This is a genomic window from Drancourtella sp. An57, from assembly GCF_002161525.1.
Lineage (GTDB): Bacteria > Bacillota > Clostridia > Lachnospirales > Lachnospiraceae > Sellimonas > Sellimonas catena.
Window position 1 is genome coordinate 1 of record NZ_NFHY01000021.1, and the last position, 54310, is coordinate 54310.

Genomic DNA, 54310 nt, shown 5'->3' on the forward strand with positions numbered 1-54310 from the left:
TGGTGCTAGTATATAAATAGTGCAAGTCAAAATGAGAAAATTCCAAATAGACAATACATGATATAATAGAAATATCGTACTGAAGGAGGATCTCATTATGGCAAAGCAACATGACAAACAGTTTAAACTGGATGCAGTCCAGTATTATTTCGATCACAAAGAGCTTGGTGTCCGTGGCTGTGCTCAAAACCTCGGTGTGGGTTACAGCACTCTGACAAAATGGCTGAAGGATTTCCGGGAGTCTGGCGATATCCCTGTTCGTGGCTCCGGTAATTACGCCTCTGATGAGCAGAAAGAGATTGCCCGTCTGAAACGCGAACTCCGTGATGCCCAGGATGCACTTGATGTGCTAAAAAAAGCTATCAGCATTCTGGGAAAATAACAGAAACCATTTATCTCGAGGTTTCTGAAAAGACGGAAGCTGCCAGAAAACAGAATCGCCGGGTCTCCGTCTCCGGAATGCTGAAATATTTAGGCGTTTCACGGTCTGGATATCGTTCATGGCTAAACCGTACTCCTTCTGATACAGAAAAACGCAGGGAATACATAAAAGCCAAAATACAGGATATTTATGATCAATCGAAGCAAAACTACGGAGCCCCAAAAATCACCAGAAAGCTACGTCAGAAGGGGGAGACCATCTCAGAGCGTACTGTCGGAAAATATATGAAGGAAATGGGAATTAAAGCCCAATGGGTGAAACCATGGACGATCACTACCATAGATTCCGATTTCAGTAACGAACTTCAAAATATCCTGGATGAACAGTTTACTCCTGATCGTCCAAATGCGGTATGGTGCAGTGATATCACGTATATCTGGACGACAGATGGCTTTGTCTATCTGACAAGCATTATGGATCTGTTTTCCCGTAAGATCATTGCCTGGACACTCAGCCAGACTTTAGAGGTATCCTGTGTGATTAATACCATCAATAAAGCGAAAGCCAGACGGAACACGAAGTTGCCGTTAATTATCCACAGTGATAGAGGAAGGCAGTATGTATCCCAGGCATATCGGGAAGCCACTGCAAAAATGCAGCGCAGCTACTCGAAAAAGGCTTTCCCATGGGATAATGCATGTATCGAATCGTTTCATGCACTTATCAAACGGGAATGGCTGAACCGGTTTAAAATACGTGATTATCAGCAGGCATATCGTCTGATATTCGAGTATATTGAAGCCTTTTATAATACCAAACGTATTCATAGTCATTGCGATTACATGTCACCAAATGACTTTGAAAAACTATATGAGCAGACACAGACAAACGAACTGCTCTTAGTAAGTTAAGATGAGGATAAATTTCTCATTTTAACTTGCGCTAAATCTTGACATAGGACCACTCAATACTTCTTTTTCTTTCATACTGATTCCTCCTTACACCTTACCCTTTTTCTCCTTATATAAATAAAGATGGTTTGAACTTGAAAAAAGGTTCAGCTTTTTATGATTTCTGCCTTATTTTTTAGTAATTTCTTGGGGAATATACTATGAAAAAGATAGTTTCTTCGTCCCAATCGGATAGGGGAGATTTGACCCTCCCCTTCCACACCACGTAGCGTACCGTTCGGTACTACGCGGTTCAATAGTTTACACGTACTTTCAGATAGTGGGCAGTCATGGATGGATATCCAAGTCTGTCCACTAATATTTCCTTGGTAAGCACAGAGTTTAGCATTCCTGCCGCTCTCCATGTTCCCTTCCGGCAGTTCGCCAGTTCATGCACTTTCCATTCCGGAAGATGAAGTGCCCGGAGTATTTTATATCTCGTTCGCACCTTCTTCCACTGTTTCCAGTACACCGCTCGGATTCTGTGGCGGAGCCATTTGTCCGTTGTCTCCATCAAGCTCTTCATATCCGCATATCGGTAATAGTTTATCCACCCAGTCGTATATTTCCTGAGTCTCTTTTCTCTTTCCGTATTGCTCCACTTGTTTCCCCTTACTGTCAATTCCCTGAGATGGTTCTTCATCTTCTTGATTGACCCGGGGTGTACCCGCATTCGGCATTTCCCTTTGTGTCGGTAAAAACCGTATCCGAGATACTTCACTTTGCTGATGTGGCTTACTGTCGTCTTTTCGAGATTGATCTTCAGGTATAGCTTCCCTGTGATGAAAGGGATGATATGTTCCAGCGTTCTTTCTGCGCTTTTCCGACTTTTGCACAGTATCATACAATCGTCGGCATATCTCACGAACTTATGTCCTCTGCGTTCCAGTTCCTTGTCCAGCTCGTTTAGCATCACGTTTCCACACAATGGACTTAGCGGGCCGCCCTGTGGCACCCCCTCTGATGTTGCGTGAAATCCTCCATCTTCCATTACCCCGGCGTTCAGGTATTTGTGTATCAGCGAAATTACCCGTCCGTCTTTAATGGTTCTTGACAGCACCTCTATCAATTTGCTGTGGTTCACCGTATCAAAGTAGGCTTGTAAGTCCATGCTGATTGCATACACATATCCATCATTCACGTATTTTCTGCACTTTGCCAGTGCATCATGCGCGCTTCTGCCTGGCCGGAAGCCGTAGCTGTTATCCGAAAACTGTTCTTCGTAGATAGGAGTGAGTTCCTGCGCAATTGCCTGTTGAATCATTCGGTCTACTACAGTTGGTATTCCCAGCTTCCTTACTTTTCCTTTCTCTTCTTTGGGTATTTCTACCCTTCGGACGGGGTTGGGTTTGTATTTTCCCTCCCTCAGCTGCCTGACCAATTCGTCCCGGTGGTCTTTCAGGTAGGGCAGAAGTCCATCCACCTGCATTCCGTCAATTCCTCCTGAACCTTTATTGGCTTTCACCTTCTTGTATGCGGCGTTGAGATTGTCGCTTCTGAGAATGATATCAAGCAGGTTGTCCGTCCAAAAGTCCGTGTTGGTGTCAGGGTTCCCGGTAATCCATTCCTGGGCGTACACTCCTGTTCCCCTTCCCTGTTCCGCAGGTATCTCTCTCAGGTAGTCTTCAATATGAAGTTGTCTGTACTTAGTTCCATGTCTGGTTTCCATTTGGAAGTGGCACCTCCTATTGTTTCCCCCTTTCCCAGTGTCTTAAGCCACCGGGTATTGTAATATGGGGTCTGCTGACTTCTCACGACAAACCGTTTTCGACCATGGCTGTGAATGTTCTATCACTTTGTCATGTCCGTGAGATCTCCCCGGGTACTCACACGTTCTTTCCCACTTATACCTGCCCCGTTTACTGCTGGCGTTCCGTGCAGTTATTGGACTTTGATTTGTGATGCAATCTCATCCACGCTTCACAGCCTGTCCGGACAACTTTTACAGGCCAGTGGTTTGCCTCCGGCTTCCTTCAGACCCCACCTCACGGTGACGCCCTTGCCTTTGGCTGCACCCTTCCCACTGCCGGGCGGGTCAGGGACTTTCACCCCTTAGAACGTGTGCCCGCCGGGCGCACAACAAAGGCAGGCATGACTCGCATGAGTCATGCCTGCCTCTTAACATTTATCGTTTTTTCATTGAAGCCGCCACATTTTCTCCGAAATGAACCTGCTCTTTATCCGATCACCACCTGCGCCCGGCTTTCTCCGCCTTTTTCTTTCTTTACGAGAATCTTTTTGTCGATCCGATCTTTCAGCTCTGCCACATGGGAAATAATTCCAACCAGTTTGTTTCCTTCACTTAGAGAGGCCAGCGCACGGACCGCCTTGTCCAGTGCTTCGTCATCCAGTGTCCCGAACCCCTCGTCCACAAACATCGCTTCCATCCGGATGCCTCCGGCCATGGACTGAATCTCATCGGAAAGCCCAAGTGCCAGGGAAAGAGATGCCTGGAAGGACTCCCCGCCTGACAGTGTATGAATGCTGCGCTGTGTACCGTTGTAATGATCGATCACATCCATATCAAGGCCGCTCTGGCTTCTCCGGTTGTCCGCCGTCTTTTTGCGGACCAGCTCATACTGACCGTCTGTCATGACAAGAAGCCTGCGGTTTGCACGAATAAGAATCCGGTCGAAATAGGCCATCTGCACATAGGTTTCCAGCATGATTTTTTCCTTTCCTCCAAGTGTGCCGTTGACCGTATCGGAAAGAGCGCCGGCAATCCGGTATTCCTTCTCTGTCTCTTCCTGCTGCCTCACGGCCGCCCTCATCTTCTCAAGGGCGGACCGGTCTGCACTGAGCACCGGAAGGAGCTGTTCCTTTTCGGCAAGCAGACGCTGCTTTTTCAGGAGTGTCTCCTGTTTTTTCTGTTCCAGCTCCTCTTTTTCCCGGTGTTTCTCCTCTTCCGGCGTCTCCCGGTCTTTCTGCTGTTCCGTCCAGACACGGATGGATGCTTCGCAGGCAGAGATCTCATTTTCCGTGCTCTGGTATGCCGCTTTTGCCGCTTCCAAAGCCTCTTCTTTTTCCTGTTTTTCCAGCTCCATCTTCCGGATCACATTGCGTGCCTCTTCATAGGAATCATACGGAAGGCTCTCCCCGATTTCCTGAATCCGTTTTCCTTCTGTTTCCTGTTCTGTCCGCATGGAGGCCGTCTCCCGTTCCAGATGAAGAATGATGCCTGTCTGTTCTTCTGTCTGTTGTTCCAGCTCTTTTTCCCGCTTCTGCGCATCCTGCTTCTGCTTTTGCTGTTTGTTCAGACTTTCTTCTTTTTGCTGCAGTTCCCGTCTCCGGTTTTCCAAAGTGCAGCCTTCCTCTTTCATTCTCTGGTACGCTTCCTTCAGACCCGCCGGTTCCTCATCCGGCCAGAGCAGTGCGGACTTCTGCCTGAGCTGGCCTGCCGCCGTCTCAGTGCGGCCTTTGGCCTCGCCTGCCTTCCGGCTCTTTTGCTTATCCTCTTCCATGAGCATATCAAGTACTGTTTTTTTCTGTTTCAACGTCTGTTCATCAGGGATTTCTTCCGGCTTTTTCGCCGGATCCGGATGGTGCAGGGCACCGCACACCGGACAGGGTTCCCCGTCTGTCAATCCGGCTGCCAGGATCCCTGCCTGCCCGTCCAGAAAGGCCCGTTCCAGCTCCTGATACTCTTTTTGTGCCTTCTCTACCTTCTCCCGGACGCAAAGGTAGGCCTCCTGCGCAGTCTCCTGCTCCTTTCTTGCCTCCTGGTACTGCCCGCAGATCAGCAGAAATTCTTTCAGATTCTGATGTCTTTCTTCCGTCTGCTGTTTCTGCCGCAGAAGTTCTTTCCATGCCTCCTCCGGATCAGGAATCTCCGACAGCAAGGCACGGCACCGCTCGATTTCTTCTTTTGCCTTTCTCTGCTTTTCCATTACAGCTGCCAGGCGGTCAGAAAGATTCCTGGCCTCCTTGCGTCTCTTCTCCCAGGATTTCTGCTTTTCCTCCAGTTCCCGGTAAGTCTCCAACTGCATGGATTCTTTCAAAATCCGCTCCTGCACCAGTTCATTACCTTTTGCATTCTCCTGCGCCTTCCGAAGTGCTTCCTGGCAGACCGCCTTTTTCCGGATCAGCTGTTCCAGTTCTTCTTTCTGCTGTTTTTCTCCCCGCTTTGCTTTCAGCTCCTGAACAGCCTCATTCAGCCTTTCGCCATACTGCTGTGCTTCCTCTTCCGTCCGGCTGATCTCCTTTTCCAGACGTTCTTCTTCCTTCTGCATTGTTTCAAGGATGTTCTCAATCGTCAAAAGCCATTCTTCCTTATCCGGACTTTGCAGGCTTTCCTCCCAGTTTGCCCGAAGCGCTTCCTCTTTCTCCGGTATCAGGATGCCGTCGGCATACTGGCGGATACTCTGCTCCACCGCCTCGTATGCTCTTTTCAGACCTGCCGCTTTCTCCTTGATTTTCTCCTGAAATACCTGATATGGCGCCGTGTGGAACAGCATCCGGAAAATCCGGCTCTTTTCCTCAGTGGAAGAAAAGAGCATCTTCTGGAACTCTCCCTGAGCCAGCATGGCAATCTGTGTAAACTGCTCTCTTTTCAGTCCGAGAATTTCCTCGCACTTTTCTGTAACAGTTCTGGCACCCATCACCACACTTCCATCCGGCATCGTCAGAACGGCATCCGCCTTCTGGGTAATCCATCCTTCGCCCCGCTTTTTCGGGCGCTGGTATTCCGGATTCCGGTGAATCTGATATCTTGCACTGCCGACCGAAAATGTCAGCTCCACATAAGTTTCCTCCCCGTTTGCTGCATATTTGCTTTGCAGCATATCCGCTTTTCTTCGGTTTCCGGAAGGCTCACCGTAAAGGGCAAAGGTGATGGCATCAAAAATTGTCGTCTTCCCCGCGCCGGTATCCCCGGAGATCACATAAAGTCCATGCTTTCCCAGCTTGTCAAATGGAATCTCCTGTCTGGACGCATAAGGGCCGAATGCGGATAAAATCAGTTTTTCCGGTCTCATCTTTCTTCCTCCCATACTTCTTCCATCATCTCTTCGACCAGTTTGCTCTGCTCATCCGAAAGCGGCCGGCCGTTAACCACCTGATAGAACTCCGCGACAACTTCATCCGGCCGCTTTTGTTCTACCGCTTCCATTTCTTCATACTGCAGCTGCGTGCGTACCCGCACATTGTCATAGTCAAGCTTCATCAGATTCGGATAAATCATCCGAAGTTTTCCGACCGCATCCATCACATCTTCCTCATCGGTAAGTGTAATGTGAAAGTAGGAATCCCGCTCCTGCGTCTCGTAAAACGGCCGGCTCGTCAGCTGTAAATATGTCCCTTTCAGTTCCTTCATATCCCGCAGAGGGGTAAGCGGAACTGTTTTGATCGCGGTCTCGCCTTTTTCTTTCAGCTCCACAATGGTCACGGATTTCTGATCGTGTACCTCGGAAAACGAATATTTCAAAGGCGTTCCGCAGTAGCGTACTGTCTCCCTTGTGACAGACTGGGGTCTGTGCAGATGGCCAAGGGCTACATATTCAAATCCGTCAAACACCGACACATCCACCTGATCCAGGCCCCCGATGGAGACCTCCTCCGACTCACACTGTACGGCTCCCGCCACAAACTGATGGGCTACCAGAATATTCCGCTTTGCAGGATCCAGATCTGCCTCTTCCAGCACTGCGCGCACTGCGTCCGTGTATGTCTGGATGTCTTTTTCCGGATAGACACTCCGCACCTGTGCCGGTTTTAAAAACGGCATCAGCCAGATGGAAAGTTCACCGTATTCATCCTCCCGGTCCACTTTTTCCAGAAATCCTTCTGATGCCATATACACGCCGCTTTTCTTAAACAGCTCCGCTCCAAAGGAAAGCCTGTCTCTGGAGTCGTGATTTCCACTTATGAAAAAGACCGGAATCTTCCGGTCCGCAAAGCTGCTCAGCAGATAATCAAGAAGCCGCACTGCTTCCGCTGGCGGAACAGGCTTGTCATAGACATCACCTGCAATCAGCACTCCCTGCGCCTGCTCCTGATCGGCAATCTTCAGAATCTGCTCAAGAATGTGGGCCTGATCCTCCAGCATGGAATACTCATTAACCCGTTTTCCAAGATGCAGATCCGATATATGCAGCAATCTCATAATTTTCCTCCTAATATTCAATTCCTTCCCGTGCAGGGACGCCACGCTCAAACGGATGGCGCACCGCCCGGATCTCGGAAATATAATCTGCCATTTCCAGAATCCGTTCATCCGGATTTCGTCCCGTCAGGACAACTTCCAGATGCTCCGGCTTCTCCTTGAGAAAGGAAAGTACACGCTTATGAGGAATCAGGCCGTGCCCGAACGCCGCCATAAACTCATCCATCACAAGGATGTCATAGCCTGCCGCCCGGCTCTCGATGTCTTCCCAGATCCGTTCGTACTCTTCTTTCATCCGCTCTTTTTCTTCGTCCGTCAAAGTCCAGTAAAATCCGTAGCCCTCCGGCATCCGGATCCGCTCGATCTGCGGGATCTGATCCAGAACGAAAAGCTCTCCGGAATCTTCATTCTTTAGAAACCGGACAAGGAGAATCTTTTTCCCTCTTCCGGCGGCCCGGATCATCATCCCGATGGCAGCGCTGGTCTTTCCTTTTCCATCCCCGCAGTATATATGAATCAATCCGTTTTGTCCCATATCCATGTTCCTTTCTCCATATGAAGATGTCCGCTTCCTTTCCAGAAATACGGCAGGCCGTACACCGCTTCAATAAACACATCGGATTTTGCCATCAGATAGCGGTTTACCCGGCCTGCTACAGAAAGGTACTGTTTCATTTCATCGTCTTTCGTTCCGTTTTGAAACATTTCGTTTGTCACAACGACAAGATGGTCCGCACTGTCAGCGAAATGTGCAATCCCGCGGATAATCCGCTCTGCCGTCTCTTCCGGATCCTGCATGGCAAAATTCTCCCCGCTGTAGAGTTCATTAGCCGTAAGATTGGAAACACATTCCAGCAGAATAAGCGCCGCTTTCTCTTCAAAATGAATCTCTTCCAGTCCGGACGGACATTCCAGCGTGGTAAACTGTCTCCCGGCCCGCTGTTTCCGGTGTCGTTCGATCCGTCTTCTGCTCTCCTCATCATACACCATCATCGTCGCCGCATAGATCTTCGGCCCGCTGCACAGGCTCTGGGAGATATCTTCAGCCATTGCAGACTTCCCGCTTCCGCTTCCCCCTGTTACTGTAACGAACATGCATGGATCCTTTCTACTGTTTCCTCAAATGTACAGCCCTCTTCTTTTGGCCGTTCCACCACTACAAGGACCGTGCCGGTCTTTGCTGCGGCCCTTGCCTTATCTTCAAAACCGCCCGCGCTTCCGGACTCTTTTGTGATCAGCCAGGATGCCTTCACATGATGAATCGTTGCAATATTCATCTCCTCGGAATAAGGTCCCTGCATGGCAATCAAATGATCCCCTTCCAGTCCAAGGCGCACGCTCTCCTCCACGGATTCTTTCGTAGACAGCACTCTTGCATAACAGCGGTTCCGGTAATCTGTCAGTTCCGCATAGGCAGCAAGTTCCTTGCTTCCTGTAGTGATCAGGATATTCCCCTCCGTCTTCTCCAGAAATTCTACACCTTCTTCGATCGAAGAGACATAGATGAGGCCTTCCTCTTTCTGCACCGGCTTTCTCAGAAGCCTGATATAAGGAACTCCCGTCTCCCGGCATGCCTCTTTGATATTTTTCGTCACTTCACGGGCAAACGGATGGGTGGCATCCACAACAAGATCAATCTCCTGTCTGCGGATATAGTTTTTCATTTCCACCTCTTTCATGCGTCCTGCGATGATATTTAAGTTTCCGGCCTGTACCTCCCCGTGTTTTGCATATGGTGCCCGTGCTTCTTCCGGTTCCTTTAAAAGACATTCTTTTCCGTATTCCGTGGCTACACTGACAAATACTTCCACCGGAAAGTGCTTGATCTTCTCCATCAGCTCTTTCCCTTCCGTCGTTCCCGCAAAGATTAAGATATGCTTCATGATTTTTCCCCCTTTCGTTCCTGGTCCTGCACCCGGCATGCAGTATGCTCTGTCCGTCCGAATGTTACTTCGTAATGCATCCGCACAACCGCAAGTGTCAGATCTTCGAACTTTTCTTTTTTATAAATCAGTTCTCCGGACCGTCCTGCAAGAAGGGCTGCCCTCTCGCACACGTTGTCCGTCCCTGTTATATTCTTTACAAAATCAGAAGAGGATGTCACCTGCTCCACCGTATTGAGCTCCCCGGCCGTATACGTCCGAAATGGAATCCTGTATTTTGACGCAAACTCAAGGATTCCCTCCTCATCTGCTTTTCGGTCGATGCTTGCGATCACCCCGATCTGGTCTATCTCCCATCCTCCGCGTTCCAGGACACTTCGGATCTTTTGTTCTATCTTTTCTTTTTTTACGCCTCTTCTGCATCCGATCCCCACACTTACTATCTTCGGGTACAGATACAGAACATTTGGCATCGCCTCCTCCGGCTTTTTTTCAAGCACTGCGATGCCGGGCACTGCTTCTCTCAGTTCCTCGTACTCTTCCTTTACCAGAAGTTCCTCCGGCACATTCCCCTTCACCGGAAAGTCCGAATAAAAACCGACTGTTCCTCCCTGCAAAATCCGGGCGGAAATCTCTTTTGCAAGAGTTCTGTCCGAAATCTGCATTCCGTTTTCCTTCGCAAACAGATCCACCGCAAATTTCCGGTTCAGATCGGTGGCTGTCGTGACCACCGGAACCGCTCCGGTAAGAGCGGAAATAATCCGGGCAGTCTCGCCTGCTCCTCCCAGATGGCTTGAAAGCAGCGGAATAATATATCCGCCTTTTTCATCCATTACAAGCACCGGAGAGTCCGTGAACTTATCCTTTACAAGCGGGGCAATGCTCCGGACGGCGATTCCTGCCGCTCCGATAAAGAGATAGGTGTCTTTCCCCCATCCTTCCCCGACCCAGTCGTACATGGACGTCACTTCACAGAGCATACTGCCTCCCGGCGCCGTACCTTTCCGGTACCCTGCACAGGAAAGTCCCGCCTTCTCGAGCGTTTCTCTCAGGAGGTCATTTCGCCGGTGTCCTTCGGATGTAAAGCTGATGACGCGAATGGTGCCGCATTTATTTTCCCATGCTGATTTCAAGTCCGCTCACCCCAAAGTCCTCTGCCAGAGATTCCATCCCCTCTCCGATTTCTTCTCTCGTATACTGGTGTTCCTCCAAAAACTCCTCGTCCATATGTGCCAGATGAAGATAAAAGCAAAGTGCCATCTCAAACATCTGCAGATCCCCTGTCTCCAGCTCTTCCAGAAGAAGATTTTCCGCTTCATTGATCTCCCCTGCGTCCGCAAGAGAAAGGATCTTTCTGTAAAGGCGGTCCACCTCATTATCCATCGCTTCATATTCCGGAAGCTCATATTTCGCTTCCTCTTTTCCAAGAATCAGTCTGGCCAGAAACCTTCCCTGGTCTTCCAGCCTTCTCAGTACAAAATCCTGTTTCAGTCCCATTGCTGTCACCTCTTTTTAGTAGTAAATCATACGTCCAAATGCGCCGGCCGCCGCTGACGCAATCACAAGGAAACATCCGAGCACGAAAAATCCGACGGCTGCACCGATCAGAATGTAGAGATGTTTCTTTCTGTGTCCGCCAAACATCTTTCCTTCATATCCTTTTCTTCCCATGTGAATCAGGAAATTGCCCGCGTAAATCAGGACAAGGGCAATCCCGGTCATCGCAACATAGATCCCTGCCGACGCGAGGTTATAGGAAGAGCTGTAGGAACCCGTCTGTGAATATGCCGCGCTTCCGGCCACCTGATAAAGGCCGTCCATCAGCCACTGCATTCCGAACATCAGAACCAGCGGAAGCAGGTTGTTGATGGCATGGAACATGATATTGTAAACCATGTTTCCGGTTTCCGCCAGAAGATAAGCCATTGCCATCCCCAGAATGGCTGTCGGAAAGAAGCGCCAGATACTACCGTGAAATGCTCCGAAAATGCATCCTGTCAGCACAATGACTATCCACTTGTTTCCAATCGGCCAGAAGCTGTTAAAGACTATCCCCCGGAACACGGCCTCTTCACAGAATGCCGGCGTGATGGATACGATCAGTACGGCAACCAGCACCGGAACACTTAAGAATGTATAAGAAAGTCCTGCACTTGTTCCCATGATTTCATCCGGGAAGAAACATGCAAGCACTACGGTAAAGACCATAGCGATCCCGATTGTTCCCATCCAGAAGAGAAAAGTACCAAACAGGCCGTGCGGAGTCGGTTTATGAATCGGGAATACGTATTTCGGATTACCGCGGAACAAAAAGGTGCATCCTACCGCACCGGCAAGCATCAAAAGCTCACTGATCAAAGTCCCGTAAAGTCCCATATAATTACTGAGCACCGGACCGATCAGAAAGATGCAGACCGCAGTCAGGATCAGGACAATCAGTCCATGGTAAGGTTTTAGTGGTTTCGTTTGTCTGTTCATTGTTACCCCTTCTTTCCAAAATCAAAACGGGGGAGGATGCTCCCCCGCTCTTTTCTCCTGCAAAATCCCCCCTGCTCTTCCTTATCTGCCGCAGATCTCACAGCCAAGCGCACATCCGGTCGGTGTTCCCGCACAGCCGCCCATGGCTGTCTCCCTGAGTTCAAATGGAAGACTTTTTCCTACATGATACATGGCCTCCGCCATCTCATCAAACGGAATCACACTTTTCACTCCACTGAGCGCAAGTTCCGCGCAGGTCAGCGCGTTCGCCACTCCGATGGCGTTTCTGCTCTGGCAAGGTGCCTCTACAAGTCCCGCAATCGGGTCGCACACCATGCCGAGAAGATTTGCCATCGCAATGGATGCAGCATCCAGACACATCTGCGGTGTACCTCCCATCATCTCCACTACTGCGCTCGCAGCCATGGCAGATGCTGCTCCGACCTCAGCCTGACAGCCCGCCTCTGCTCCGGACACGGATGCATTGCGCATCAGAATATAGCCGACTGCCGATGCATTGAGAAGTCCTTTTAAGAGCATCTCATCATCTGCCTCCTTTGTATCACGGATGGCAAGCAGAACACCCGGAAGAACACCGGCCGATCCTGCTGTAGGCGCTGCCACGATCAGTCCCATGGAGGCGTTGACTTCCAGTACCGCCATACTGTAGGCAATCGCTCTTGACAGCGGCGTGCCGCACACGGAAGAAGCAGCTCCCTCGTGGTCCGCCACAAGCTTTGCCTCCCCTCCGATCAGACCACCTATCGACTTTTTCGGATTTTTGATCGGCTCTTCCACCGCATTCTTCATAATTCCGAGTGCTTCATAAAGCTTTTCCCTGATCGTTTCTTCCTGCATTCCACCACAGGAAATCTCTCTTTGTTTCATCACTTCCGAGATCGGAAGCTGTTCCTTTTCACACACTTCAAGAAGTGTCTGTCCTGAAATAAAATCCATCCTGGCTCCTCCTACATCTGTACAAGCATCAGATCCTGTACGTTCTCGTTTTTGTGAATTTCATCCAGAATCTCTTCCGGAATCTGCTCGTCCGACTCCACGATTGTAAAGGCGGTCGCTCCTTTATCCTCGCGGAACAGTCTCATAAACGCGATATTCACTTCATGCCTGCTCAGACACTGGGTAATATGTGCCACTACGCCCGGCTTGTCAATCTGTCGGACAATCAGCGTACTGTACTCGCCTGTAAATTCCACATCAATGCCGTTGATCTGGACAATCTTAATCTTGCCGCCTCCGATGGACTCTCCTCTGACAAACAGACGGTGCCCGTTTACTCCGGTAATATCCATATCCGCTGTGTTCGGATGATCTGTCCTTGTCTCTTCATCAATGACAAACTCGTATTCTACCCCCATCTTTTTGGCCCATTCAAAGGCATCGCGGATTCTGGCATCATCAGTGTCAAATCCAAGAACTCCGCCTAAAAGCGCCCGGTCCGTCCCGTGCCCATGATAAGTCTTGGAAAACGAACCATAAAGTGTAAAGACGACCTTTTTGATCGGTTCCGGACACATTTTGCGCGCCAGAAGCGCCATGGAACATGCCCCTGCTGTATGCGAGCTGGAAGGCCCGATCATATTCGGACCGATCACATCAAAAATACTCAAAAACTTCATACCCATATCCTCCGGTTACTTTCTTTGCTTTCCTTAATATAACATATTTCCGGATTCCTCAAAAGGGATTTCACAAAATCTGCATAGAAGATCGTGAAAATGATCGCACGGATCTTCATAATTTCTTAATTTTCCCCTGAAAATCTTTCGAATATCCTAAGAGTGGCTTTTGTTGTTCTTCGGTTTTATGTTTTACAATAGAACCATAAACAGGAAAGGAAAGAGAGGTGGAAAAGTTATGTTACAGAAATATATGATGGCAAAAGAATTTTATACAACAGAAAAGGCGGGGCTCATTCAGCAGAGTATGCATCGGTACTCCATCTCTTCCTACATCCTGTTTTTCTTTACCTTTTCATTTGCAGGATGGCTCTGGGAAGTCCTTCTGCATGTATTTATCGATCATACTGTTGTAAATCGTGGTGTCCTCTATGGTCCGTGGCTTCCAATTTACGGATTCGGAGGGGTTTTGATTCTCCTCCTGCTCCGCCGCTTTGCCGAAAGACCGCTTCAGGTCTTCCTGATGACCATGCTGACAGCCGGGACGATGGAATTCGTCACGGGAACCGTGCTGTGGAAGGTCTATCAGATGCGCTGGTGGGACTACCGGGATTCCCTCATCAATCTCAAAGGGTTTGTCTGTCTGGAAGGGCTGCTTCTCTTTGGAACCGGAGGGCTTGTGATCCTCTATTTCGCGGCGCCGAAATTAAATGTTCGGTACCGGAAACTTCCGGATACATTCCGGACGGTTCTTTGTATCTGTTTTCTTGGCATTTTCATCATCGATGTCATCTTTTCGCTGATGCATCCAAATGCCGGATTCGGGGTAACAATTCCAAGGCCATAATACCAGTACGGGAAAAAGAAAAAGTTTTATCACAAAGAAAACCGCTTCACCTGCTGCATCTTCCTTTGCAGCCGTGAAGCGGTCATTTTTTATTTCACTGTGTTTTAGTGCGCGCAGTCTGCCTCGATCTTGTCCAGATCTCCGTTATTGATAAAGTATGCTTTATACCACATCAGGAACGTATAGACTACCCAGATCTGAATGGAATGGGTTACCTTTCCTTCTTTGTGTTCTTCCAGAAGCTGCAGAATTTTCTTACGGTTAAAGAATTTTCCTGCTGTCTCGCTCTTGAATTCTTTTTTGATCATTTTGTAATACTGATCTTCTCTCATCCAGTTCGGAAGCGGGCTCGGGAACATGAGTTTCTTTCTCTCCGCGCTCTTCTTGCTGAATTTACGGTCCGCAAGGGCACGGAACGCAAGCTTCGTGTTGGAATCGTTGACCTTGCATTTTGCCGGAATCGTCCGGGCAGTCTTGAATACTTCGATATCCATAAACGGAACACGAAGCTCCAGTGAGTTTGCCATGGACATCTTGTCCGCTTTCAGAAGGATCTCCTGACGCAGCCACATGTTAAAGTCCAGATACTGCATCTTGGACACATCGTCCAGATCCGGCACCTTGTCATAAAATTCTTTAGCAATATCCAGCGGATTTCTGCTCTTGTATTTTTTCTTGAGGAATGCATCCCGTTCTTCATATTTGAAGACGTTGCTGTTGCCGATATAACGTTCTTCCACATCCTTGCTTCCGCGGATCAGGAATCCTTTTCCCTTGAATTTCGGAAGCGGTGTGACAACCTTTGCCACTGCCTTTCTGAACCACTTCGGAAGCTTCTGATATCCGCCAAGAGAGATATTCTCATGGTAGATATTGTATCCGCCGAACATCTCGTCCGCACCTTCTCCGGAAAGTGCTACCTTGAAGTCCTGAGAACAGCGGTTGGAGATGTAGTACAGAAGGTTCGCGCTCGGGTTGGCCAGCGGCTCGTCCATGTAATACTGAATCTTCTCCGCATCGTGGAAATATTCTTCAGCAGATACCTTCCGTCCGATATTGCGGATGCCAAGCTCGTCTGCCAGTTCCTTTGCGTGAGGCGCTTCGCTGTATTTCTGCTCTACAAAGTCGATCGTAAATGTCGTCAGATCCACCTTGTCCTTCAGTTCATATGCCACGTAGCTGGAATCCACGCCGCTGGAAAGGAAGGAACATACCGGCACGTCTGCGATGATATGTTTGTTTACTGAATCTTCCAGAACACCGTCCAGCTTATCCGCAACACTCTCGATGGTCTGATTTTCATTGATGTCAAAGGTCGGCTCCCAGTACATCTTCACGTTTACCCTGCCGTTTTCATAGGTAAAGTAATGTCCCGGCAGCAGTTTGTATACATTCCTGAAGAATGTCTCTTCTCCAGGAATACATCCGAATGTCATGAAGTCCGGAAGTTTCTCCTCGAACAGCTCTTTCTTGAAATCCGGGTGAGCCAGGAAAGACTTGATCTCGGAGCCAAACAGGAACGTACCGTCCTTATGGTAATAATAAAACGGCTTGATGCCGAAATGGTCTCTTGCTCCGAACAGTGTCTTCTTCTTTCTGTCAAAGATGACAAACGCAAACATTCCTCTCAGTTTTTTAAGCAGTCCTTCCTTGCCCCACTCTTCGTATCCGTGGAGAAGGATCTCAGAATCGGTATGTGTTGTAAATACATGTCCGGCCTGAATCAGCTCTTCTCTGATCCCCTGATAGTTGTAAAGCTCGCCGTTAAAGATCAGCACCAGATTTTTGTCTTCATTGAACATCGGCTGAGACCCGCCTTCCAGGTCGATAATACTAAGTCTGACAAAGCCCAGCCCGACTCCGCCTTCCACGAAAGCATCCTGTGAATCCGGCCCTCTGTGGCGAATCTTATCTGTCATCTTCCGGATCACGGAAGCATCGTACTCTTTCATTCCTGCATAACCTGCAAATCCACACATACTTTTTCTCCTTTATATAAATGTCTCCTGATATCAATATACTAACTTCATTATTTTAGCGAATTTCACTGTGGATTGCAAGAGATTTGTTCCATCACTTTTCCAATCGGTTCCCGGATCACAAGATCCGCCCGGACAGACCGCCCTGTTTCCGCCTTGTTGATCAGCACAAGATACTTTCCGCGGAAGTAGTCGATAAAACCGGCCGCCGGGTAAACGACAAGGGAAGTCCCGCCGATAATCAGCATATCCGCATGAGCGATCGCCTCCACGGAATTCTGGATAGTCTTCGTATCCAGCCCTTCTTCATAGAGCACCACATCCGGCTTGATCATCCCGCCGCAGCTGCATCTTGGAATGCCCTCACTGTTTTTCACATACTCTGCATCATAAAATTTACCGCACTCCATGCAGTAATTTCTGTGAATACTTCCGTGCAGTTCATATACCTTCCGGCTTCCCGCCTTCTGGTGAAGCCCGTCAATATTCTGAGTGACAACGGCGGAGAGCTTTCCTGCCTGCTCCAGTTCGGCCAGTTTCCTGTGGGCCGGATTCGGCTCCGCGTCCAGACAGAGCATCCGGTCCTTATAAAACCGGTAAAATTCCTCCGGATTTCTCAGAAAAAAGGTGTGGCTTATGATTGTCTCCGGTGGATATTTATACTTCATATTGTATAAACCGTCTTCACTGCGGAAGTCCGGAATGTTGCTCTCGGTGGAGACTCCCGCTCCTCCGAAGAATACGATATTCCTGCTCTCATCTATCATCTGCTGAAATTTCCTGATCTCTTCCATGTCCTTCTTCTCCTTTCGTTTCTTTCTCTGCTTTTCCTCGTTTTTCCTTTAGTATAGCACAGTTTCATCATACTGATAAGATTTCCTGATTTTCCGGAAATCTCTTGTTCCCCTTCTTTTCTTCCTGTATACTGATTCGTATCTGAAATAGAAAGGACTGACAGGTATGAATGAGAGCATTTCCAAAAAAGTATTGAATATTATTACAATCTTAATCGGCAACGCCATCTATGCGCTCGGTGTTGTCGTCTTTATTCTTCCAAATGACCTGATCACCGGGGGAACGACTGGTCTTGGAATTGCGTTTGAGCATTATTTTAATATCCCCATTTCCATGTTCGTCTTCTGTTTCAACGCCGTTATGTTCGTGCTTGGAGCAGTTGTCCTTGGAAAAATGTTTGCACTGACAACACTGATCAGCAGTTTCTTTTACCCGATCATTCTCGGCGTATTTGAAAGAATTCCGCAGCTTGCTAATGTCACCAGCGACCGGATGCTCGCAACCGTCTGCGGCGGACTGATGATCGGATTTGCCATCGGAATCGTGATCCGGGCAGGAGCCTCCACGGGAGGAATGGATATTCCACCTCTTGTCCTGAATAAAAAGTTCGGGTTTCCGGTGTCTGTCATGCTCTATCTCTTTGACTTTACGATCCTGATTCTCCAGATGCTCTTCTCCGACAAAGAGCAGATCATCTACGGAATCCTCCTTGTCCTGATCTACACCGTCGTCCTGGACAAAGTACTCCTCACCGGACACGTTCAGACTCAGGTCAAGATCGTAAGCAAAAAGCACAAAGAGATCAATCAGATGATCGTCCAGAAGCTGGACCGGGGCTCCACTATCCTGTACGGGGAAACCGGCTATCTTCACACCGATCAGCCGGTAATTATGACTGTCATCTCCAACCGTGAGCTGACAAAGCTCAATCAGGAAGTCAATAAAATTGATCCGGAAGCCTTCATGATTATCTCCCGTGTCAACGAAGTCAAAGGACACGGCTTCTCCAGCGGCAAGATTTACCGGAACAAAAAGACTGCTGCCGTATCCGGAAAATAAAATGTTCTGAACTATTCTCAAATATACAAAATCCGGAAGTCGCTTTGAATGAGACTTTCCGGATTTTTATATTACTCTTTCATCAGTTTATGGAGGCTTTCTTCAGAAAGTTCCAGTTCCTTTGCAATTTGGCTGTCTTCCATGCCCTTCTTTCGCTTTTTTTATCCCAGAAGATCCTGCGATACTTCTGTGTAGGAGGACAGGTCTTCCGGCAGTGTGATTTCCACCTTTTTACCCGGATCTTTCAGGGTACTTGTCATCTTTGTATTCACGCTGACTTCGCTTCCGCTGATATTCATCAGCAGATCCATATCAACATTACTTTCGATATAATAGCCGTCCGGATTGATCAGATAGGATCCTCCTGCCTTCTCGATTGTAAAATCCGCCGTTTCTGTTCCGGTCTGCATATTGGAAAGAATCTCCTTTGTATAGTTGGTCATCTTCTCCGGATCTCCGGTAAAGGTAAGTCTCGTATTTTCTCCCTCTTTTTCTGCCGTCAGCTCCGTCATGGCTTCCGAGGATACTGTGCCGCCCATGCTGTTTTCCACCTGCTCCGTAATCGCTTCCAGATCGTACGGATATTTGAGCTTCTGGCCTGATGTCTCCATATAATAGTAGCCGTCTGTGTAAAATGCAGTCATCTCGATATTCTGCCCGAGGAGTGAGGTCGTCGTCTCCATCTGATACTGCAGATCCGATGTATTGTATCCGGACATCAGCATATCGACATTCATATCGATATCCACCGTCTCTCCGGCCTGCTCCAGCGTCATCTTCGTTCCCATTGTCATGTCCAGATCTGTCAGTTCCCCGTTTTTCTCCACCGCAGCCTGATAAAGTTCCTGTGGATCCGGTTCTTCCTGATTCTGACTGCATCCTGCTGCCGTCAGAAGACCGATGCAGCAGATTCCTGCAAGAATCCTTTTTCCCATCTTGTTTTCTGTCCGTCGTTTCACCATTTCTTCCCTCCCTTTCTGATTTCAGGCCTTCCGGCCTTTCCAAAATCCTGTCCGTATTTTCTTCCAGTTACGGAAGCAGCCGCAAAACAGCTCATAAAAGCTGCCCTGCGGCTGTTTTATTCAGTGTACCATCCGGTACAAAAACATGTCAATACTGTTCCCGATAGGATTTGAAAAAGTCGGACAGACTGTCCAGCGTTTTGACGAGAACCGGAATCTCATCCTCTGAGAGGGCGGATACGACTGCTTCCGTCATCTTCCTGTGAAAATCTGCATGATGGTGGTACGCCTTTTCCCCCTTTTTTGTCAGGCGGATATTGACCACTCTTCGGTCCTGGGAACTCCTCTCCCGGACCACATACTTTTTATTGACAAGACTGTTCATGGAGGTTGTAAGAGATCCGACAGTGATTTTCAGTTTTTTTGCGATTGCCGACATATTGTTTCCTTCTCCGAGGCCCACCGCTTCAATAATATGCATATCGTTGTTCGTAATGTCCTTATATTCTTCTGTGATCACTGCTTTTCCTTCCAGCTCCCAGATTTCATTGAACAAATGAACCAGGATTTCGTTGATTGCCCTGTATGCGTCCACGTTTTTTTGCTCCTTTACCTGTCTATCTTTCGTCTTGTCCCTATTCTTCTCCCATCAGTGAACCTATCACTTCCCTGACAGTCGTGATCTTCTGCTGTCTGTACGCCTCTTTTCCACAGAAAAGAAGTGCTTCCTCCACATCCCCTCTGGCCGCTGCCACGAGGCGTTCTGTAATGCAGTACGGAATTTCGGACGGATTGCATTTATGAAGACATCCAAGGCATTTCTTCGGAGTAAATTTCTCCCCGTCCATCACTCTTTTCATAAATGGATTTAAGATTGCACGCCCCGGCATTCCTACCGGACTTGTCACAATGCAGATGTCCTCTTCTCCGGCGTTTATGTATGCTTCCTTATAACGGATATCCGCATCACATTCTTCTGTCGTCACAAAAAGGCTCGCCGTCTGCACACCGTCCACGCCAAGCGCCATGGCCGCTTCCACCTTCTCTTTTGTGTCAATGCCGCCGGCCAGGACAACCGGAATCTTTCTTTCATACTTCTCTTCGTACTCCCGCACGGCCTTTAAGATGGACTTTACTTCTTCATTGTATGCCTTATCGTCAAATATCTCAAGCTGTTCTTTCGTAAATCCAAGATGTCCTCCTGCCTTCGGTCCCTCAATCACAAGCAGATCCGGCACCCGGTTGTACTTTCTGTCCCAGTATTTCAAAATGACTCTCGCCGATTTTTCAGTTGAAACAATCGGTGCGATCTTCGTATCGGTTCCCTCCACATAGCGCGGGAGCTCTGTAGGCAGCCCGGCTCCCGAAATAATCAGATCACATCCGATGGCAGCCGCATGCCTTACATACTCCTCGTAATGCTTCAGCGCTACCATGATGTTAAATCCGATCACTCCGTCCGGCGCGGTCTTTCTGGCCTTTTGGTATTCACTTTCCATGGCCCGCAGGTTGGCCTGAAACGGATTTTTTTCAAAATCCGCTTCCCGGAATCCTATCTGCGCATTGGAAATGATCCCCGCCGCGCCCTCTTTTGCAACAGCACCTGCAAGTCCTCCCATGCTGATACCGACTCCCATTCCCCCCTGAATGAGAGGAATTTTGATTTGTTTATCGCCGAGCGAAATCGGCGGCCATTTTGTGTTCACTTTTTCGTTCCTTTCCTACATCCGACGGAATCTCCGGTAACGTTTTTCAACCAGAGCATCTGCATCCATCTCCATGTACTCACAAATAAATTTCTTCAGACTTCTGTCCAGTCTGTCTGCCACTTCCTCCAGATTTGCGGAAGTGAAATTATCCGGCTCCGGAATCACCTGCTCGACAATCTCCATGCTCTTTAAATGGTTTGCCGTCAGCTTCATGACCCCCGCCGCCTCTTTTGCCCGTTTGCTGTCTTTCCAGAGAATGGATGCAAATCCTTCCGGAGAGAGGATCGAGTAGATCGAATTTTCCAGCATCCACACTTCATCCGCGGTCGCGATGGCAAGCGCTCCTCCGCTTTCTCCCTCTCCGATCACGATGGATACAACCGGTGTTTTCAAGCCGGACATCTCATAGATATTTCTCGCAATTGCCTCTCCCTGTCCTCTTTCTTCTGCTTCAATTCCGCAGAACGCTCCCGGTGTATCAACAAAACAGATGACCGGGCGGTGGAATTTCTCCGCCTGCTTCATCAGACGCAGCGCCTTCCGGTATCCGTCCGGGGAAGGCATTCCGAAATTCCGGAGAATATTTTCTTTTGTCGTTGTGCCCCGTTCCTGCGCAATGACTGTGACCGGCATTCCGTGGAATCTTGCGATTCCTCCGATAATCGCCTTGTCATCTTTGAAATACCTGTCACCGTGCAATTCAATAAAGTCGGTAAACAAGGTGTGAATATAGTCACTTCCTACCGGGCGGTCTTTTCTTCTGGAAATCTGAACCCGCTCCCAGGAGGTCAGCCCTTTATATGGAACACGTTTTTCCTCTCCTTCGTTCTGACAGCATTCCTGCCGCCAGTCTTCCCCGTTCTCTTCGATTTTATGCATGCTGAGAATAGATGCAAGCACTTCCTTCATCTCTTCCCGCTCTACAATCCGGTCGATGAAACCGTGCTCCAGCAGAAATTCCGATTTCTGGAATCCTTCCGGCAGCTTCTGTCCGATCGTCTGCTCAATGACACGCGGTCCGGCAAAACCGATCAATGCGTTCGGCTCTGCCAGAATGACATCGCCAAGCATGGCAAAACTTGCCGTTACTCCGCCGGTTGTCGGATTAGTCAGGACCGAAATATAGAGAAGCCCGGCATCACTGTGCTTTTTCAAAACCGCAGATGTCTTTGCCATCTGCATCAGGGAGACAATGCCTTCCTGCATTCTTGCTCCGCCTGAGCAGGCAAAAATGATCACCGGAAGTTTTTCTTCGGTAGCCCGTTCTACGGCACGGGCGATCTTCTCTCCGACTGCCCATCCCATACTTGCCATCATGAAGCGTCCGTCACAGATGCCAAGTACCACTTCATTTCCATTGATCTGCGCTTTCCCGGTCATGACGGCCTCATCAAGATTTGTCTTCTCCTGGAGAGCCTTCACCTTCTCCTCATATCCCGGAAAGCTTAACGGATTGCCCGCATTCAGGCCGTGATCCCACTCTTCAAACGTCCCTTCGTCCGCGATCATCTCCACTCTTCTTCTGGCATGTACCCGGAAGTAATTGTGACACTTCGGGCAGATATAATAATTGTTCTTGACATCCTCTGTCACAATCGCCGCCTTGCACGCATTACACTTTTTCAGCAGACCTTCCGGCACCTCCGGTTTTCCCTTTTTATCTGAAGTATGAATCGTTATGTAGTTTTTTCGTTCTGTTTTTTTAAACATATTGGATAATTTCATGTCTTTTCACTCCTACAAACGCTCGATAAACTCAATATCAATATTTCCGCTCTGATAATCCGGATGGTTGATCAGTTCGTACAGATAGTCAATATTTGTATCGATTCCTTCGATGATAACCTCCCCGAGGGCACTTCTCATTTTGCTGATCGCTTCCGGTCTTGACTTTGCATGGACAATCAGTTTTGCCAGCATGGAGTCATAGTACGGCGGAACTGTATAGCCGCTGTAGATTGCGGAATCGATCCGCACTCCCTTTCCTCCCGGAAGGTAGATATCCGTGATGGTTCCCGGTGACGGGCGGAAGTTCTTTGCCGGGTTTTCCGCATTGATACGGCACTCAATCGCATGTCCGGTCAGTTTGACGTCCTCCTGGCTGATCTTTAAATGCTCCCCGGAAGCAATGCGGATCTGCTCTTTTACCAGGTCAATTCCGGTTACCCACTCGGTTACCGGATGTTCTACCTGAATTCTTGTATTCATCTCCATAAAATAGAAGCTGCCGTTCTTTTCAAGCAAGAACTCGATGGTTCCGGCATTTTCATAATTGGCCGCTTTCGCCGCCTTTACAGCTGCTTCTCCCATCTTCTGACGGAGCTCCTCACTCAATGCAAGAGACGGAGACTCTTCGATCATCTTCTGATGGTTTCTCTGGATAGAACAGTCCCTCTCTCCCAGATGGATAACATTGCCATAGTGGTCCGCCAGAATCTGAAACTCAATATGACGAGGATGTTCCACAAAATGTTCGATATACATCATATCGTCGCCGAAAGCTGCCTTTGCTTCTTTCTGGGCTGTCGTAAATGCCTTGGAAAACTCCTCCGGAGTCTTCGCTACACGCATGCCTTTTCCGCCTCCGCCAAGCGCCGCTTTTACGATGACCGGATAACCGATCCGATCCGCCTCTTTGGCACCTTTTTCTTCATCAAAAACCGGCTCCGTACTTCCCGGAATGACCGGAACTCCGGCAGATATCATCGTATTTCTTGCCTCAGCCTTGTTTCCAAGTTTCTCAATCACTTCCGCTTTTGGTCCGATAAATGTAATATTGCATTTTTCACAAAGCTCTGCAAACCTGCTGTTCTCGGACAAAAATCCGAATCCCGGATGAATTGCGTCCGCTCCGGTAATCATCGTCGCGCTTAAGATCTTGTCCATGCTCAGATAACTCTCCGAAGAAGGAGCCGGCCCGATGCAGACCGCCTCGTCCGCAAGCTGTGTGTGCAGTGCTTCCCTGTCTGCTTCCGAATATACCGCAACCGTTTCGATTCCCATCTCACGGCACGCACGGATAATCCGTACCGCAATTTCACCCCTGTTTGCAATCAAAACCTTCTTAATCATATCTGCCTCCGACCTCGTTTTTATCTTTTTCTCATCTAGCCGACCATGAAGGTCAGTTCTGCGCTCACAACGACTTTACCGTCCACGCTTGCGATCGCTTCCCCGACACCAACCGGTCCTTTCTGTTTGATGATCCTTGTTTCCAGTTTGACTTTGTCTCCCGGAACAATTTTTCCTTTAAATTTACATTTGTTGATTCCGCCAAAGTATGCGATCTTTCCTTTGTTTTCTTCTTTGCTCAGGATCGCAACCGCTCCGACCTGCGCCAGCGCCTCTACAGTCAGAACACCCGGCATTACCGGTTCCTGCGGAAAATGTCCCCGGAAGAAATCCTCCCGGAATGTCACACATTTATAACCTGTCGCGAATTCGCCCGGTTCGTAATCTTCGATATAATCTACCAGAAGAAACGGGTGGCGGTGCGGCAGAATTGCTTCGATCTCTTTAATTCCCAGATGTTTCATCCTGTTTCACCTCAATTATCTGATCCGGAACAGAGGCTGTCCATATTCTACGCCCTGTGCGTTTTCCACAAGAATTTCCTCCACTGTTCCGTCATATTCACTTTCGATTTCATTCATCAGTTTCATAGCTTCCACGATGGCAAGGACCTGCCCTTTCTTCACTGTGTCGCCCACCTTCACATACGGATCTGCATCCTCGGACGGTGCCGCATAGAAAGTTCCGACAAGCGGGGATGTTACAACCTTGCCTTTCTGCACATCCGGTTCTTCAGAAGCTTCGATCGCCGCTTTCGTTTCCTGTGCGGTAATCACTGCTCCCTGTACCGCAGCCGGGGCTGTCGTCTGCGCGTCAGCCGCAACAACCTTGACACTGCTTTCTTTTCCCATTTTGATACAGACACTCTCTGTCTCATATTTGAACTCTGTAAGCTTTGAATCCGAAACCGTGTTAATCAGTTTTAAAAGCTGTTCCAGCTCCATGTCTACACTCTCCTATTCTTCGTATTTTTTGATCAGAAGGGTCGCATTGTGTCCGCCAAATCCAAGAGAATTACTCATGGCATAGCGGATTTCCTTCTCAACCGGCGCACCAACTGCATAGTTTAAGTCACATTCTTCATCGACATTTTCTGTTCCCACTGTCTGGTGGATAAATCCTTCTTCCACGGATTTTACGATCGTTACGAACTCCACTCCGCCTGCTGCTCCGAGCAGATGTCCGATCATGGACTTGGTAGAGTTGACAACCACATCTTTTGCCGCATCTCCGAGCGCGGATTTGATGGCGATTGTCTCAAACAGATCGTTGTGGTGTGTACTTGTTCCGTGTGCGTTGATATAAGTTATATCCTCCGGTTTTACGCCTGCTTCTTTCATAGCATCTGTCATGGCACGTGCCGCACCGCTTCCGTCTTCAATCGGGGAAGTGATGTGGTAAGCATCGCCTGTCGCACCGTATCCTACCACTTCTGCGTAAATCTTTGCCCCCCTTGCTTTTGCGTGCTCCAGCTCTTCCAGAACAACAATACCGGCTCCCTCACCGAGAACGAATCCGCTTCTGTCCTTGTCAAACGGAATGGATGCCCGCATCGGATCATTGGATGTGGTCAGTGCGGTCAGAGCAGTAAATCCTGCCACACCTGTCGGACAGATGGCGCTTTCCGTACCGCCTGCAAACATCACTTCCGCATCCCCGTACTGAATGGCACGGAATGCATCTCCGATACAATGGGTTCCGGATGCACATGCTGTCACAACGTTTGTACATTTTCCTCTTGCACCAAGCTGAATGGAGACATTTCCTGCCGCCATGTTGGAAATCATCAGAGGTACCATCAGCGGATGTACCCTGTTTGGTCCTTTTTCCACAATCTTTGTATATTCTCTTTCTACAGTCTGCAGGCTTCCGATTCCGGACCCTACAATAACTCCGACACGGAACGGATCTTCCTGTTCCATATCGATGGCCGCATCTTTACATGCTTCCAGTGCAGCGGCCACCGCATACTGCGAAAATGTTTCCATTCTCTTTGCCGCTTTAAAATCCATATAGTTTTTCGGCTCGAAATCCTTAACCTCGGCCGCAATCTTTACTTTATAATCAGAAGTGTCAAACTTCGTAATCTCTCCGATTCCGACTTTTCCCGCTTTGACTCCTTCCCAGAATTCCGGTACGCTGTTTCCGATCGGAGTGATCGCTCCCAGTCCTGTTACAACTACTCTTCTCTTCATATTTCGTCTCCTTCTTCGCTTTTTACATTCCGCCGTCTACACAGATGACCTGTCCGGTGATATACCGTGCGTCATCCGATGCCAGAAACGCCGCTGTCTTTGCGATGTCTTCCGGCTGTCCGAATGTACCGAACGGAATCTGCGCTTTCGCTGTTTCTTTCACTTTCTCCGACAATACTTCCGTCATTTCTGTCTCAATAAATCCCGGCGCGATGGCATTGACCGTGATGTGGCGGGAAGCAAGCTCTTTTGCGCATGCTTTCGTAAGTCCGATGATTCCCGCCTTGGATGCAGCATAGTTTGCCTGTCCCGCATTTCCATACACCCCTACGACAGAGGAAAGGCTGATGATGCGTCCGCTTCTCTGCTTGAGCATCTGTCTGGAAGCAAACCGGATACAGTTAAACGCTCCCTTTAAGTTCGTGTCTACAACAGCATCAAAATCCTCTTCGCTCATCTTCATCAGAAGTCCGTCTCTTGTGATTCCTGCATTGTTTACCAGAATGTCTACCCGCCCGTAGGTGCTGATAATCTCCTGGAACATTTCCTCGCAGGCTTTAAAATCGGCTACGTTGCACTGTCTGATCTCGGCTTTATTTCCCTCCGCCTCGATCTGTGCCTTCACCTCTTCCGCTTTTTCTCTGGAGCCGTTGTAGTTGACAATCACAAGTGCCCCTCTTCTCGCAAGCTCCATCGCGATCGCCTTTCCAATGCCTCTTGATGCTCCTGTCACTACTGCTACTTTCTGCTCTGTCATACTCTATACTCCTTACGTATATCAAATTTCAGACCGCTTCGGATCTGATCTTATTTCAGCGCTTCTGCTACTTTTTCCACGTCTTCCCATGTTCCGATATTGTACATGGCAACGTCACGGCTGATCTTCCTCATAAATCCGGCCAGTGTTTTTCCCGGTCCGATTTCCACGAAAGTGTCTACACCTTCCTCGATCATCTTCCGGATGCTCTGCTCCCATCTTACAGATGAGGATACCTGCTGTCCCAGAAGGCCTTTGATCTCTTCTTCGTTTTGTACATATTCCGCTGTCACATTGGTCACATACGGAATCTCAAGCTTGTGGATTTCTACGTTTTCCAGTTCTTTTAACAGCTCTTCTCCTGCACTTTTCAGAAGCGGTGAGTGGAACGGTCCGCTGACATTGAGCATTACAACACGTTTTGCCCCTGCCGCTTTCAGCTTTTCTGACGCTTCTTCCACTTTGGCTGTCACTCCGGTAATTACAATCTGTCCCGGACAGTTGTAGTTTGCGATAGTTACGCCCTCGATGTCCGCAATCACTTCTTCGATCGCAGATGCTTCCAGTCCGAGAACTGCCGCCATGGCTCCCTCGCCTGCCGGCACTGTATTCTGCATCAAAATTCCTCTTTTACGCACTGTGCGGATTGCGTCCTCCTCAGACATGCCGCCTGCAATGGCAATAGCGCAGTATTCGCCAAGGCTTAATCCTGCTGTAACATCCGGCCGGATGCCGTGTTCGCTTACCACTTTTGTCATGGCAAGACAGGTTGTCACAAGCGCTGCCTGTGTATACTCTGTCAGATCCAGTCTGTCGTTCTCCTCAAAGCACAGTTCCTTCATGTCGAGATCCAGAATCTCGGATGCTCTGTCAAATACGGCTCTTGCGCTTTCGCTGTTTTCATAAAAATCCTTGCCCATTCCTGCTTTCTGGGCTCCCTGTCCAGGGTAGATAAATGCTATCTTACTCATAGAATCCCGCTCCTTTGATAAGTGCATCTGTCTCGCTTACCAGCTTCTCGATAAACTCTTTACAGGTCAGCACTTCTTTGAACATCGCCGCGCTCTGTCCTGCCATCACGCTTCCTGTTACGACGTCTCCGTCTACGACTGCTCTTCTCAAGCCGCCCAGCGTCATCTGTTCCAGTTCCTCAAATGTCGCGCCTTCCTGTTCTTTTTTGATGTATTCTTTTGCCATCTGGTTTCTGAGTACACGTACCGGGTGTCCTGTGGAACGTCCGGTTACACGGGAATCAATGTCTTTTGCCTTGATAATGCTGTTTTTATAATTTTCATGAACCTGGGATTCTTTTGTAACAACAAATCCGGTTCCAAGCTGCATTCCTCTTGCGCCAAGCATAAATGCCGCTGCCATGCCGCGTCCGTCTGCAATTCCTCCTGCTGCGATGACCGGAATGTTGACTGCGTCAACCACCTGCGGCACGAGAACCATCGTTGTATTTTCACCGATGTGTCCGCCTGCTTCTGTTCCCTCTGCCACGATGGCATCTGCCCCGCAGCGCTCCATTCTCTTTGCCAGAGCCACGCTTGCTACAACCGGGATGACCTTTACGCCTGCTTCCTTCCACATTTTCATGTATTTTTCCGGGCTTCCGGCACCGGTTGTCACGACTTTGACGCCCTCTTCCACGATGACTTTTGCCACGTCATCGGCATACGGGCTCATCAGCATGATGTTCACTCCAAACGGTTTGTCAGTCAGCTCTTTTGCTTTTCTAACCTGATCTCTTACCCAGTCTGCCGGAGCGCTTGCCGCACCGATCAGTCCAAGTCCTCCTGCATTGGATACAGCCGCTGCAAGTTTATGTTCTGCCACCCAGGCCATTCCGCCCTGAATGATCGGATATTCAATACCCAGGATCTCTGTAATTTCTGTCTTCATCCCAATATCCCTTCCTTATCTGTTTTCCAGCAATATGTTTCTGCCACCCGGCCTTCGCCAAAAAGGCACCTGACCGGATGGCAGTAAAGATGCGTTATTATTTGCTTAAGTAATCTACTACTTCACCGATCGTTGTAAGCTGCTCCAGATCTTCTGTAGGAATCTCTTTTCCGTATTCTTCTTCCAGTGCCATTACCATTTCAAACAGGTCCAGAGAATCTGCTCCAAGATCATCTTTGAAAGATGTCTCCTCTGTCAGTGTATTGATGTCTGCTCCAAGATTTTCTGCTACGATTTCTTTTACTTTTTCTAACATAGTGGTAGTCTCCTTTTACTTTTCATTTTCTTTTTTCATGTTTTCTATTGTAATCCGGCCTTTGCCGGTAATTACCTGTATTACCATTCCAGAATGGATGCTCCCCAGGAGAGTCCTGCTCCAAATCCTGCAATCACGATTTTCTGCCCTTTTTCAAGCCGTCCGTCCCGGTTCATCTCATCGAGGAGAATCGGAATGCTCGCGGATGAGGTGTTGCCGTACTCCTGCAGATTCATCGGAAATTTCCCGATGTCTGTCTTCAGGCGTTTTGCAACAGATTCCACAATCCTTTTGTTGGCCTGATGAAGGATGAACCAGTCGATATCCTCCGTTCCAAGCCCCGCCTTGTCAAGCACCTCCGTCACAATCTGCGGAACACTCTTGACTGCAAACTGGAATACGCCTCTTCCGTCCATACTGATGTAAGTATCCTTCGGTGTCTCTCCGGTCTTCTTAAACGCTTCCACAAACTCCGATGAAAATCTGCTCCTGCAGACAAGTGCGTCTCCCCTGCATCCATCGGAATGTGCTGCCGGAAGATATACTGTTCCTTCCGCTGCCCGGATCACTGCCGCGCCTGCGCCGTCACCAAACAGGATGCAGGTGCCCCGGTCAGTCCAGTCCACCATAGAAGACAGCGTCTCAGTTCCAATAGCCAGAATCGTCTTGTAAAATCCTGCCGCAATGTAGGCCTGCGCGCTCTGGTATGCGAAGACAAATCCCGTGCAGGCTGCCTGCATGTCATATCCCGCCGCATTCACCGCCTGGATCTCTTTTTGCACCTCACAGGCTACGCTCGGGAAGATTACGTCCGGCGAAGAAGAAGCGACAAGAATCAAGTCGATCTCCTCCGGAGAGATCCCGGCGTTTTCCAGTGCCCTCTTTGCCGCCTCCGCCGCCATGAAAGAGGCGGTCTCATGCTCTGCGATGTGGCGGTTTCTCACACCGGTCCGTTCACGGATCCACTCGTCATTCGTCTCAACCATCTCAGACAGGTCATTATTGCTCAAAATTTTAGGCGGGATATAAGATCCCGTTCCGCATATTTTTCCTATCATATGTTTTCTCCAAACTTTTATTTGAACTTAAAATACTTTGATAATCAAACTATATTACACGAATGCCCGGTTGTCAACCCTGTTTTTACATTACTCCCCTGTCTGCCCTCTGTTTTCCCTTTGCGGACAGCCCGCTTTTTTCTGACTGTGCCTGATCAAAGAACCGCTGCTTTTAAGCGCCTTCCCCTTTTATTTCCTCTCGAAGTCTTGCAATTCTGCGTTTGATCTTGCGGCAGATGTAAAAATTGTCCCTGTCGTTTGATTCCAGCCGGTTAAGACGGTCTTCCAGCAATTTGATTTTATGTAACTGTTCCATATGATTTCGTCCTCACTTTCCTGTTAGAATAAAGAGTTCTGCCTGCGGAACTCTCGCGCCGAGCGCGGTCGCTTTAGCAACAAATTTCTGCTTTGCGCGAGTGCGCATCCCGCGGAGCGTTTTTATTTAACAGGGAACGAAGATTCCTGTTAAATAAAAAAAGTGCGCCCGGTTATCTCTTACAAATAACCGGGCGCACCCGACATCTTCTCTGATCCCGCAGCTGCGGCCGCGTATCCTCAGATGATCCTGTTTTATTTTATCGTATCCTTCTTTGATCAGACACCCTCATTATAATACTTATATCTTTTCTGTCAACCATTTTTTCACCTGCTCTTCTTTTTGTATATTGTGGTAAAATATTCTTATACTATTTCAGTATGAATTCATACGAAAACGGGAGGAGGAATGTTGTATGAGAGGTCTCCGGTCTTTGGACCGTTCGGAACGCTTTCTTTTTTATACAGGGCTTGTGATGGCGGCAAGCGAGATCTGGAAACAGTGGACTCTGACTTTCGTTCTCGGCGGCGGAAGCTACAACTGGTGGTACTTTCCATTTCAGCTCTGCTCCGTTCCGATGTATCTGCTTTTGCTTCTTCCTGTTGTCCATGCTTCCCGCCTCCGCCGGATCTTTCTTACCTTTTTAATGGACTTTTCTCTTCTTAGCGGAATCGGAGCCTTTCTCGATACGAGCGGAATGCACTACCCGCTTCCTGCGCTCACGTGCCATTCCTATCTGTGGCATCTGCTCCTGATTGCCGTGGGGATCTTCTGCGGTCTTTCCGCCATCAGCGATCATACCTGGCATGGCTTTTCCTCCTCTGTCATCCTGTTTGCGGTTCTCTGTAGTGCTGCCACGGTCATCAATCTTACAATCGGACGGACGCACGACATCGATATGTTCTATATTAGTCCGTACTATCAGATGTCCCAGGTCATCATTTCGGATCTGACCCGCGGATTTCCAAATCCGGTCCGGATCCTCTGCTATCTTGCCGTTATTGTTTTCGGCGCGTTTCTTCTGCATCTGTTCTGGCAGCATCTCTTTCTTGTGCGGAACAGGAAAAAATAACCGGCAGCGGCATCCAGGATGCCCAAAATGCAGTAGAAAACCGCCTACCAAAAAAATTTTTAAATTTTTTCAAAAAGTATTTGCAAAAAGAACAATTATATGATATAGTATCTTTTGTCAGGCGGATATGGCGGAATAGGCAGACGCGCTAGATTCAGGTTCTAGTCCTCGTGAGGGGGTACAGGTTCAAGTCCTGCTATCCGCATTGATAACAAAGAAGAGATAGTTGGTTGTCAGCTATCTCTTTTTTATATTCTTTACAAAAGTTTATATACAGAAGTAGAGCCAAAGTCTTTTCATTACTCTGGCTCTTCCTTATACATTCCGTCCCTGATACTGTACGGTCACAACATAGACGGTTTTACTTGATTCATCAATTTTGAAGATGGCAATATAATTATCTATCAGTAATTGCCGGTATCCTTTTCCGGCGTATCTTCCTTCGCTCCGTTCTTGATGCGACTGCGGGAAAGTTTCTAATTTCTTTAATGCCGCCCAAATTCGGTCTGTCTGTCCTTTCGCATTTTCCGGTGATAACTTTTCCAAAGCAATGTAGGAAAAAATATCATCAATTTCTCGAAATGCCTGTTGGTTTAATCTGACTTTATATTTATCCATAATATTTTCTATTCAGTTTCTCAAATGCTTCATCGAGATCAATAGAAGCGCCGCCTTCTTCCATTTCTTTTTCGGATTCATAGATTGCCTGATCGATCCGGTTGCTTTTTGCAAATTTATCATATAATTCACTGCTCATTACGACCAGATCACTGTATCCGTTTTTGGTAATAAAAATCGGTTCCTGTATCTTATGAGCAATATCCGATATCTCACTTGTATTGCGGAGATCTTTAATTGGCATAATAACTGGCATAATATCAGCTCCTTTCTTCCTTTAACATGATTATAGCATAATTATGTCGAAAGGTACACTCAATTATTCGCCTGCTTCTGAATTCGTATAAAATTAGAATCCCTCAGCGGAATCAGGTCGCTTCTCCCCTCATCGCCCGTTCCAGGAAAAAAGACCCGAAGACGCAGGGCATATCCGCACTGCCGTCTCCGGGCCGGTGTTGTTTCGTTCTATGTTGTTTACTTTCTTTTACGCTTTCAGCGGCTCCAGATTTTCTCCATTGGACTCGATCACCTGTTTATACCAGTAAAAGCTCTTTTTCCGGTAACGTGCAAGAGTGCCGCTTCCATCATCTTTCCGGTCTACATAGATGAAGCCGTAGCGCTTGCTCATCTCCCCGGTTGATGCGCTGACCAGATCGATACAGCCCCAGGTCGTATAGCCAAGCAGTTCCACGCCGTCTTCTTCCACGGCCGCCTTGAATGCCTCGATGTGGGCCTTCAGATACTCGATCCGATAGTCGTCATCCACCGTCCAGGACCCTTTGCCGTCCGGAATCAGCTCATCCTTCGCGCCGAGTCCGTTTTCTACGATAAAAAGTGGTTTCTGGTAGCGGTCGTAAAGTGTATTCATCGTCGTACGCAGTCCAAGAGGGTCGATCTGCCAGCCCCACTGAGAGGATGGAAGATACGGATTCTTTGTCCCTTTGAAGGCATTTCCGATGGTCTCGCCTACGTTTTCCTGTGTTGTAATGCACCTGGAAGAATAATAGCTGAAACTGATGAAGTCCACGGTATGTTCCCGCAGAATCTCTTCATCTTCCGCTGTCATGCCAAGGTCGATGTTCTTCTTCTCAAAGAGCTTCTTTGCGTAGTTCGGATAATATCCTCTGGCCTGCACATCGATAAAGAGCATGTTTTCCCGGTCTTTTCCGAGAGCCGCCCAGACATCTTCCGGCCTGCAGCTGTACGGGTAATAGTTTCCTGCCGCCATCATACAGCCCACCTTGTTTTCCGGATCAATCTCATGTGCAATCTTTGTCGCCCAGGCACTAGCCACCAGTTCATGATGGGCGCTGATATATTTCGCTTGTTCCTGATCTTCCCCTTCCTCAAACTGAAGTCCCGCTCCCATAAAAGGAAGATGGAGAATCATATTGATTTCATTGAAGGTGATCCAGTATTTAACGAGACCCTTGTACCGGGTAAAGAGCACGGTCACAAGCTTTTTGTAAAGCTCGATCAGCCGTCTGTTCTTCCATCCGCCGTACTCCCGGATCAGATGCATCGGACAGTCAAAATGGGTGATCGTCACAAGAGGCTCAATTCCGTATTTCTTACATTCCCGGAATACGTCCTCGTAAAAGGCAAGGCCCGCCTCGTTCGCCTCCGCTTCATCTCCCTTTGGGAAAATTCTGGACCATCCGATGCTCATACGGAATGTCTTAAATCCCATTTCCGCGAACATGGCGATATCTTCTTTATAATGATGGTAGAAATCAATTCCTTCCAGAGCCGGGTAATCTTCATCATCTCCTGCGTGTGGCCCATATCGCGAAAGTCCATCGACGCATTGACCAGATGCATGGCGATAAATCCCGCCTCATCCTCCGGAAGAAGTACTCCTGTTTTCCGCTCAATGATGTTCAACGATTCCATCCCGATCTGATATTCGTGATTGTAAAACCGTTTGATCTCCGTAAGCAGGGCATTCTGAATCGGAATTCCGCCTTTCGACCGCTGAATCGCGAAATGGATGTGGTCACAGAGATTCAGATACAGATAATTACTGAGCTGCCTTCCAAGGGAAATCGTCGCATACTCCACGATCTCGTTGGTTGCCTGGATACATTCAAGGGGCATGGAAGAAAACAGTTCCTCCATGTGCTGTCTTTTCTCCTTCTGAAGCACATAAACTTTTTCCACTTTTCCGTCATCAATATACTCTCCCGGCTTTTTCTTAAAGCCGATTCCGCACCCCATTACAAGGACTTCCTGTCCTTTTTCATCATGGGTTCTGATCAGATTGTTGTTAATCACTTTATCAACCTGCATTCTTACGATCCGCCCTCCTACATAAAATGCACAAAAAATAGGCTATACCGCTCCCACATTTTAACTCAAATGTGTACAATCGGTATAGCCTGCTTTACCAGTAACAATCCTTTTATACAAGGCCAGTATAGCATCCAACCTTGTTTTTATCAATTATGAATAAAAGTTTTATGCACCTTTTTACGCTCCGACTTTTCCAAGTCCCATTTCCTGTCCGATATTCAGAATATGATCTCCGATCCGTTCAAAATCCGTAAGCATCTCGGAATACAGAATACTGACCTCTTCATCCTGTTTTCCCTGCTGCATCCGGTCGATCTGTCCCTGGCGGAAGCTTTCTGTCATGTCGTCTATCCTCTGTTCCGCCTCTTCGATCCTCTTCACGATCTCTGTGTCTCCCTTCTTGACATCGCTTAAAATCTCAAGCGCATCAAGACTTGCTTTCTTCATCTGGCGGATCTCCTCCATCTCGGTACTGGAAAATACAATGCCCTTTTCTTCCATCATCTGTGTGTACTCACACAGATTTGTCGCATGGTCTCCAATTCTCTCCAGATTACCGCATACTTTGAACAGAGCACTCATGTATCTGGCATCTTTCTGGTTTGTCTCATTGACAATCGTCTTGGAAATATATTTGCAGATCTCTTTATTGAGGAAGTCGATGTACTCTTCTTTTTCATCTACCTGCGCAAGGAGGGCGGTGGAACCATCCAGCACCGCATCAAAACTCAAGTGCACGTTTTCCTTTGTCATCTGAAGCATCCGTTCTACTTCTTTCTGAACTCCTGTCAAAGCGATTGCGGAAGTACCGATATGGTTTTCCCTCTTCGTATCAACCGGGCGGATGTATTCCAGATGCATCCCTTCCACTTTCTCTTCTTTCTTATCCGGAAGAACCTTCTCGGCAAAGGATGCCAGATAGTTTCCAAACGGAATCAGAAGAATGGTGGTGACAATATTAAACAACGTATGCATGTTGGCAATCTGCCCCGCCACATTGGTCGGCGTCCAGCTTTCCACCAGAGACGTAAGCGGCGTCAGAATACAGACAGTTGTAAAAATGATCGTTCCGATGATGTTAAATGTCAGATGGATGATCGTCGTACGCTTTGCGTTCCGGCTTGTCCCTATGGATGCAAGCACCGCCGTAATACAGGTACCGATATTCTGTCCAAAAAGAACAAACACCGCGCTCGGAAGTCCGATCAGACCGTTTGATGCCAATGCCTGCAGAATACCAACAGACGCGGAAGAAGACTGAATAATCGCCGTAAACACCGCTCCGGCAAGAATACCAAGCACCGGATTTGAGAATTTTGTCATAAGGCTTACAAAAGCCTCCGAATCACGAAGCGGCATCATGGATGAGCTCATCATCTCCATACCAAGGAAGAGTACACCAAGTCCTGCTACAATCAGACCGTAATTATGTACCTTCGGACTTTTAATGAAAAGAATCAAAGCCACTCCAAGAAAAGCGATCAGCGGAGCAATCGCCCCAATGTCAAGCGCAATCAGCTGTCCTGTAATTGTCGTACCGATATTTGCACCCATGATGATCCATACTGCCTGTCTTAATGTCATCATGCCCGAATTTACAAATCCTACTACCATAACCGTTGTCGCCGACGAAGACTGGATCACGGCTGTCACTCCGGCTCCTACCAGGACCCCCAGAAAGCGGTTGGCTGTCAGCCTCTCCAGGATTCGTTTCATCTTGTTTCCGGCGGCTGCTTCAAGCCCGGAACTCATCATCTGCATTCCGTAAAGGAACAAGGCAAGTCCCCCCAGCAGGCCAAAAAAGTCTGTCAACTTCATTTCTCTTTTCCTCCATAAAAGTTGAATTTTCCTCTCAATTTTACAAAATGCTAACTTATTTTTAACATTCCATTTATATATTTACTAGAAACCGCGAAAATACGCAATAGGTTATACGAAAAATTAACATGATTTTACGTAGATTTTACCTGAATTTTACATTTTCTTTCCCATGAACCTGCTTCCAGAGAAAAAAATTCAAAAAGTAAAGACCGGAAAAACTCTTTCCGGCCTTGTTTTACCATATTTCAATTTTCTCCCGGTCTTTCGGGTTCAGGTACAGATCGATGGACTCAATATCCTTCTGCCTGTAGCTTCCAATCTTATGTTCTTTCAGATCACCCAGAATGATGTCCCTGAACTCCATCACATCCCGCACTTCATCATAATTGATATACGGGAAATAAAATCCGAGTGTTTCGGCATCCTCCTGCCACGCTTCCGGCGCAACCCGCTTTTTGTTGTACTCAATACTGTAGTGCAGTGTGTTTTCCGGTACGGAGTCATCCCAGACAAGATTCAGATACGGCTGTCCGTAATCCATATATACATCCACTGTACCTCCGTCAGATGGCGGCGTAAAGCTCATCTCTCCTTCCATCACTGTCATCTCCGTCTCCCCGACAGTTCTCTCCCCTGCATAGTCCAGAGAAAAGAATTCCACGCATCCGATTCCTGCACCGATTCCGCTGATCAGTACCCCGCCCGCAAATATTCCGGCAAGTAATTTCCGATACTGCTTCATCTATAACACCTCCCCTGTCTGTTCTGCCTTCCTCTCACCCTCCGGTTTTTTTCTGTACTTTTTTCGAAGTCCGAATGTCAGAAGTCCGAGGGATGCCCCTGAAGCTGCTGCTCCAAAGCAGAAAATCTCCGCCCCAAGAAGCGGATATCCGGAAAACACCAGAGTCAGCAGGGCTCCAAAAGCAAACAGACTGACAGCCGCCATTCCCATCAGAAAGCAGGTAACAAGTATCCAGCTCAGATTCCAGATCAGAACGCAGCAATTGTGAAACAGACGCCTGGACGTACTCCAGACCGGAATCTCCGTACTTTTCCTCCACAGGCTCTTTTTCTCCTGTCTGCCTTCTTTCTCTTCGCTGCCTTCCGTCCTCTGTTTGGATTTTCCGGAAAAAGCTCTCCATTTTCCGGCTATTGTATCTTTCATTTTCCGGATCTTTTCCAGAATTTTTCCGAAAAACGCAGCCGCCTTTCCCGCCAGTTTTCTGCTCCCCTCAGAAACTTTTTCCATGTCCGGAGTACGGATCACGATCCCCTTTGTCTTTTCTTCAAATTTCGGATCCACGTGATATGCCTCCAGAATTTCGGCTGCCAGCTCTGCGATATTACCAAAATCGCTGATCGCCTCTTCTTCGCTGAGCCCGCTTTTCATCTTCAGATCAATGTGCTGCGCATACTCATCAATAATATCTTCCTGTTCCCTTTCATCCAGCACTCTTAAATGATCTCTTAATTCTTTTAAAAACCCTTCTTTATTCATGCTTTCCCTCCTTTAGGAAACGGCACACCCGTTCCTGAAACTCATTCCATTCTGCCTCAAGCTGATCACGGTGGAGAATCCCTGCCGCAGTCAAATGATAATACTTTCTGGGCGGTCCTTCTGTGGACTCACGCAGATAGGTTTCAAAATAATGTTCGTTTGTCAATCGTTTCAGGAGCGGGTAAATGGTCCCTTCATTTACGTCAATGACCTTGGATACTTCTGTCACCAGTTCGTATCCGTACATGTCACGGTTCCGGACTGATTCCAAAACAATCAGTTCCAGAACTCCTTTTTTAAACTGTGGATTCATTCCATCACTCCTCCTGTTATTATACTATACCCACTACTTGATTATGTCAAGTACTGGACGAAAATTAATAGCGGGCAGTCTGCTGCTGCCCGCTGTTCACCTTAGACAAAGGTCGGTCTTCTATTCATCGGCCGAACCGCTCTCTGTATCTGTGCTTTCCTCTCCGGATGTACTGTCATCCGAAGAGCTGTCGTCTGCAGAAGCATCATCCTCTGTAGATTCTGTCTCCTCTTCTTCTTTCAGATTATCCGTGTTCATCTCCAGTACATTCGGAAGGGAAGAGGATACCGTATACACATTTTCCTTGTCCCCTGTTGTCATGTAATAATCGGAGTCTGCTCCGTCTCCGATATAAATGGTTTCTGTTGTGCCATCTTCTCCTGTCACGGTAATGGTATAAGCAGGGGAATCCAGTCCATAGCTTTCCAGAGAATCCGGATCCTCAATCTGCCGCTCAGCCTGTACATCGGATACTGTATCCGCGATATTCTCAATGGTATCCTGCACAAGAGCCGTCTCCGTATCATCTTTCAGATGCCAGGTATCGTCTTCTTTTACAAGAGATACGCTGCTTCCGTCTTCGGAAGAGTAGGTGATCTCCACCGGATTTTCAATGTCCACCACCTGGATCTTCTCCGCTTCGGCTTTGGCCTGTTCTGCTTCCTTCTGACTCTGATTGTAGCTTCTAAGTGCAAAGTAAACAATACAAAGTACAAGAAGTACTGCCAGAAGTATGATAAGTCCTTTTTTCTGTTTCATCTGTCCACTCCCTATGCTTTTCTACGTTTCATCCAGATCACAAATCCTCCGATCAGAACAACCGCCGGCACACCAAAGATCAGCGCTGTACTGATAGAACCTGCATGCCGCACGGTGTTCAACTCTACAGACAGGCTCTTCGCCTTGATGGAAAGATTTTCAACATCGTCAAAATTGTTCATAACGAGATTGAGGAAGAGTCTCGAATTATCCAGATTGGAAAAATACTCCGTAATCTGGGAATTGATCATGCTTTCCGAAGCAATCACGGTCAGCTTCGCGTCATCTTCCTCCGCGACAGCTGCGAGAGTATATTCTCCCTGTGTCTGTTCCTCTTCCGTCACTGCGTATCCTTCTGAGGATGTCGTCATCACCTGTGTCACAGAAAGCGTATCTCTTAAATCTTCCTGTACGGTAAATCCGGCTGAATTTACAAGAAGTACCATATCGCTTTCCAGACCGTCTCCCAGATCTCCCGATGCTGAGATTTCCGGGAAGATATAATAGTAATTACCCTGGTAGCACCGCTGCATATCCGCAATGTAGCCGTCCGTTTTTGTCATTCCGTACTGTTCCATAAACGCGTTCAGATTCGGCGTCTCCGTGGAAGCATCACCCATCACATAGATGACCTTTCCTCCTTCTGACATATAATTCAGAAGCATCGTTTCCTCCTGCTCGGAAATATCGCTCGTCGGCGCATCGATCAGGATCAGGTCGCAGTCTGAAGGGATCTCCTCTACCATCAGAAGATTCAGTTCTTCCGTTGTCACACTGGATTTCTCCAGTTCATCGCTCAGAGAAGTGGATAATGTCGTCTCGCCGTGTCCGGTTGTATAGTAGATTTTCTTCGACACATCCGTTGTAATCTGATTGATCGCACTTGTCAGCTGACCGTCCGCATCAAACTCCGAATCAGACGCAGACCCTGTCGTATAGTAGGAACTGTAGTCCTGCACAATAATATCCGTAAACAGAACTGTAGCAGATTTTCCGGTCTCCTCGCAGGAAACGACAATGGAATTGGACTGTGCATCTTCATTCTCCTGAAGAGCCTGCGGATGATCCACCGGATTGATCCATTCTACACTGATCTTGTCAGTCAGTGCGGTATATCGTTCCAGGAATGTTTTGATTCTCTCGTCTGTAGATGATTTGTCTGCATATACCGTAAACTTGATATCGTATTCCAGATCTTTCAAAAGATTTCTGGATGTCTTGGAAATTCCGTAAATGTTTTTATTGCTGACATCAACCTGTCTGAATTTCTCCGGGAGCTGCCCGACAATCAGATTGATGACAACTGCGATCACGATGACAATCGCGATCATACCCACACTGTAAAATCCATAGCGGGTCTGAAGACTTCGGAATTTTTTCAGCAATTTCTTCATGTCTTACCCTCCTAACTGAATCTTCTTTTCTGTATTGACTGAACCGTCAGGAATAAAAACACCCCGATCAGAGTCAGATACATCACAACCCCGCCGATGTCCAGAAGATTATTTTCCGCGACACTCGTAAACGTCGAAACAAGCGCGAACTTTTCAAAGATTGTGGAAAGAATTCCTTCATATAAAGAAGAGTCTACAACATAGATCACAATAAGAACAATCGTACCGATTCCTTCTATTCCGACACTCAGCAGACCGTTTTTGGTCATATTGTAAACAAACAAAACGCAGAGGGTCAGCATCATCCAGATTCCTGCCATCCCTCCAAATGCGGAAGACGGAAGGAAGCTTAACAGTCCATCCCACAGATAAATCACCATCAGGACACCAAATGTTCCGATGGCCGCAATAATCTGGCTCTCCGTCATGGCGGAGATAAAACTTCCGATGGCAATATATACACATCCAAGAAGGAAGAATACAAGAATCGATGTATAATCATTCTTAAAATATGCCGTTCCCTGTGTACTGATAATCAGCGGATACGCACAGAACAGTACGCAAGGAATCAGAAATACCGTCACCATGGCAAAATATTTTCCCATTACCATCTTGCCCACGCTTACCGGGGAGGTCAACAGCAGCTGGTCGGTCCGGCTTCTCCTTTCCCCGGAAAAGCTTCGCATCGTAAGAATCGGAACCGCCACAAGAAAAATAAACATGACCCCTTCCAGCGAATAGGAAAAATACGGATATCCGTTGTTTAAATTGTATGCCATGAAGTAGATGCCTGTCATAAAGGTCAGAAAGGCGATGAAAATACTCCCCGTCATGGAGTAAAAATACGATTTAAACTCACGCTTATAGATTGCCAGCATGTGGACGTCCTCCTTCCTGGGTCAGCTGAAGGAAGATGTCCTCCAGTGTATTCTGTTTTCTGTACATGGAGATCAGCGCGCTGTCCTCTCTTGCAAAGGCACGGAAAATCTCCTCCCGGATGTCAACATCCTCTTTTGTCTCAATGACCGCCCTGGTGATTCCAGGATCGGACGACAGATAGCTGACTTTCTGAATTCCCGGAATCCGTGAGAGAATCTCTTCGGTTTTTTCCGGAAGCAGTCTTGTCTCGATCTCGGTCGGCGCATTCCCTGAAAATTTCTTTTCCAGGTTTTCCGGCGTATCACTTGCCACCAGTTTCCCCTGGGAAATAATGATGATGTAATCGCACACTTCCCTGATCTCCGCAAGAATATGGGAGCTTAAAATGACCGTATGATCTTTTGCAAGCTCCCTGATTAACTCTCTGATTTCGATGATCTGTTTCGGATCCAGGCCGACTGTCGGCTCATCCAGAATAATTGTCTCAGGGAATCCAAGCACTGCCTGCGCCAGCCCCACTCTCTGGCGGTATCCTTTGGACAAATTCTTAATCAGCCTTTCTCTCACATCATAAATCCTGACCATCTTCATTATTTTTTTGACTTCAGCCTTTCTGTCCGCCTTTTTTACCTTTTTCAGCTCCGCCGCGAACATCAGATACTCCTGCACTTTCATGTCCATATAAAGCGGCGGCATCTCCGGGAGATATCCGACAGATTTTTTCGCCAGTTCCGGCTCTTTTAAAATATCATGGCCGTTGATCAGAACTTCCCCTTCGGTTGCTCCGAGATATCCGGTCATGATATTCATGGTTGTGGACTTTCCGGCTCCGTTTGGCCCAAGCAGCCCATAGATATGTCCCTTCTCTATTCGAAAGTTCAGATGATCCACAGCAGTATGGCTGCCGTATTTTTTCACTAATCCGTTGACTTCGATCAATGTGCTTCCCTCCTCTGTTTTAGTCTATGCAATACCTTATCAGGAAATTGTGTCTATTCTGTGCCAAAACTGTGATGAAAAAAAGAAACACCGTCCTTGCCACCGGCACCGGAATATACTATAGTAGAGGATAGCAGCGGAAAAAAGAGGAGGAAACACAGCATGGAATATGCAGAGGATTTACAGATGGACTCTCAGGAGTCTGCAAAAAGAATGGAGGAAGGACGTCTTTACCTTCCGTCCGACCCTGAAATTATGAAAAAACAGTTTGACTGTCTGGAAAAGCTGTATGATTATAATCAGACAAGACCGCACGACCAGGAACTGAGAGCCAGAATGCTCAAAGATATGTTTGCCGAATTGGGCGAGGGATGCTATATCGAGCCTCCGCTTCGTTCCAACTGGGGTGGATATCATACCCATTTTGGAGATCATGTCTACGCCAACTTCAATCTGACTCTTGTTGACGATGGACATATTTATGTCGGCAGCAAGACCATGATCGGACCGAATGTCACCATCGCGACCGCAGGTCATCCGATCGAGCCGAATCTCCGGTATCTGGAGATGCAGTACAACATGGACGTACATATTGGAAAGAATGTATGGCTCGGAGCAGGATGCGTCATCCTTCCGGGCGTGACCATCGGGGACAATACAGTTATCGGAGCCGGCAGCATTGTCACAAAGGACATCCCGGCCGGAGTAGTAGCTGTAGGAAATCCATGCCGGGTACTGCGTGAAGTAGGAGAACACGACCGGGAATACTATTACCGTGACCGTAAAATCGATGTACCGATCCCGGATGTGCTTTCCAAACTTGACAAGGACTGATCTTCAGGAACTGTTTCTATTGCACAAAAAGAGCTTTGCGCGGCCCTTTCTCCGGGCGTTGCAAAGCTCTTTTCTTCTACTCTTCTGTCTCATGTTTCTGTGGTCTTTCAAAATCCAGATCAATTTCCCTGACCTCCTGTTTTGTCGGGATCGACGCAGCCGCTCCAGGTCTTGTGACCGCAATGGCCGCCGCTCTGGAGGCCACGATCAGGCATTCTCTTACATCCATCCCGGATACCAGTCCGGCGATAAAATATCCGGTAAATGTATCTCCTGCTCCGGTCGTATCGGTCACCGGTACATGGAAGCTGTCCTGGAAAAACCGCCTCGATGCATCCTGATACACACATCCGTCTCCGCCAAGCGTCATCACAATCCCGGCCTTCGGATACAGTTCGGACAAAGTATCCAGAATTTCCCCCAGCTCTTCTTTTCCTGTCATCTGCGCGCCTTCAATCTCATTGACAAGGAAGAGGTTTACTTTGCCAAGATCACAGGATTTAAGCTGCTCATTATACGGGGACGGATTCAGGATGATCCGCATCTTCTTTCTGCTGGCCGCTTCGATGACATAATCTACGAGATTGATCTCGTTCTGCACAAGTACGATATCCTCCTCGCTGAAATCCGCCAGCACTTCATCGATATAATTTTTGGTAAATTTCCGGTTTGCTCCTCCATACAGAAGAATGCAGTTCTGTCCGCTCTCATCCACCTGAATGATCGTATGTCCCGATGGTCCCGGAACTTTCCATATATAATGCGTATGAATATTTTCCTTCCTGCAAAGATCCACCAGCATCTCTCCGTCTTCTCCGATCATTCCGGCATGGTGGACTTCCAGTCCTGCCCTTGCAAGGGCAATCGACTGATTCAGCCCTTTACCGCCGCAGAAAATCTTTCGCTCCGCTGTATCCAGTGTCTCCCCCGGCTCCACAATATGGTCCACCGTGTAGGTATAATCCAGATTCAGCGATCCAAAGTTGATGATTCTCATCGGTCCGTTCCTCCTTCTAATCCTTGATTTTTAATACTTCCCTGTCATAGGTCCACAGCCCGTTTACTTCTTCTTCAATATCCGACAGCTGCGTGTAGACAGCCGCGCACAGCCCTTTTCGCTCCAGATTTCTGACTTCTTTCCAGATTTTTTCATAGGCATGGCACAGGCTCTTCTTCCCCGGGAAAATCCGGTATCCGTATATTGCCGGGCACGCACTGTGCCCTTTTTCTCTCATGGAAAATCCTCCAAATTCCGACAGAATGGAAGCCCGCTCTTTCTCCGTCTTCACTTTCAGCCGGAAGAAATAGTTGTGGGTACTCCGCACATCCCCGCATCTCTGGTCGAACCAGCCGCTGGCCGCATCTACCAGACGGGTCGGATCCAGACGTTTCAATTCCTTTGTAAGCCTTTTTGTATCGAACTGTCCCCATCCTTCGTTAAACAGCGTCCAAAGGACGATGGACGGATGCCCATAGAGTGTGCGTACTGTCTGTCTCATCTCATGTTCAAACTCTGCCCGGCCTTTTTCACTCTTTCTGGACAGAAGCCGTCTTACCTTGTCCGTGACCGTAATGTGCCAGATACTCATGGCAGTCGCCCCGTAAGTCACATACCAGTGATGGTACGCTTCTCCTCCGTTGACCATATCCTGCCACACCAGCATTCCCAGACGGTCGCAGTGATAGTACCAGCGCTGTGGCTCGATTTTGCAGTGCTTCCTGAGCATGTTATAGCCGAGATTTTTCGCCTGACTGATATCAAAAATCATCGCCTCATCGGACGGCGCTGTATAAAGCCCGTCCGGCCAGTACCCCTGATCCAGAAGTCCTCTCTGGAACAGAATCTCGTGGTTCAGGCAGATCCTTGGAATGCCTTTCGGATCCTTTTCCACCGTGATGCAACGCATCGCAAAGTAGCTTTTCACCTTGTCTTTTCCCATCCGTACTTCAAACTCATACAGATATGGATCCCACGGTGTCCAGCTCCGCTTTTCCCTTAACCGGATCCGGACAGGTTCATTCGTTCCGGCCTCACAGACTCTTCCCTCCAGAATAATCCTTGCCTTCTTCGCCACATTGGCAAATACGGTAATCTCCACTTCCCCGGTGTCATAAAACGGCCGGCACTTGATCTCTTCAATATAATTATGCGGCACTGCCTCCATCCATACTGTCTGCCAGATTCCGCTCTGAGCCGTATAGAACATACCGCCTTTTTGAATTTTCTGCTTGCCCTTCGCATGCCAGCTCTGGTCCGATATATCGCGTACCCGGACGCAGATGTCATTCTCCCCTTCTTTCAGATACCGCGTAACATCAACGGTAAAGGGAAGATATCCTCCTTTATGACAGCCGGCGCGCCTTCCATTTATATACACGACACACATCTGATCGACCGCACCAAAATGCAGCAGAATCCGTTCCCCCGACTGTGCCGGATTTTCAAACGTCCGATGATACCAGAGTGTTTCCTCCGGGCGGAGTCTCCGCTTCACACCGGACAGAACACTCTCCGGCGAAAACGGGACAAGAATCTTTCCTTCGAAGGAGGCAGGCGGACGCTTCCCGGATTCCCGGCAGATCTGGTAATCCCAGTATCCGTTCAGGTTAATATAGCTTTTTCGCCGCATCAGAGGTCTTGGATACTCTGAAAGGACATGCTCCGTATCCAGGTCTTTTCCCCATCTTGTATAAAGCGTTTTCATTTTGTCTGTTCTCCTTTCAGACTTTCTTCCATCTTCTGAAGCTGACGGTAAAAAGTTTCCAGCTCTTCCTCTTCAAATGCTTCCCACCAGATCTCATCCCCTTTTTCAAAAATCTCCTTCACCTGCTCCGCCTTTTCCCTGCCCTCTTCGGTCAGTCTGATCAGACAGGATCTGCGGCAGGACGGATCGATCTCCTTTCTCAGAAGCCCCGCTTTTACAAGCCGGTCCACCGTTCTGGAAATCGTCGTGACATCCACAAAACACCGGTCTGCAAGTTCTCTTTGTGTCATAGTACCATATTTTCTGAGAGAATTCAAAATTCTTGGCTGTCCCTGCCCTACTTTCAGGCCGATTTCCTGAAAATACGGCCGAAGCGCTGCCCTCCTGGCAGCATTTATCTGAAACCATAGTTCTCTGATCTTACTTTTTTCCATTTTCCATCTACTCCAGTTCAAACTGTCCTGTATAAAGCTGATAATAACGGCCTTTCTGTTCCAGAAGTTCCTCGTGATTTCCCCGCTCAATGATCTCTCCTTTTTCCAGTACCATAATCGCCTTGGAATTGCGTACCGTAGAAAGGCGGTGGGCGATGACGAACACGGTCCGCCCTTCCATGATGGCATCCATTCCCTTTTCAATCAGACGCTCGGTTCTCGTATCGATGGAACTGGTCGCCTCATCCAGTACAAGAACCGGCGGCTTGACGGCCGCTGCACGCGCAATGGAAAGGAGCTGCCTCTGGCCCTGGGAAAGGTTGCTGCCGTCCCCGTAAAGCATCGTGTCATATCCTTTCGGGAGCTTCCGGATAAAAGAATCCGCATTGGCGATCCTTGCCGCGTCCCGGACTTCCTCATCCGTGATTTCCTGATCTCCATACCTGATATTGTCTGCGATCGTTCCGGTAAACAGGTGGGTATCCTGAATGACCATTGCAAGAGATCTGCGCAGGTCATCTTTCCGGATCTTGCGGATGTCAATCCCGTCATACGTGATCATTCCGCTCTCGATCTCATAAAACCGGTTGATCAGATTGACAATCGTCGTCTTTCCCGCTCCGGTCGATCCCACAAAGGCAATCTTCTGTCCCGGTTTTGCATAGAGCGAAATTCCATTCAGAATCCGTTTATTCGGCACATAGGAAAATACGACATTGTCAAAACGCACATCGCCTTTCAGCGGTGTGAGCACCACCTGATCTTCTTTCTCTTCCCGCCATGCGTATTCTCCCGTCTTCTCTTCACATTCCACCAGAACATCCCCTTCTCTTCTTACATTGCAGAGGGTGATGGTTCCTTCATCAATCTCCGGTTCTTCCTCCATCATCTGGAAAATCCGCTCCGCACCGGAAAGGGCCGCCAGCAGGAAATTCACCTGCTGTGTAAACTGGTTCATCGGCATGGCGCTCTGGCGCACATAGACGAGATAGGAAGAAAGGCTGCCGATATCCAATAGTCCGGACAGGGCAAAGAGCCCGCCCACACAGGCCGAAACCGCATAATTCACGAAGGAAAGGCTTACAATTGTCGGCACCATCATTCCGGCAAAAGTCAGGGCATTCGTCGATTCCCTCCTGAGATTTTCATTCATCTCACAGAACTTCTTGAAATCAGCCTTCTCATGGTTGAACACTTTCTCCACCTTCTGGCCCGCCGCCATCTCTTCTACAAATCCATTGATCTTTCCGATCTCCTCCTGCTGCCTTGTAAAGTATTTCCGGCTTCTGCTGCCGTTAAACTTGATAAAGGCAGCCATCAAAAGCAGAAAAACCACGACAATCAGCGTCAGCCGTACACTTAATACCAGCATCATGGTAATCGTTCCCACCAGCATAAGGAAACTCTGAATCAGCATGGCGAAGCTGCTGTTCATCGCCTCCTGCACTGTGTCTACGTCATTGGTGAACCGGCTCATCAGCTCTCCGTGAGTATGGGCATCATAATATTTCAGTGGAAGCTTCTGCACGTGGGCAAAAAGATCCTGCCGGATTTCCTTGATGACCTTCTGTGCCGTGATGACCATCAGCTGGTTGTAGCCAAATGTTGCCGCCACACCGCACAGGTAAAGGACGGCCATACCCGCTACCGCCGTCAGAAGCCCTTTCACATCCCCCGGAAGAATAAATTCATTGATAACCGGTTTCAGCAGATACGTCCCCAGAATATTGGCTCCGGTACTGATCAGCACAAGCACCGCCACCAGAAGGAACATCCACTTGTGTCCGCCAAGATAGTGCATCAGATGCCCCATTGTCCGCTTCAGATCTTTTGGTCTTTTATATCCCAGATATCTTGCCATTAAAGCTCCGCTCCTTCCTTTTGAGATTCATAAATTTCCTGATAGATTTCATTTCTTTCCAGAAGTTCTTCGTGGGTACCGATATCCGACACCTTCCCGTCATCCAGAATCAGGATCTGGTCTGCATGACGCACAGAGGAAATCCTCTGGGCGATGATGATCTTCGTCATCTCCGGAAGTTCCTCTTTTAACATCGTCCGGATTTTCGCCTCGGTTGCCGTGTCCACAGCACTCGTTGAATCATCCAGTATCAGTACTTTCGGCCGCTTCAGAATCGCCCGTGCGATACAAAGCCTCTGCTTCTGTCCACCTGACACATTGACACCGCCCTGCCCCATTTCCGTCTCATAACCGTCTGCAAGCCGGTCGATAAACTCATCCGCACAGGCAATACGGCAGGCCTGTTCAATCTCTTCCATCGTGGCACCTTCCTTGCCCCACCGCAGGTTTTCTATCAAGGTGCCGGAAAAAAGCGTATTCTTCTGAAGCACCACGGCAATTGCGTCCCGCAGATGCTCCACCTTGTATTTTTTCACCGGGATTCCATCGATCCGGACCTCCCCTTTTGTCGCATCATAAAGACGAGGAATCAGCTGAATCAGCGTTGATTTCGCTGAACCGGTCTGACCGATAATTCCAAACGTACTGCCTGCCGGGATTTTCAAAGACACATCCGACAGAATATATTCCGGTGCGTCCTTTCTATATTGAAAGTAGACATGGTCAAACTCAACCTCGCCGCGCTCTACCTCGTGGTCTTCCGCTTCCCGGTCGGTAATATCCACTTTTTCATCAATGATCTCCAGAATACGGCTTCCCGATGCCATGGAACGGGTCATCATCAGAAACACATTGGAAATCATCATCAGAGAATTCAAAATCTGCATAACATAGCTTAGAAAACCTGTCAGCTCCCCGACCTGCATTCCGCCGACCTGAATCATCCTGCCGCCAAACCAGATGAGGCTCAGAATCGTGCCGTACATCACAATCTGCATGGCCGGCATATTCAGCGCCGCCAGACGGAATGCTTTTTCCGACTGGGTTTTCAGATTCCTGTTTACCTCATCAAACTTCTCCGTCTCGTATTCCCCTTTGACGTACGCTTTCACCACCCGAATCGCCGTCAGGTTCTCCTGAATAATCCGGTTTACCAGATCAATAGCCGTCTGCATCTTCGTATACAACGGCTGAACATGACTCACAATGGAAAACAGAAGCACCGCCAGAATCGGAAGTGCCACAAAAAACACAAGCGCAAGCTTCCCATTGATGGAAAATGCGACCGCCGTTGCAGCTACAAGCATTACAGGCCCACGGCAGAAAGGCCGAAGTCCCGTAGATACCGAATTCTGGATATTGGTCACATCACTTGTCAGCCTCGTCACGATCGACGACACCCTGAAATGATCAATATTCGCAAACGAAAATCCCTGAAGACTCTCATATTCCGCTTTCCTCAGCTCCGCTCCAAGCCCCTGGCCGGCAAGAGCCGAAAACCGCGAACTTCCGATCCCCAGAAACAATGCAAGCAACGCGCAGATAACCATCTGAAATCCCTTCATATAAATATAATGCCTGTCCCCGTTCACCACACCGACATCAATCAGGTCCGCCATAATCAGCGGCACAATGAGTTCAAACAACGATTCCGCCGTCACGCACAAAATCGCCAGCAGAGCATACTTCTTATACTTCCCCATATAAGAAAAAATTCTCCTTAGCACATCCCACACCTCCAAATACTTGTATATACAACTATTGTATGCTCATCATTCACCAATGTCAATATCGGGAACGTAACATTGGGGACGTGTTCCGATGCACCGGAACCTGTCCCCAATGAAAAAAATCAGTCTTTTTTCTCTGTTGTGCTTAATTTGTATGCAATAAAGAATATGGCGGCCGCCGCAATCAGTGTGATGATAGCTGCCTGATATTGATCAAAGATCTGTGTGATTTTGTACCAGGAGCTTCCGGCCTTTTTCCCGAGACCGAGAAGAAGCAGATTCCAGATTCCGCTTCCGATGGCTGTGTAGCACAGAAATTGAGCAAAGGGCATTCTGGTCATGCCTGCCGGTATGGAGATGAGGCTTCGTATGACAGGTACGCATCTTCCGAGAAGGACTGCTTTGTTTTCGTGCCTGTCAAACCATTTCAGTGTCTTTTTGATGTCTCCTTCTTTGAAGCCTGCTTTCCTGATCCATCTGTTTGACAGAACATGATCCAGCCGATTCAGTGGTATAATCCTCCCTGCCCAGTACAGAATCACCGCCCCTGCCAGTGATCCTGCCGTCGCTGCGATGAGCATCCCCTGTAGATTCAGTTCTGTATGCTCCGTCAGAAATCCGCCGAAAGACAGAACCGCTTCGGACGGAATCGGTGGAAAAATATTTTCGATCATAATCAGCAGGAACATTCCGAAATATCCGTATTCCGACAAAAGCTCAAGCAAGTGTAATTCCATTTTTCTTTCTCCCTGTTCACATGGCTATATGACACTTTATCGGTTTCTCTTTTCTTTTATGCATTGTCCTGCTCGATTTGTTATTTCAGTCCGTAAAAGACCGCCGCAGGATTGGGGGCTTCCTTCTCCTTGCGGCGGTTTTTTCAATTTACCCTATATTATTTTGCAGATCCTCTTTTTTTCACGATCACCGCACCTGCAATGACTACAACAGCTGCTCCCATCACAATCAGAAGTGTTACAGTCGGAGCGCTGTCTCCTGTTTTGACAACATCTGCTCCTGACTGTCCCTGATTGGTTCCCTCATTTCCGGAGGTATTGGATGCTCCGTCCTGTCCGTCACCATTGCCGATGTACTGCTGGTCAGCAAGTACAACCACATAGTCGGATGCATGACTGAATGTCAGAGATACATTTCCGCTTTCTGCTACTTTTCCACTGTTAATGTAAACCAGTTTTCCATCACTGTCATAGTAGTAAAGATTTCCGAATTTTCCTGCATACTGGCTTCCTACATTGAGTGTCAGTTTTGCCTGGAATCCGAAGTCTCCCTCATGCGCCAGTGAAAGCTGCATGGTCGGATTGTCCCCTGCAAGTTTCTTTACGACACTGCTTGGAATTGCATTGGTATTCATGGTTACCTTCATGTCAATGTCTTTCAGATCAGAAGCTTTAATGTCTTTTCCGTTGATTGTCCATGTATAGGATCCCATGTTGAGCTGGATATTCACATCTTGACCCTTTGCGGCTTCCAAAATTTTCTTGGAAAGAACAGTCGCATTACCCATATCTACCTGTACTGTTGAACCAGTGGAAGCTCCTTTGATTTCCTGCATAACAGAATCCACGGTATCTGCCGGAATTTCTGTACCCGGATTCGACGGTTCCTCCGGTTTGGAAGGCTCTTCCGGATTAGATGGCTCTTCCGGATCTACTGGTTTTTCCGGATCAGTCGGCTCTTCCGGATCTACCGGTTTTTCCGGGTCGGATGGATCTGTTGCTGTCTTTTCTCCATATCCGCGGAATGTACGGTCATAATCAACTGTTATTTTTCCATCTTCCGGCCATGCTGTAATCCATGTAACATTCGTATATCCCTCAAATTCGGTCGGAAGTGTAATTGTATCTCCTTTTTCTGCAACAATGCATTGAATAAAGTCAAATTCTTTTTCATTGTCGCTGTATCCCCAGTCGTTTCCCGCATACATATCATCAATGATAAAACGCACAAGGTAATTAGAATACTCTGCTTCAGCATATACAACTGTTCCGCTTGACTCTACAACACTGCTTTCATCTTCTTTTCCCCATCCTGTAAATTTTAATCCAGGATAGGATTCCGGTTTCTCCGGAAGGCACTTTTCATAAATCGACTTGTAGCTTGTTCCTTTATCGACTACCAGCGCCTGTTCATTCACACGATACCTTCCATCAATTCCTGTATAACTGATATTCGCCAGTGCAACCGCTTTATCACCATAATCTGCCGTAACTCCCGTAGAGTTCATAATGGAGTGATCTAACGGGAGTTCTTTATCTTCCGGATTCTGCTCCAGCATATACGTCGGCAGCACCCATTTTTCTAACTTGATCTCATCAGAAAGATCATCCGGAACATATTTATATGCTTCTTGATAAAGGTCTCCATAAGTTGCTCCATCTTCATATAAATACAGCTCGTCCGAATAATCCCATTCTCCCTTATTATTTAAATATGAAAAACTAAGCGTAAATACATTTTCATCATATGAAGCAGTTACATGTACATACATTGCTCCGGAAATCAGAGCATCATCTCCGTTCTGTAAACTATACGTCCACTCCTTAAAGTTGAGTTTATCATAACTGTCTTCCGGTTCCGGAATTGTCTTAATGTATTCTTTCAGATCCCCATACGTAGCGTCTTTTTGCAACAGTACAAGTTCATCTGAACTATAAGTCCTCTCGCCGTTCTGATTCAGATATTCTTTGGAAATTGAAACCGGAGTCTTATCATATTTTGCATAAACAACAAAACTCGTTATCTGGTCCGTCACCATTGTGTTTTCATCAATCGGATTTCCGGCAGAATCTACCCATCCAATCTGTTTCGCGCTTTCAAAAGTATGGTTTGCTGCCGGGATTTCAATACCACTTTCTTTAAACGTAGCACGTTTTTCCAGATTTTCCTTTTCAATTTCACTTACCGTATCCCATATTCCATTTTCGTTTAAAACCCTGAACTCAATCCGACCAGTATACGTCTGATTTACAAACGTATCTTTATTAACAACCTGAACATAATACGGCTCTGATAAATAAAAATCCTGTCTGTACTTTATGACATCAGCCGAATTTCCAGCCTGATCTCTCATCGTTACAGTACTGAGATACCACTCGCAAGGATATGTGTTCTCATCTATTACAAATTCACCAATCCATGCGTCAGCTTCCTCATTATATTGAAGGTCAACATAAGTACTGCTATTGACAATATCCTGATCTGCGCTCATATAAGCATAGCAGTTATATTCATCCAGCCCCACATTATCCGTCGCCTTGATCTTGATCGTCACCTTATCGCCGGCTTTTACAACTTCACCATTCTTATCTACTTCGATCGAAGTAATTACAGGCTTTTCTTTATCATTGACAACTTCTTCTGTTGCTTCTGTTTTAAACCAGTAATTTTCCGGATGATCTACCTTGAATTCAGCCATGTCTCCGGAGCGGGAAAATCCCACCTGATCCAGTGTCCATTTTTCCTCACTCGGATTATAAATCTGGGTATCCCCTTCATACTTTCCTGTATCCGGATTTAACTTCATCCAGATATGAATCGAAGAATATCCATCTTCACTTTTAAAAACCGCATTTACATTGCCCGGATCTTCTGTAATAGCCGGATCTGTCTCAAAGGATACAGATACAGTATCCCCATTCTTTAAAGTCTTACCCTGCTGATCCAGAACAAAATTTTTCACCGTATAGTTTACTTCTTCTTTTTTGAAAGAAAACGTATACATTTCAGTTGACGTTTCTTCATCCATCGATGACATGGTTACATAATTATCTGAATTGTCAATAACACGGATATCCGTAATATATCCGCTGTCTGTATTAACGTTTTCCAGAGAATATTCTCCCACGTAGCGCTTATTCACCTCATCATAGGTGAAATCCATGCCATTCCACACATTGCCTGACTCTGTCTTAAAAACCACATCAGCCTGTACTTCACGAATTCCACTGTCTGCGTCATATGCATAAATATAGAATTTTACTGTATCATTTACTGTCAGTGTCTGTCCCTGCTGCGGAAACTCAACTTTCTCAATTACCGGTTTTGTCGTGTCGTACTGTCCGTCTTTTGCTTCCTCTGTCGTCTCTGTTGTCTCATCAGCAGCTGCTGCCGCTTTTGCCGCATCCGCTTCTGTTTCCTTTTCCGCAGTCTCCGGTTCTGCCGCGGTTTCTTCTTTCAGTGCTTCCGCACTTTCCTTTGTCTGCTGTGCTTCTGCACTGTCCGTCTGCATCTCCGTGTTCTGCACTTCTTCCGCCTGTGTCTTAGTGCCTGGCTCAGCCTCCGGTTTTGTCTCCGTACTCGGCTCTGCTTCCGGCTTTGTCTCCGTGCTCTGCACTTCCTCCGGCTGTGTTTCCGTGCTCTGCACTTCCTCTGTCTTCGTCTCTGTGCTCTGTGTGGTCTGTTCCTGTGCAGTCTGCTGCGGTTCTTCTGCCAGAACATTTGGAACGCACAACGATGCGGTAATTGCTGCCGCCGTCAGAAGAGCCCCTGCTCTCCTTGCCCATAATTTTCTTTTTCTCACGGTTTTCTGCCTCCTCATTTTCTGCTTTCCAGTAAAACTCTCGAAGTCCCATTCATAGTTATTATAGCCCCTTCGTTTTTCTCCCACAAGGAAACCTGCACAAATAACAGCGGTAAAGAATAAATTTTAGAAATCCCTGCTTTTCAGCCAGAGTATGTTATTGTGGCTATTTTGCACAACAAGCGTCTCCTTTGGAGCCGTTATCCACATCTCAAGGCCATACG

Annotated in this window: 51 protein-coding genes, 1 tRNA gene and 1 pseudogene; 7 read left to right on the top strand and 46 right to left on the bottom strand. The window is 47.8% G+C overall.

What is annotated here, in order from left to right:
- Positions 1-97 precede the first annotated feature (97 nt).
- Both B5G11_RS14295 and B5G11_RS14300 read left to right on the top strand, forming a co-directional pair.
- Positions 98-382: a transposase gene (locus tag B5G11_RS14295; RefSeq protein ID WP_207752756.1), complete on the top strand. Its 285-nt coding sequence runs from the start codon at positions 98-100 to the stop codon at positions 380-382.
- 8 nt (positions 383-390) lie between these two features.
- A complete protein-coding gene (locus B5G11_RS14300) occupies positions 391-1293 on the top strand; it encodes an IS3 family transposase (RefSeq protein WP_242959075.1) in 903 nt (300 codons plus the stop codon).
- A gap of 292 nt (positions 1294-1585) precedes the next feature.
- Here the strand turns inward: B5G11_RS14300 and ltrA are convergent, their stop codons facing one another.
- The 11 genes from ltrA to sdaAB all read right to left on the bottom strand — a co-directional run bounded on the left by ltrA (position 1586) and on the right by sdaAB (position 13430).
- Complete coding sequence (gene ltrA, locus B5G11_RS14305) at positions 1586-3001, bottom strand: group II intron reverse transcriptase/maturase (RefSeq protein ID WP_087169732.1); 1416 nt, start codon at positions 2999-3001, stop codon at positions 1586-1588.
- A gap of 508 nt (positions 3002-3509) precedes the next feature.
- Positions 3510-6305 (bottom strand): SMC family ATPase, encoded by a 2796-nt coding sequence (locus B5G11_RS14310; protein ID WP_158099300.1) that lies wholly within the window; start codon positions 6303-6305, stop codon positions 3510-3512.
- Positions 6302-7432 (bottom strand): exonuclease SbcCD subunit D, encoded by a 1131-nt coding sequence (locus B5G11_RS14315; protein ID WP_087254979.1) that lies wholly within the window; start codon positions 7430-7432, stop codon positions 6302-6304. The genes B5G11_RS14310 and B5G11_RS14315 overlap by 4 nt, the downstream gene beginning before the upstream one ends.
- A gap of 10 nt (positions 7433-7442) precedes the next feature.
- On the bottom strand, positions 7443-7973 hold the full coding sequence (locus B5G11_RS14320; RefSeq protein ID WP_242959072.1) for a cob(I)yrinic acid a,c-diamide adenosyltransferase: 531 nt from the start codon (positions 7971-7973) through the stop codon (positions 7443-7445).
- Positions 7949-8527 (bottom strand): bifunctional adenosylcobinamide kinase/adenosylcobinamide-phosphate guanylyltransferase, encoded by a 579-nt coding sequence (locus B5G11_RS14325; RefSeq protein WP_087254982.1) that lies wholly within the window; start codon positions 8525-8527, stop codon positions 7949-7951. Before B5G11_RS14325 ends, B5G11_RS14320 begins: the two co-directional genes overlap by 25 nt.
- Positions 8512-9315, bottom strand: coding sequence for a precorrin-6A reductase (cobK, locus tag B5G11_RS14330; protein WP_087254984.1), 804 nt, complete (start codon positions 9313-9315; stop codon positions 8512-8514). The genes B5G11_RS14325 and cobK overlap by 16 nt, the downstream gene beginning before the upstream one ends.
- On the bottom strand, positions 9312-10448 hold the full coding sequence (locus B5G11_RS14335; protein WP_087254987.1) for a cobalamin biosynthesis protein: 1137 nt from the start codon (positions 10446-10448) through the stop codon (positions 9312-9314). The genes cobK and B5G11_RS14335 overlap by 4 nt, the downstream gene beginning before the upstream one ends.
- The gene (locus B5G11_RS14340; protein WP_087167187.1) at positions 10426-10812 is read right to left on the bottom strand and encodes a DUF6483 family protein; all 387 of its coding nucleotides are present in this window, start codon (positions 10810-10812) and stop codon (positions 10426-10428) included. Before B5G11_RS14340 ends, B5G11_RS14335 begins: the two co-directional genes overlap by 23 nt.
- A 15-nt stretch (positions 10813-10827) precedes the next feature.
- Positions 10828-11793: a type II CAAX endopeptidase family protein gene (locus tag B5G11_RS14345; protein ID WP_087254990.1), complete on the bottom strand. Its 966-nt coding sequence runs from the start codon at positions 11791-11793 to the stop codon at positions 10828-10830.
- Between the two features lie 81 nt (positions 11794-11874).
- Complete coding sequence (gene sdaAA / locus B5G11_RS14350) at positions 11875-12750, bottom strand: L-serine ammonia-lyase, iron-sulfur-dependent, subunit alpha (protein WP_087254993.1); 876 nt, start codon at positions 12748-12750, stop codon at positions 11875-11877.
- 11 nt (positions 12751-12761) lie between these two features.
- Positions 12762-13430 (bottom strand): L-serine ammonia-lyase, iron-sulfur-dependent subunit beta, encoded by a 669-nt coding sequence (gene sdaAB / locus B5G11_RS14355; RefSeq protein WP_087254996.1) that lies wholly within the window; start codon positions 13428-13430, stop codon positions 12762-12764.
- A gap of 238 nt (positions 13431-13668) precedes the next feature.
- Here sdaAB and B5G11_RS14360 point away from each other — a divergent pair, with 238 nt between their 5' ends.
- Positions 13669-14277: a putative ABC transporter permease gene (locus B5G11_RS14360; protein ID WP_158099301.1), complete on the top strand. Its 609-nt coding sequence runs from the start codon at positions 13669-13671 to the stop codon at positions 14275-14277.
- A 104-nt stretch (positions 14278-14381) separates the two neighbouring features.
- On the opposite strand, the gene asnB is transcribed toward B5G11_RS14360, so the two are convergent.
- Positions 14382-16256 carry an asparagine synthase (glutamine-hydrolyzing) gene (asnB, locus tag B5G11_RS14365; protein WP_087255002.1) on the bottom strand — a complete coding sequence of 625 codons (1875 nt, stop codon included), beginning with the start codon at positions 16254-16256 and terminating at the stop codon, positions 14382-14384.
- 65 nt (positions 16257-16321) lie between these two features.
- A complete protein-coding gene (locus B5G11_RS14370) occupies positions 16322-17050 on the bottom strand; it encodes an NAD-dependent protein deacylase (protein WP_087255004.1) in 729 nt (242 codons plus the stop codon).
- A gap of 166 nt (positions 17051-17216) precedes the next feature.
- Here B5G11_RS14370 and B5G11_RS14375 point away from each other — a divergent pair, with 166 nt between their 5' ends.
- The gene (locus B5G11_RS14375; RefSeq protein ID WP_087167180.1) at positions 17217-18110 is read left to right on the top strand and encodes a YitT family protein; all 894 of its coding nucleotides are present in this window, start codon (positions 17217-17219) and stop codon (positions 18108-18110) included.
- A gap of 161 nt (positions 18111-18271) precedes the next feature.
- Here B5G11_RS14375 and B5G11_RS14380 read toward each other — a convergent pair whose 3' ends face one another.
- From B5G11_RS14380 to B5G11_RS16560, 14 genes are all read right to left on the bottom strand, one after another.
- On the bottom strand, positions 18272-19069 hold the full coding sequence (locus B5G11_RS14380; RefSeq protein WP_158099302.1) for a DUF6612 family protein: 798 nt from the start codon (positions 19067-19069) through the stop codon (positions 18272-18274).
- 151 nt (positions 19070-19220) lie between these two features.
- Positions 19221-19667: a MarR family winged helix-turn-helix transcriptional regulator gene (locus B5G11_RS14385; protein ID WP_087167178.1), complete on the bottom strand. Its 447-nt coding sequence runs from the start codon at positions 19665-19667 to the stop codon at positions 19221-19223.
- Positions 19668-19707: 40 nt separating this feature from the next.
- A complete protein-coding gene (locus B5G11_RS14390) occupies positions 19708-20778 on the bottom strand; it encodes a nitronate monooxygenase family protein (protein ID WP_255396461.1) in 1071 nt (356 codons plus the stop codon).
- 15 nt (positions 20779-20793) lie between these two features.
- A complete protein-coding gene (locus B5G11_RS14395) occupies positions 20794-22491 on the bottom strand; it encodes an acetyl-CoA carboxylase carboxyltransferase subunit alpha (RefSeq protein ID WP_343215519.1) in 1698 nt (565 codons plus the stop codon).
- 27 nt (positions 22492-22518) lie between these two features.
- A complete protein-coding gene (locus B5G11_RS14400; protein ID WP_087255014.1) occupies positions 22519-23853 on the bottom strand; it encodes an acetyl-CoA carboxylase biotin carboxylase subunit in 1335 nt (444 codons plus the stop codon).
- A 35-nt stretch (positions 23854-23888) separates the two neighbouring features.
- Complete coding sequence (fabZ, locus tag B5G11_RS14405; protein WP_087167175.1) at positions 23889-24317, bottom strand: 3-hydroxyacyl-ACP dehydratase FabZ; 429 nt, start codon at positions 24315-24317, stop codon at positions 23889-23891.
- Between the two features lie 15 nt (positions 24318-24332).
- Positions 24333-24797: an acetyl-CoA carboxylase biotin carboxyl carrier protein gene (gene accB, locus B5G11_RS14410; protein ID WP_087255017.1), complete on the bottom strand. Its 465-nt coding sequence runs from the start codon at positions 24795-24797 to the stop codon at positions 24333-24335.
- Between the two features lie 12 nt (positions 24798-24809).
- Positions 24810-26048, bottom strand: a complete 1239-nt coding sequence (fabF, locus tag B5G11_RS14415; protein ID WP_087255020.1) for a beta-ketoacyl-ACP synthase II — start codon at positions 26046-26048, stop codon at positions 24810-24812.
- A 22-nt stretch (positions 26049-26070) separates the two neighbouring features.
- Positions 26071-26805, bottom strand: a complete 735-nt coding sequence (gene fabG / locus B5G11_RS14420) for a 3-oxoacyl-[acyl-carrier-protein] reductase (RefSeq protein ID WP_087255023.1) — start codon at positions 26803-26805, stop codon at positions 26071-26073.
- A 50-nt stretch (positions 26806-26855) separates the two neighbouring features.
- On the bottom strand, positions 26856-27776 hold the full coding sequence (gene fabD / locus B5G11_RS14425; RefSeq protein ID WP_087255026.1) for an ACP S-malonyltransferase: 921 nt from the start codon (positions 27774-27776) through the stop codon (positions 26856-26858).
- Entirely contained in the window at positions 27769-28707 is a 939-nt protein-coding gene (gene fabK / locus B5G11_RS14430) for an enoyl-[acyl-carrier-protein] reductase FabK (RefSeq protein WP_087167170.1), read from the bottom strand. Before fabK ends, fabD begins: the two co-directional genes overlap by 8 nt.
- A gap of 97 nt (positions 28708-28804) precedes the next feature.
- Positions 28805-29023 (bottom strand): acyl carrier protein, encoded by a 219-nt coding sequence (gene acpP, locus B5G11_RS14435; protein WP_087167169.1) that lies wholly within the window; start codon positions 29021-29023, stop codon positions 28805-28807.
- Positions 29024-29103: 80 nt separating this feature from the next.
- On the bottom strand, positions 29104-30081 hold the full coding sequence (locus B5G11_RS14440) for a beta-ketoacyl-ACP synthase III (RefSeq protein WP_087167168.1): 978 nt from the start codon (positions 30079-30081) through the stop codon (positions 29104-29106).
- Between the two features lie 172 nt (positions 30082-30253).
- Entirely contained in the window at positions 30254-30397 is a 144-nt protein-coding gene (locus B5G11_RS16560; RefSeq protein WP_171027862.1) for a hypothetical protein, read from the bottom strand.
- A gap of 415 nt (positions 30398-30812) precedes the next feature.
- On the opposite strand from B5G11_RS16560, the gene B5G11_RS14445 reads away from it, so the two are divergent.
- Positions 30813-31469 carry a YwaF family protein gene (locus tag B5G11_RS14445; RefSeq protein ID WP_087167167.1) on the top strand — a complete coding sequence of 219 codons (657 nt, stop codon included), beginning with the start codon at positions 30813-30815 and terminating at the stop codon, positions 31467-31469.
- Positions 31470-31590: 121 nt separating this feature from the next.
- A tRNA-Leu gene (locus B5G11_RS14450) sits at positions 31591-31674 on the top strand.
- 110 nt (positions 31675-31784) lie between these two features.
- Here B5G11_RS14450 and B5G11_RS14455 read toward each other — a convergent pair.
- The 12 genes and pseudogenes from B5G11_RS14455 to B5G11_RS14510 all read right to left on the bottom strand — a co-directional run bounded on the left by B5G11_RS14455 (position 31785) and on the right by B5G11_RS14510 (position 41982).
- On the bottom strand, positions 31785-32087 hold the full coding sequence (locus B5G11_RS14455) for a type II toxin-antitoxin system RelE/ParE family toxin (protein WP_087167166.1): 303 nt from the start codon (positions 32085-32087) through the stop codon (positions 31785-31787).
- Positions 32080-32343, bottom strand: coding sequence for a type II toxin-antitoxin system prevent-host-death family antitoxin (locus B5G11_RS14460; RefSeq protein ID WP_087167165.1), 264 nt, complete (start codon positions 32341-32343; stop codon positions 32080-32082). The genes B5G11_RS14455 and B5G11_RS14460 overlap by 8 nt, the downstream gene beginning before the upstream one ends.
- Before the next feature lie 228 nt (positions 32344-32571).
- Positions 32572-33855, bottom strand: a pseudogene (locus tag B5G11_RS14465) (6-phospho-beta-glucosidase); the annotation flags it as partial.
- Positions 33753-34376, bottom strand: coding sequence for a PRD domain-containing protein (locus tag B5G11_RS14470; protein ID WP_087255032.1), 624 nt, complete (start codon positions 34374-34376; stop codon positions 33753-33755). The pseudogene B5G11_RS14465 and the gene B5G11_RS14470, both read right to left, overlap by 103 nt.
- Positions 34377-34556: 180 nt before the next feature.
- Positions 34557-36197: a Na/Pi cotransporter family protein gene (locus B5G11_RS14475; RefSeq protein ID WP_087167162.1), complete on the bottom strand. Its 1641-nt coding sequence runs from the start codon at positions 36195-36197 to the stop codon at positions 34557-34559.
- A gap of 238 nt (positions 36198-36435) precedes the next feature.
- Positions 36436-36942: a hypothetical protein gene (locus B5G11_RS14480; protein WP_087255035.1), complete on the bottom strand. Its 507-nt coding sequence runs from the start codon at positions 36940-36942 to the stop codon at positions 36436-36438.
- Complete coding sequence (locus tag B5G11_RS14485) at positions 36943-37698, bottom strand: DUF1700 domain-containing protein (RefSeq protein WP_087255038.1); 756 nt, start codon at positions 37696-37698, stop codon at positions 36943-36945.
- Positions 37691-38011 (bottom strand): PadR family transcriptional regulator, encoded by a 321-nt coding sequence (locus B5G11_RS14490; protein ID WP_087167159.1) that lies wholly within the window; start codon positions 38009-38011, stop codon positions 37691-37693. Before B5G11_RS14490 ends, B5G11_RS14485 begins: the two co-directional genes overlap by 8 nt.
- A gap of 120 nt (positions 38012-38131) precedes the next feature.
- Positions 38132-38770, bottom strand: coding sequence for a DUF4340 domain-containing protein (locus tag B5G11_RS14495; protein WP_087255041.1), 639 nt, complete (start codon positions 38768-38770; stop codon positions 38132-38134).
- Between the two features lie 11 nt (positions 38771-38781).
- Positions 38782-40164 carry a GldG family protein gene (locus B5G11_RS14500; protein ID WP_087255044.1) on the bottom strand — a complete coding sequence of 461 codons (1383 nt, stop codon included), beginning with the start codon at positions 40162-40164 and terminating at the stop codon, positions 38782-38784.
- A gap of 11 nt (positions 40165-40175) precedes the next feature.
- On the bottom strand, positions 40176-41042 hold the full coding sequence (locus B5G11_RS14505; protein WP_087255048.1) for an ABC transporter permease: 867 nt from the start codon (positions 41040-41042) through the stop codon (positions 40176-40178).
- Entirely contained in the window at positions 41026-41982 is a 957-nt protein-coding gene (locus B5G11_RS14510) for an ABC transporter ATP-binding protein (protein WP_087255051.1), read from the bottom strand. Before B5G11_RS14510 ends, B5G11_RS14505 begins: the two co-directional genes overlap by 17 nt.
- Positions 41983-42168: 186 nt before the next feature.
- Here B5G11_RS14510 and B5G11_RS14515 point away from each other — a divergent pair, with 186 nt between their 5' ends.
- Positions 42169-42816: a sugar O-acetyltransferase gene (locus tag B5G11_RS14515; RefSeq protein WP_087255075.1), complete on the top strand. Its 648-nt coding sequence runs from the start codon at positions 42169-42171 to the stop codon at positions 42814-42816.
- Between the two features lie 76 nt (positions 42817-42892).
- Here B5G11_RS14515 and B5G11_RS14520 read toward each other — a convergent pair whose 3' ends face one another.
- From B5G11_RS14520 to B5G11_RS16830, 7 genes are all read right to left on the bottom strand, one after another.
- Positions 42893-43813, bottom strand: a complete 921-nt coding sequence (locus B5G11_RS14520; protein WP_087167154.1) for a ribokinase — start codon at positions 43811-43813, stop codon at positions 42893-42895.
- A 16-nt stretch (positions 43814-43829) separates the two neighbouring features.
- Complete coding sequence (locus B5G11_RS14525) at positions 43830-45521, bottom strand: sugar-binding domain-containing protein (RefSeq protein WP_087255054.1); 1692 nt, start codon at positions 45519-45521, stop codon at positions 43830-43832.
- Positions 45518-45955, bottom strand: coding sequence for a MarR family transcriptional regulator (locus B5G11_RS14530; RefSeq protein ID WP_242959073.1), 438 nt, complete (start codon positions 45953-45955; stop codon positions 45518-45520). Before B5G11_RS14530 ends, B5G11_RS14525 begins: the two co-directional genes overlap by 4 nt.
- 7 nt (positions 45956-45962) lie before the next feature.
- Positions 45963-47816, bottom strand: coding sequence for an ABC transporter ATP-binding protein (locus B5G11_RS14535; protein ID WP_087255060.1), 1854 nt, complete (start codon positions 47814-47816; stop codon positions 45963-45965).
- Positions 47816-49519, bottom strand: a complete 1704-nt coding sequence (locus tag B5G11_RS14540; protein WP_087255063.1) for an ABC transporter ATP-binding protein — start codon at positions 49517-49519, stop codon at positions 47816-47818. The genes B5G11_RS14535 and B5G11_RS14540 overlap by 1 nt, the downstream gene beginning before the upstream one ends.
- A 149-nt stretch (positions 49520-49668) precedes the next feature.
- Positions 49669-50283, bottom strand: coding sequence for a DedA family protein (locus tag B5G11_RS14545; protein ID WP_087255066.1), 615 nt, complete (start codon positions 50281-50283; stop codon positions 49669-49671).
- A gap of 158 nt (positions 50284-50441) precedes the next feature.
- Complete coding sequence (locus B5G11_RS16830; protein ID WP_242959074.1) at positions 50442-54086, bottom strand: hypothetical protein; 3645 nt, start codon at positions 54084-54086, stop codon at positions 50442-50444.
- Between the last annotated feature and the right edge of the window lie 224 nt (positions 54087-54310).

Coding starts and splice junctions, on each gene's coding strand:
- fabK (WP_087167170.1), bottom strand. CDS start 28,707: ATGAAGACAGAAATTACAGAGATCCTGGGTATTGAATATCCGATCATT.
- ltrA (WP_087169732.1), bottom strand. CDS start 3,001: ATGGAAACCAGACATGGAACTAAGTACAGACAACTTCATATTGAAGAC.
- B5G11_RS14505 (WP_087255048.1), bottom strand. CDS start 41,042: ATGCTGGCAATCTATAAGCGTGAGTTTAAATCGTATTTTTACTCCATG.
- B5G11_RS14320 (WP_242959072.1), bottom strand. CDS start 7,973: ATGGATATGGGACAAAACGGATTGATTCATATATACTGCGGGGATGGA.
- B5G11_RS14360 (WP_158099301.1), top strand. CDS start 13,669: ATGTTACAGAAATATATGATGGCAAAAGAATTTTATACAACAGAAAAG.
- B5G11_RS14400 (WP_087255014.1), bottom strand. CDS start 23,853: ATGATTAAGAAGGTTTTGATTGCAAACAGGGGTGAAATTGCGGTACGG.
- B5G11_RS14340 (WP_087167187.1), bottom strand. CDS start 10,812: ATGGGACTGAAACAGGATTTTGTACTGAGAAGGCTGGAAGACCAGGGA.
- fabZ (WP_087167175.1), bottom strand. CDS start 24,317: ATGAAACATCTGGGAATTAAAGAGATCGAAGCAATTCTGCCGCACCGC.
- fabG (WP_087255023.1), bottom strand. CDS start 26,805: ATGACAGAGCAGAAAGTAGCAGTAGTGACAGGAGCATCAAGAGGCATT.
- B5G11_RS14460 (WP_087167165.1), bottom strand. CDS start 32,343: ATGCCAGTTATTATGCCAATTAAAGATCTCCGCAATACAAGTGAGATA.
- B5G11_RS14525 (WP_087255054.1), bottom strand. CDS start 45,521: ATGAAAACGCTTTATACAAGATGGGGAAAAGACCTGGATACGGAGCAT.
- B5G11_RS14530 (WP_242959073.1), bottom strand. CDS start 45,955: ATGGAAAAAAGTAAGATCAGAGAACTATGGTTTCAGATAAATGCTGCC.
- acpP (WP_087167169.1), bottom strand. CDS start 29,023: ATGTTAGAAAAAGTAAAAGAAATCGTAGCAGAAAATCTTGGAGCAGAC.
- accB (WP_087255017.1), bottom strand. CDS start 24,797: ATGGAGCTGGAACAGCTTTTAAAACTGATTAACACGGTTTCGGATTCA.
- B5G11_RS14445 (WP_087167167.1), top strand. CDS start 30,813: ATGAGAGGTCTCCGGTCTTTGGACCGTTCGGAACGCTTTCTTTTTTAT.
- B5G11_RS16560 (WP_171027862.1), bottom strand. CDS start 30,397: ATGGAACAGTTACATAAAATCAAATTGCTGGAAGACCGTCTTAACCGG.
- B5G11_RS14395 (WP_343215519.1), bottom strand. CDS start 22,491: ATGTTTAAAAAAACAGAACGAAAAAACTACATAACGATTCATACTTCA.
- B5G11_RS14455 (WP_087167166.1), bottom strand. CDS start 32,087: ATGGATAAATATAAAGTCAGATTAAACCAACAGGCATTTCGAGAAATT.
- sdaAA (WP_087254993.1), bottom strand. CDS start 12,750: ATGGATTTTATTTCAGGACAGACACTTCTTGAAGTGTGTGAAAAGGAA.
- B5G11_RS14470 (WP_087255032.1), bottom strand. CDS start 34,376: ATGCAGGTTGATAAAGTGATTAACAACAATCTGATCAGAACCCATGAT.
- fabD (WP_087255026.1), bottom strand. CDS start 27,776: ATGAGTAAGATAGCATTTATCTACCCTGGACAGGGAGCCCAGAAAGCA.
- B5G11_RS14325 (WP_087254982.1), bottom strand. CDS start 8,527: ATGTTCGTTACAGTAACAGGGGGAAGCGGAAGCGGGAAGTCTGCAATG.
- B5G11_RS14370 (WP_087255004.1), bottom strand. CDS start 17,050: ATGGAAGAGATCAGGAAATTTCAGCAGATGATAGATGAGAGCAGGAAT.
- B5G11_RS14485 (WP_087255038.1), bottom strand. CDS start 37,698: ATGAATAAAGAAGGGTTTTTAAAAGAATTAAGAGATCATTTAAGAGTG.
- B5G11_RS14495 (WP_087255041.1), bottom strand. CDS start 38,770: ATGAAACAGAAAAAAGGACTTATCATACTTCTGGCAGTACTTCTTGTA.
- B5G11_RS14535 (WP_087255060.1), bottom strand. CDS start 47,816: ATGGCAAGATATCTGGGATATAAAAGACCAAAAGATCTGAAGCGGACA.
- B5G11_RS14475 (WP_087167162.1), bottom strand. CDS start 36,197: ATGAAGTTGACAGACTTTTTTGGCCTGCTGGGGGGACTTGCCTTGTTC.
- B5G11_RS14480 (WP_087255035.1), bottom strand. CDS start 36,942: ATGAAGCAGTATCGGAAATTACTTGCCGGAATATTTGCGGGCGGGGTA.
- B5G11_RS14315 (WP_087254979.1), bottom strand. CDS start 7,432: ATGAGATTGCTGCATATATCGGATCTGCATCTTGGAAAACGGGTTAAT.
- B5G11_RS14545 (WP_087255066.1), bottom strand. CDS start 50,283: ATGGAATTACACTTGCTTGAGCTTTTGTCGGAATACGGATATTTCGGA.
- B5G11_RS14500 (WP_087255044.1), bottom strand. CDS start 40,164: ATGAAGAAATTGCTGAAAAAATTCCGAAGTCTTCAGACCCGCTATGGA.
- B5G11_RS14310 (WP_158099300.1), bottom strand. CDS start 6,305: ATGAGACCGGAAAAACTGATTTTATCCGCATTCGGCCCTTATGCGTCC.
- B5G11_RS14375 (WP_087167180.1), top strand. CDS start 17,217: ATGAATGAGAGCATTTCCAAAAAAGTATTGAATATTATTACAATCTTA.
- sdaAB (WP_087254996.1), bottom strand. CDS start 13,430: ATGAAGTTTTTGAGTATTTTTGATGTGATCGGTCCGAATATGATCGGG.
- fabF (WP_087255020.1), bottom strand. CDS start 26,048: ATGAAGAGAAGAGTAGTTGTAACAGGACTGGGAGCGATCACTCCGATC.
- B5G11_RS14540 (WP_087255063.1), bottom strand. CDS start 49,519: ATGGGGAAGTATAAGAAGTATGCTCTGCTGGCGATTTTGTGCGTGACG.
- cobK (WP_087254984.1), bottom strand. CDS start 9,315: ATGAAGCATATCTTAATCTTTGCGGGAACGACGGAAGGGAAAGAGCTG.
- B5G11_RS14440 (WP_087167168.1), bottom strand. CDS start 30,081: ATGATAGGAAAAATATGCGGAACGGGATCTTATATCCCGCCTAAAATT.
- B5G11_RS14345 (WP_087254990.1), bottom strand. CDS start 11,793: ATGAACAGACAAACGAAACCACTAAAACCTTACCATGGACTGATTGTC.
- B5G11_RS14295 (WP_207752756.1), top strand. CDS start 98: ATGGCAAAGCAACATGACAAACAGTTTAAACTGGATGCAGTCCAGTAT.
- B5G11_RS14515 (WP_087255075.1), top strand. CDS start 42,169: ATGGACTCTCAGGAGTCTGCAAAAAGAATGGAGGAAGGACGTCTTTAC.
- B5G11_RS14520 (WP_087167154.1), bottom strand. CDS start 43,813: ATGAGAATCATCAACTTTGGATCGCTGAATCTGGATTATACCTACACG.
- B5G11_RS14490 (WP_087167159.1), bottom strand. CDS start 38,011: ATGAATCCACAGTTTAAAAAAGGAGTTCTGGAACTGATTGTTTTGGAA.
- asnB (WP_087255002.1), bottom strand. CDS start 16,256: ATGTGTGGATTTGCAGGTTATGCAGGAATGAAAGAGTACGATGCTTCC.